The organism is Kitasatospora sp. NPDC003701, from assembly GCF_053587085.1.
The window spans coordinates 1-57,671 of the sequence record NZ_JBSFNM010000039.1 but is presented as its reverse complement, the minus strand read 5'-3'; the positions used below and the strand labels follow the sequence as shown (position 1 = coordinate 57,671).

The 57,671-nt window shown below is 73.0% G+C and carries 42 protein-coding genes, 3 tRNA genes and 1 pseudogene (1 of these 46 running past the window's edge); 24 read left to right on the top strand and 22 right to left on the bottom strand.

Annotated features, from left to right (window positions below):
* Together ACWDRR_RS29600 and ACWDRR_RS29595 are read right to left on the bottom strand one after the other, a co-directional pair.
* A protein-coding gene (locus tag ACWDRR_RS29600; protein WP_449775301.1) for a Gfo/Idh/MocA family oxidoreductase crosses the window boundary here: on the bottom strand, positions 1-600 show its 5' portion. The gene continues 504 nt to the left of window position 1, outside the view; the window shows 600 of its 1,104 coding nt (coding positions 1-600); the start codon lies at positions 598-600; its stop codon lies off the left edge, out of view.
* Positions 601-763: 163 nt separating this feature from the next.
* Complete coding sequence (locus tag ACWDRR_RS29595; protein WP_449775300.1) at positions 764-1,843, bottom strand: lytic polysaccharide monooxygenase auxiliary activity family 9 protein; 1,080 nt, start codon at positions 1,841-1,843, stop codon at positions 764-766.
* A 452-nt stretch (positions 1,844-2,295) separates the two neighbouring features.
* Between ACWDRR_RS29595 and ACWDRR_RS29590 the strand changes: the two genes are divergently transcribed.
* From ACWDRR_RS29590 to ACWDRR_RS29575, 4 genes are all read left to right on the top strand, one after another.
* Positions 2,296-3,075 (top strand): HAD-IIA family hydrolase, encoded by a 780-nt coding sequence (locus ACWDRR_RS29590; RefSeq protein WP_449775299.1) that lies wholly within the window; start codon positions 2,296-2,298, stop codon positions 3,073-3,075.
* A gap of 96 nt (positions 3,076-3,171) precedes the next feature.
* Positions 3,172-4,410: a low temperature requirement protein A gene (locus tag ACWDRR_RS29585; RefSeq protein WP_449775298.1), complete on the top strand. Its 1,239-nt coding sequence runs from the start codon at positions 3,172-3,174 to the stop codon at positions 4,408-4,410.
* Between the two features lie 186 nt (positions 4,411-4,596).
* Positions 4,597-5,274, top strand: a complete 678-nt coding sequence (locus ACWDRR_RS29580) for a uracil-DNA glycosylase (RefSeq protein ID WP_449775327.1) — start codon at positions 4,597-4,599, stop codon at positions 5,272-5,274.
* A 310-nt stretch (positions 5,275-5,584) separates the two neighbouring features.
* Positions 5,585-6,529 (top strand): glycoside hydrolase family 6 protein, encoded by a 945-nt coding sequence (locus tag ACWDRR_RS29575; RefSeq protein ID WP_449775297.1) that lies wholly within the window; start codon positions 5,585-5,587, stop codon positions 6,527-6,529.
* Between the two features lie 60 nt (positions 6,530-6,589).
* On the opposite strand, the gene ACWDRR_RS29570 is transcribed toward ACWDRR_RS29575, so the two are convergent.
* The 4 genes from ACWDRR_RS29570 to ACWDRR_RS29555 all read right to left on the bottom strand — a co-directional run bounded on the left by ACWDRR_RS29570 (position 6,590) and on the right by ACWDRR_RS29555 (position 12,903).
* Positions 6,590-8,521 carry a galactose oxidase-like domain-containing protein gene (locus ACWDRR_RS29570; protein ID WP_449775296.1) on the bottom strand — a complete coding sequence of 644 codons (1,932 nt, stop codon included), beginning with the start codon at positions 8,519-8,521 and terminating at the stop codon, positions 6,590-6,592.
* 97 nt (positions 8,522-8,618) lie between these two features.
* Positions 8,619-10,769, bottom strand: coding sequence for a glycosyltransferase family 2 protein (locus ACWDRR_RS29565; RefSeq protein ID WP_449775295.1), 2,151 nt, complete (start codon positions 10,767-10,769; stop codon positions 8,619-8,621).
* A 575-nt stretch (positions 10,770-11,344) separates the two neighbouring features.
* A complete protein-coding gene (locus tag ACWDRR_RS29560; protein ID WP_449775294.1) occupies positions 11,345-12,136 on the bottom strand; it encodes a 3-oxoacid CoA-transferase subunit B in 792 nt (263 codons plus the stop codon).
* Positions 12,137-12,141: 5 nt separating this feature from the next.
* Entirely contained in the window at positions 12,142-12,903 is a 762-nt protein-coding gene (locus ACWDRR_RS29555; protein WP_449775293.1) for a CoA transferase subunit A, read from the bottom strand.
* 354 nt (positions 12,904-13,257) lie between these two features.
* Between ACWDRR_RS29555 and ACWDRR_RS29550 the strand changes: the two genes are divergently transcribed.
* From ACWDRR_RS29550 to ACWDRR_RS29525, 6 genes are all read left to right on the top strand, one after another.
* Complete coding sequence (locus ACWDRR_RS29550) at positions 13,258-14,532, top strand: substrate-binding domain-containing protein (protein WP_449775292.1); 1,275 nt, start codon at positions 13,258-13,260, stop codon at positions 14,530-14,532.
* Between the two features lie 5 nt (positions 14,533-14,537).
* Positions 14,538-15,314, top strand: coding sequence for an ABC transporter ATP-binding protein (locus ACWDRR_RS29545; protein ID WP_449775291.1), 777 nt, complete (start codon positions 14,538-14,540; stop codon positions 15,312-15,314).
* 143 nt (positions 15,315-15,457) lie between these two features.
* Positions 15,458-16,222, top strand: a complete 765-nt coding sequence (locus tag ACWDRR_RS29540) for an ABC transporter ATP-binding protein (RefSeq protein ID WP_449775290.1) — start codon at positions 15,458-15,460, stop codon at positions 16,220-16,222.
* Entirely contained in the window at positions 16,222-17,088 is an 867-nt protein-coding gene (locus tag ACWDRR_RS29535; protein ID WP_449775289.1) for a branched-chain amino acid ABC transporter permease, read from the top strand. The genes ACWDRR_RS29540 and ACWDRR_RS29535 overlap by 1 nt, the downstream gene beginning before the upstream one ends.
* 167 nt (positions 17,089-17,255) lie before the next feature.
* Positions 17,256-18,347 (top strand): branched-chain amino acid ABC transporter permease, encoded by a 1,092-nt coding sequence (locus ACWDRR_RS29530; RefSeq protein WP_449775288.1) that lies wholly within the window; start codon positions 17,256-17,258, stop codon positions 18,345-18,347.
* Positions 18,344-19,252 (top strand): alpha/beta fold hydrolase, encoded by a 909-nt coding sequence (locus ACWDRR_RS29525; protein WP_449775287.1) that lies wholly within the window; start codon positions 18,344-18,346, stop codon positions 19,250-19,252. Before ACWDRR_RS29530 ends, ACWDRR_RS29525 begins: the two co-directional genes overlap by 4 nt.
* A gap of 82 nt (positions 19,253-19,334) precedes the next feature.
* Here the strand turns inward: ACWDRR_RS29525 and ACWDRR_RS29520 are convergent, their stop codons facing one another.
* On the bottom strand, positions 19,335-20,618 hold the full coding sequence (locus ACWDRR_RS29520; RefSeq protein ID WP_449775286.1) for a hypothetical protein: 1,284 nt from the start codon (positions 20,616-20,618) through the stop codon (positions 19,335-19,337).
* Between the two features lie 528 nt (positions 20,619-21,146).
* Positions 21,147-21,734 carry a DedA family protein gene (locus tag ACWDRR_RS29515; RefSeq protein ID WP_449775285.1) on the bottom strand — a complete coding sequence of 196 codons (588 nt, stop codon included), beginning with the start codon at positions 21,732-21,734 and terminating at the stop codon, positions 21,147-21,149.
* 510 nt (positions 21,735-22,244) lie between these two features.
* On the opposite strand from ACWDRR_RS29515, the gene ACWDRR_RS29510 reads away from it, so the two are divergent.
* The gene (locus ACWDRR_RS29510; protein ID WP_449775284.1) at positions 22,245-23,348 is read left to right on the top strand and encodes an LLM class flavin-dependent oxidoreductase; all 1,104 of its coding nucleotides are present in this window, start codon (positions 22,245-22,247) and stop codon (positions 23,346-23,348) included.
* A gap of 193 nt (positions 23,349-23,541) precedes the next feature.
* Here ACWDRR_RS29510 and ACWDRR_RS29505 read toward each other — a convergent pair whose 3' ends face one another.
* The gene (locus ACWDRR_RS29505) at positions 23,542-25,761 is read right to left on the bottom strand and encodes a putative bifunctional diguanylate cyclase/phosphodiesterase (protein ID WP_449775283.1); all 2,220 of its coding nucleotides are present in this window, start codon (positions 25,759-25,761) and stop codon (positions 23,542-23,544) included.
* Positions 25,762-26,341: 580 nt separating this feature from the next.
* Positions 26,342-26,767: an OsmC family protein gene (locus tag ACWDRR_RS29500; protein WP_449775282.1), complete on the bottom strand. Its 426-nt coding sequence runs from the start codon at positions 26,765-26,767 to the stop codon at positions 26,342-26,344.
* 324 nt (positions 26,768-27,091) lie between these two features.
* On the opposite strand from ACWDRR_RS29500, the gene ACWDRR_RS29495 reads away from it, so the two are divergent.
* Positions 27,092-27,427, top strand: coding sequence for a chorismate mutase (locus ACWDRR_RS29495; RefSeq protein ID WP_449775281.1), 336 nt, complete (start codon positions 27,092-27,094; stop codon positions 27,425-27,427).
* Between the two features lie 518 nt (positions 27,428-27,945).
* The gene (gene lepB, locus ACWDRR_RS29490) at positions 27,946-28,554 is read left to right on the top strand and encodes a signal peptidase I (RefSeq protein ID WP_449775280.1); all 609 of its coding nucleotides are present in this window, start codon (positions 27,946-27,948) and stop codon (positions 28,552-28,554) included.
* On the opposite strand, the gene ACWDRR_RS29485 is transcribed toward lepB, so the two are convergent.
* The 3 genes from ACWDRR_RS29485 to ACWDRR_RS29475 all read right to left on the bottom strand — a co-directional run bounded on the left by ACWDRR_RS29485 (position 28,517) and on the right by ACWDRR_RS29475 (position 32,737).
* The gene (locus ACWDRR_RS29485; protein WP_449775326.1) at positions 28,517-29,713 is read right to left on the bottom strand and encodes an EamA family transporter; all 1,197 of its coding nucleotides are present in this window, start codon (positions 29,711-29,713) and stop codon (positions 28,517-28,519) included. The two genes, lepB and ACWDRR_RS29485, sit on opposite strands and share 38 nt — an antisense overlap.
* A 220-nt stretch (positions 29,714-29,933) precedes the next feature.
* Complete coding sequence (locus ACWDRR_RS29480) at positions 29,934-32,384, bottom strand: transglycosylase domain-containing protein (RefSeq protein ID WP_449775279.1); 2,451 nt, start codon at positions 32,382-32,384, stop codon at positions 29,934-29,936.
* A 279-nt stretch (positions 32,385-32,663) separates the two neighbouring features.
* Positions 32,664-32,737 (bottom strand) — tRNA-Lys (locus ACWDRR_RS29475).
* Between the two features lie 146 nt (positions 32,738-32,883).
* Between ACWDRR_RS29475 and ACWDRR_RS29470 the strand changes: the two genes are divergently transcribed.
* The gene (locus ACWDRR_RS29470; RefSeq protein WP_449775278.1) at positions 32,884-33,768 is read left to right on the top strand and encodes a DUF998 domain-containing protein; all 885 of its coding nucleotides are present in this window, start codon (positions 32,884-32,886) and stop codon (positions 33,766-33,768) included.
* 53 nt (positions 33,769-33,821) lie between these two features.
* Positions 33,822-34,667, top strand: coding sequence for an alpha/beta fold hydrolase (locus tag ACWDRR_RS29465; RefSeq protein WP_449775277.1), 846 nt, complete (start codon positions 33,822-33,824; stop codon positions 34,665-34,667).
* Positions 34,668-34,749: 82 nt separating this feature from the next.
* On the opposite strand, the gene ACWDRR_RS29460 is transcribed toward ACWDRR_RS29465, so the two are convergent.
* The 5 genes from ACWDRR_RS29460 to ACWDRR_RS29440 all read right to left on the bottom strand — a co-directional run bounded on the left by ACWDRR_RS29460 (position 34,750) and on the right by ACWDRR_RS29440 (position 40,055).
* Complete coding sequence (locus ACWDRR_RS29460) at positions 34,750-35,403, bottom strand: GOLPH3/VPS74 family protein (protein WP_449775276.1); 654 nt, start codon at positions 35,401-35,403, stop codon at positions 34,750-34,752.
* Between the two features lie 121 nt (positions 35,404-35,524).
* A tRNA-Lys gene (locus ACWDRR_RS29455) sits at positions 35,525-35,598 on the bottom strand.
* A 170-nt stretch (positions 35,599-35,768) separates the two neighbouring features.
* Positions 35,769-37,934, bottom strand: a complete 2,166-nt coding sequence (locus tag ACWDRR_RS29450) for an ABC transporter ATP-binding protein (protein ID WP_449775275.1) — start codon at positions 37,932-37,934, stop codon at positions 35,769-35,771.
* Complete coding sequence (locus ACWDRR_RS29445) at positions 37,931-38,818, bottom strand: ABC transporter permease (RefSeq protein ID WP_449775325.1); 888 nt, start codon at positions 38,816-38,818, stop codon at positions 37,931-37,933. The genes ACWDRR_RS29450 and ACWDRR_RS29445 overlap by 4 nt, the downstream gene beginning before the upstream one ends.
* A 256-nt stretch (positions 38,819-39,074) precedes the next feature.
* Positions 39,075-40,055 carry an ABC transporter permease gene (locus ACWDRR_RS29440; protein WP_449775274.1) on the bottom strand — a complete coding sequence of 327 codons (981 nt, stop codon included), beginning with the start codon at positions 40,053-40,055 and terminating at the stop codon, positions 39,075-39,077.
* Positions 40,056-40,373: 318 nt separating this feature from the next.
* Here ACWDRR_RS29440 and ACWDRR_RS29435 point away from each other — a divergent pair, with 318 nt between their 5' ends.
* Complete coding sequence (locus ACWDRR_RS29435) at positions 40,374-42,080, top strand: ABC transporter family substrate-binding protein (RefSeq protein WP_449775273.1); 1,707 nt, start codon at positions 40,374-40,376, stop codon at positions 42,078-42,080.
* A 650-nt stretch (positions 42,081-42,730) separates the two neighbouring features.
* Complete coding sequence (locus ACWDRR_RS29430) at positions 42,731-43,945, top strand: low temperature requirement protein A (protein WP_449775272.1); 1,215 nt, start codon at positions 42,731-42,733, stop codon at positions 43,943-43,945.
* A gap of 89 nt (positions 43,946-44,034) precedes the next feature.
* On the opposite strand, the pseudogene ACWDRR_RS29425 reads toward ACWDRR_RS29430, so the two are convergent.
* Positions 44,035-44,982 (bottom strand): annotated as a pseudogene (locus tag ACWDRR_RS29425) (LysR family transcriptional regulator); the annotation flags it as partial.
* A gap of 232 nt (positions 44,983-45,214) precedes the next feature.
* Between ACWDRR_RS29425 and snpA (ACWDRR_RS29420) the strand changes: the two are divergent.
* The 4 genes from snpA (ACWDRR_RS29420) to ACWDRR_RS29405 all read left to right on the top strand — a co-directional run bounded on the left by snpA (ACWDRR_RS29420) (position 45,215) and on the right by ACWDRR_RS29405 (position 49,721).
* Positions 45,215-45,862, top strand: a complete 648-nt coding sequence (snpA, locus tag ACWDRR_RS29420) for a snapalysin (RefSeq protein ID WP_449775271.1) — start codon at positions 45,215-45,217, stop codon at positions 45,860-45,862.
* A gap of 188 nt (positions 45,863-46,050) precedes the next feature.
* Positions 46,051-46,677, top strand: a complete 627-nt coding sequence (gene snpA / locus ACWDRR_RS29415) for a snapalysin (RefSeq protein WP_449775270.1) — start codon at positions 46,051-46,053, stop codon at positions 46,675-46,677.
* Between the two features lie 122 nt (positions 46,678-46,799).
* Positions 46,800-47,456: a pentapeptide repeat-containing protein gene (locus ACWDRR_RS29410; protein WP_449775269.1), complete on the top strand. Its 657-nt coding sequence runs from the start codon at positions 46,800-46,802 to the stop codon at positions 47,454-47,456.
* Positions 47,457-47,648: 192 nt separating this feature from the next.
* The gene (locus ACWDRR_RS29405) at positions 47,649-49,721 is read left to right on the top strand and encodes a phosphocholine-specific phospholipase C (protein WP_449775268.1); all 2,073 of its coding nucleotides are present in this window, start codon (positions 47,649-47,651) and stop codon (positions 49,719-49,721) included.
* Between the two features lie 54 nt (positions 49,722-49,775).
* Here ACWDRR_RS29405 and ACWDRR_RS29400 read toward each other — a convergent pair whose 3' ends face one another.
* A complete protein-coding gene (locus ACWDRR_RS29400; protein WP_449775267.1) occupies positions 49,776-50,615 on the bottom strand; it encodes a phosphoribosyl-dephospho-CoA transferase MdcG domain-containing protein in 840 nt (279 codons plus the stop codon).
* 220 nt (positions 50,616-50,835) lie between these two features.
* Between ACWDRR_RS29400 and ACWDRR_RS29395 the strand changes: the two genes are divergently transcribed.
* Positions 50,836-51,102, top strand: a complete 267-nt coding sequence (locus tag ACWDRR_RS29395) for a hypothetical protein (RefSeq protein WP_449775266.1) — start codon at positions 50,836-50,838, stop codon at positions 51,100-51,102.
* Between the two features lie 103 nt (positions 51,103-51,205).
* Here ACWDRR_RS29395 and ACWDRR_RS29390 read toward each other — a convergent pair whose 3' ends face one another.
* Positions 51,206-54,532: a S41 family peptidase gene (locus ACWDRR_RS29390; protein ID WP_449775265.1), complete on the bottom strand. Its 3,327-nt coding sequence runs from the start codon at positions 54,530-54,532 to the stop codon at positions 51,206-51,208.
* A 211-nt stretch (positions 54,533-54,743) separates the two neighbouring features.
* Between ACWDRR_RS29390 and ACWDRR_RS29385 the strand changes: the two genes are divergently transcribed.
* Positions 54,744-56,426: a chitinase gene (locus ACWDRR_RS29385; protein ID WP_449775264.1), complete on the top strand. Its 1,683-nt coding sequence runs from the start codon at positions 54,744-54,746 to the stop codon at positions 56,424-56,426.
* 131 nt (positions 56,427-56,557) lie between these two features.
* Complete coding sequence (hemC, locus tag ACWDRR_RS29380; RefSeq protein ID WP_449775263.1) at positions 56,558-57,493, top strand: hydroxymethylbilane synthase; 936 nt, start codon at positions 56,558-56,560, stop codon at positions 57,491-57,493.
* Between the two features lie 96 nt (positions 57,494-57,589).
* Here hemC and ACWDRR_RS29375 read toward each other — a convergent pair.
* A tRNA-Lys gene (locus ACWDRR_RS29375) sits at positions 57,590-57,663 on the bottom strand.
* Positions 57,664-57,671: the final 8 nt, after the last annotated feature.

Here is a 57,671-nt window from a genome sequence, read left to right as displayed (position 1 = left end):
CTGGTCGACCAGGTGGCTGCCCAGGTCGTACAGCGTGCCGCCGACCTCGGCCGGGTCGGCCAGCTCGCGCCAGCCCGCCTTGGGCTTCGGGCGGAACCGCTCGAACCGGGACTCGAAGCGGTGCACCCGGCCGAGCGCGCCCTCGCGGACCAGTCGGGCGGCGGTGAGGAAGTCGCCGTCCCAGCGCCGGTTCTGGAAGACGGAGAGCAGGACGTCCTGCTCCCGCGCCAGCGTGCAGAGCTCCAGCGCGTCCGCGGCGGTGGCGGCCAGCGGCTTGTCGACGACCGTCGCCAGCCCGGCGCGCAGCGCGGCCCGGGCGAGCGGGGCGTGGGTGCGGTTGGGCGAGGCGATCACGATCAGGTCGAGCGCGTCCGGATCGGCGAGCAACTGCTCCGGCGTGTCGACGGCGCGGGCGCCGGGGTGCTCCCGGTGCAGCTGGGCGCGGCGGTCGGGGTTGGCGGTGACCACCGCGTCCAGCCGGAGCCCGGGGGTGGTGGCGATCAGCGGGGCATGGAAGGCGGAGCCGGCCAGGCCGTAGCCGATCAGGCCGACACGGAAGGGACCGTCGTGGTGGCGGAGAGGGCGCGAGGAGGGGCTCATGCGCCTTACTCAACCACGGTGTGCCCGATTGGCCCCGGTTTCGGTGCGGCGGCGGTGAGCTGGTGGCGGTGAGCGGGTGGCGGTGCGGCCGGTGGCGGGTTCGGCGGGCGTCGGTGCAGGCGGGCGCGGGTGCTTCGCGCGCGGGGTTCAGCGGGCTCGGGGTTCAGCGGGCGTGGGCACCGGGGGTGCGGCGGCGCTGGCGGTGGACGACGGCGACGGTGGCACCGGCGAGGAGGAAGGCGGAGCCGATCGAGGCCAGGATGCCGAGCGAGCGGTCCGAACCGGTCTGGGCGAGGTGCTCGGGCGCGGAGGTGGGTGCGGGGGTGGGCACGGCGGCGGGTACGGGGAGCTGCGGGGCGGCCTGCGTGGGCGGTGTCGCGGGGGCGGCTGCGGCGGGGGCCGACGAGGTGGGGGCGGTGGCGGCGGCCACCGGTGCGGGGGTGGTGGCCGCGGTGGCCGGGGCGGTGGCGGTGGCCGGGGCGGTGGTGTGGTCGTGCCCGGCGGGGTGTCCGGACGCCGGGCCGGTGGCCGTGGCTCCGCCGGAGCCGGTCGCGCCACCCGGCACGGGCGCCGTCGTGGGCGTCGTGGTGGGTGCGGTCCCGGAGCCGTCGAAGACCACGTCCGAGCAGGAGTAGAACGCCTCCGGGCTGTCCGAGCGCTGCCAGATCGCGTAGATCAGCTGGCGCCCGGTCCTCCCCGCCGGCACCTTGCCGGGCATTACGTAGGAGCCGTCCGTCAGCTGCGGGTCGGTGACCGTGAGGAAGGGCTGGGGCTCCAGGTTCGCCCAGGTCAGCGGCTTGGTCGGGGAGTAGCTGGCGTTGGTGACGAAGAGTTGGAAGGTGCCCCGGTGCGGGGCGGTCGCGCGGTAGCGGAAGGTGTAGTCCGACCCGGCGACGAGGTTCGTGGCGGGCCAGTCGGCGCGCGGCAGGTCCAGGCCCTTGTACGTCTCCGAGCCCGCGCTGCACAGCCGGCCGTCCGGGATGAGCTCGCGGTGGCGCCCGGCGGCGTCTCCGATCCGCAGGCTCATCCAGTCGTACAGGGCGGCCGTGCCCCCGGTGGCCACGGCCGCCTGGCAGGCCGCCGACTTCGGGTGCTCGGCGCCCTCCAGGTAGCAGCCCTCGATCCGGCTGAGCGGGTTCTGCATCGACCCGTGCGCGGCGGCGGGGCCGCCGCCGAGCCCGACGGTGAGGCCTGCGGCGGCGAGGGTGAGGACGGCGGCGGGGAGACGGCGGCGCACGGACATGGTGAGGGGACTCCTTCGAGGGAGCGGGGTGAGGGTGGTGGCGTTCACGCTAGCCCGGTGGCGCGGGCGTGCTGAGGGGCGATCAGAGCGGTTAGGGGCGGCTTAAGGAGCCTTTGAGGCAAGGGTGTTGGGTGTGGCTCCCGCGCGGGGTGCCGGGCGGGTTGCCGAGCGGGGGCGGCCGGGGGCGCGCGTCCGGGGCCGGCCGGGGAACCCCGCCGGGTGCTCCGCGCGGCGCCCCGCCCCGCCCCGTGGGACGTTCCGGTGGGCGGGACGTACTGCCGTCGGGCTGGTGTGCGGATTAGGCTGTGCCCCGTTGGGGCAGCCAGCAGTACCCCCGGCGGTCCGGTGTCCCGAGGAGGGTCCGGCCGGTGGGAGGCGCAACGGTGACGGCGGTGCGCCGCAGATTTCGTACGACCATCGCAAGACGTTGCAAGACTTCGGGAGACACGCACGTGGCAGACCGCAAGCCCATCGAGTCCTGGCTGACCGACATGGACGGGGTCCTCATCCACGAGGGCACGCCGATCCCCGGCGCGGAGGAGTTCCTGCGCCGGCTGCGGGAGTCCGGCAAGCCCTTCCTGGTGCTCACCAACAACTCGATCTACACCCCGCGCGACCTCAGCGCCCGCCTGGCCGGCATGGGCCTGGAGGTGCCGGAGGAGTGCATCTGGACCTCGGCCCTGGCCACCGCGAAGTTCCTCAAGGGCCAGCGCCCGGGCGGCACCGCGTACGTGATCGGCGAGGCGGGCCTCACCACCGCGCTGTACCAGGCGGGCTACGTGCTGACCGACAACAACCCGGACTACGTCGTCCTCGGCGAGACCCGCACCTACAGCTTCGAGGCGCTCACCAAGGCGATCCGCCTGATCAACGCGGGTGCCCGCTTCATCTGCACCAACCCGGACGAGACCGGTCCGTCCACCGAGGGCGTGCTGCCGGCCACCGGGTCGGTCGCGGCACTGATCACCAAGGCGACCGGCGTCGAGCCGTACTTCGTCGGCAAGCCCAACCCGCTGATGATGCGCGAGGCGCTGAACACGGCCGGTGCCCACTCGGAGACCGCCGTGATGATCGGCGACCGGATGGACACCGACATCGTGGCGGGCATGGAGGCCGGCATGGAGACCATCCTGGTGCTCACCGGTCTCACCGCCGCCTCCGACGTGGAGCGCTTCCCGTACCGGCCGACCCGCGTCGTCCAGTCGATCGCGGACCTGGTCGACCTGGTCTAGCCTCTGCTCTGATGTTGCGGGCCCCGCCCCGGCCGACGGCCGCGGCGGGGCCCGTCTGTTGCGTGCGCCTGTTGCGTATGCGGACGAGGGGGCGGGATGAGTTCGGTGGGGGAGTTCATCGACGAGAAGCGGGTGACCTGGGCGGAGCTCTATTTTGACCTGGTCTTCGTCTTCGCGATCACCCAGGTCTCCGGCCTGCTGCACCACCATCACGACTGGGGCGGGGTCGCGCGGGCGCTGGTGGTCTTCGTCCCGGTGTACTGGTGCTGGGTGGGCACCACCGTGCAGGCCAACATCCGCGACGTGGACACCCCCAGGGACCGGCTCGGCATCCTCGCCGTCGGACTGGCCGGCCTCTTCATGGCGCTGGCCGTGCCCGGCGCCTACGAGGGCCGGGGCGTGCTGCTCGGCGCCGGGTACTGGGCGGCCCGGGTGGTGCTGCTGGTGCTGCTGATCCGCGTCCCGGGCGTCTGGCGCGGTCCGTACGGGGTGGGCGTGCTGGTCAGCGGGCCGCTGCTGTTCGTGGGCGGGCTGCTGCCGGAGGGGCCGCGGACGGTGCTCTGGGCGCTGGGCGCGCTCTGCGACCTGTCCGGTCCGGTGCTGTTCCGCAACCGGCTGGCGAAGGTGGCGTACCACCCGTCGCACATGCCGGAGCGGTTCGCGCTGTTCCTGCTGGTGGCGCTCGGCGAGTCGATCGTCGGGATCGGTGCCACGGCCGCCGCCGTCCGCCTCGACGCGGCCGAACTGGCGGCGGTGGCGGCGGCGTTCACCATCTCCTGCGGGCTCTGGTGGCAGTACTTCGTCTACGCGGCGGACGCCATGCGGCACGCCGTGACCGTCGCCGACTCGCGCCGGGACGTGATCCGCCGGGTGTTCCAGTACGGACACCTGGCGCTGGTGGCCGGGGTGATCGCGGTCGCGGTCGGCTTCGGCGAGACGGTGGCCGACCCGCGGCAGGCGCTCGGCGCGGGCTCGGTGGCGCTGCTGTACGGGGGCTGCGGGCTGTACCTGCTGACCTTCGGCTACACCCGGTGGATGATGTTCCGCGCGGTGTCGACCACCCGGATCGTGGCCGCGGTGGTGGTGCTGGGCCTGATGCCGGTGATGGTGCGGCTGTCGGCGATCGTGGTGTTGGCGGTGCTGGCGGTGCTGGTGGTGGCGCTGAACGTGGTCGAGCACCTTCGGGTGGGGCGGGCGGCGGCGGGCGAGCCGGCTCCGGCGGCCGGCGTGGCCGCGGATGCTCCGGTGGCCGGCGTGGCCGGCGTGGCCGTGGATGGTCCGGTGGCTCCGGCGGCCGGCGTGGCCGCGGATGCTCCGGTGGCCGCGGCGGAGTGAGTTGTCGGTGGGGCTGTGTAGCGTTCGGTGTGGAAAGAGGGCGTGCGGCGCATGGGCCGCGGTACGCCGGTGGTCGGGGCGGTGCGGCGGTGAGCGGCCGTCCGGTGGGAGGTTGATGTCGTGACGGACACGGTCGAGGCAGGCGTGGGCGAGACGGAAGCGGTCGAGGCCGGAGCGGCCGGCGGGCTGGAGCTGCCGGAGGCCTGGCGCGAGGTGCTGGGTGCCGAGGCGGAGCAGCCGTACTTCGCCGAGCTGGCGGCCTTCGTGGCGGCGGAGCGCGCGCAGCACCAGGTCTTCCCGCCGAGCGGGCAGGAGTTCTCGGCCCTGGAGGCCACGCCGTACGAGAAGGTCCGGGTGCTGGTCCTCGGGCAGGACCCGTACCACGACGACGGCCAGGCCCACGGCATGAGCTTCTCCGTGCTGCCGGGCACCAGGACGCCGCCGTCGCTGCGCAACATCTTCAAGGAGCTGGACGCCGACCTGGGCATCCCCGCTCCGGACAACGGCTACCTGATGCACTGGGCCGAGCAGGGCGTCCTGCTGCTCAACGCGGTGCTCACGGTGCGCGCGCACGAGGCCAACTCGCACAAGGCCAAGGGCTGGGAGAAGTTCACCGACGCGGTGATCAAGGCGGTGAGCGCGCGTGAGGAGCCGGTGGTCTTCGTGCTCTGGGGCAACTACGCCAAGAAGAAGCTGCCGCTGATCGACACCACGAAGCACGTGGTGGTCCAGGGCGCCCACCCGTCGCCGCTCTCCGCCAAGCTGTTCTTCGGCAGCCGTCCGTTCTCGCAGATCAACGAGGCGCTGGACGGCTTCGGCGTCGACCCGATCGACTGGCAGGTGCCGAACCTGAAGCAGGGCTGACCCGCACCCGAGCGCGGGACCGCGCCGCCGGCGGCGGGCTGACACCCCGTCCACTCGCGGCCGCCGCCCGTTGTTCACCGACCCCGGACGTCGGTCGGTACCCGGTGTGCGAAGCTGGGTGCCGACCTGGTCGCCGGACCGGGTCTGGGAGGGGCGGTACGTGCGCCGGGTAGGGCGAGGGGTGGGGTTCCGGCTGGCCGCGGGGGCGGCGGTGCTGGGACTGACGGCAGGCGCGGCGGGCTGCGCCGGCGGAAGTTCGGCCGGTGGTCCGGGGAGCGGTTCGGGTGCCGGGTCCCGTGCCGGTTCGGGTATGGTTCCCGCACCGAGCGGGTCCGCGGCGCCGGGCGGCGGTTCGTCCGGCTCCGGGCCCGCCCAGCTGCCGGGCCAGACGTTCTACGTCTCCGACCGGACGTCCGCCTTCCAGCAACTCGTCACCCTGCGCGGTCAGGGCCGGACGGCCGAGGCCGACACCCTCGCCAGGATCGCCGCCCAGCCCTCCTCGCAGTGGCTCGGCGACCAGGCGGCCAGGGGCATCGTCGAGCAGGTGAGCCGCCGGGCCGCCGAGGCGGACCGCACCCCGGTCTTCGTCGCGTACAACATCCCGCACCGCGACTGCGGCCAGTACTCGGCCGGCGGCGCGACCGACGCCGCGTCCTACCGCTCCTGGATCACCGGCGTGGCGGAGGCGCTGGGCGACCGCAAGGCCTGGGTGGTGCTGGAGCCGGACGCCGTCGCGCACACCCTGGACACCTGCGGGGTCAAGGGCGCCGACGCCGCCGAGCGGTACGGTCTGCTGGCCTTCGCCGTCCAGGAGTTGAAGAAGCGTCCGCAGGTCCGGGTCTACCTGGACGCGGGCAACCCCGGTTGGGTGCAGGACCGGTCGGCGATGGCCGAGGCCCTGAGCAAGTCCGGTGTCGCGGTGGCGGACGGCTTCACCGTGAACGTCTCCAACTTCTACAGCACCGACCGGAACGCGGCGTACGGCACGGAGCTCTCCGCCGCGCTGGGCGGGAAGCACTTCGTCATCGACACCAGCCGCAACGGCAACGGCCCCCTGAGCGGCGAGGCCTGGTGCAACCCGCCCGGCCGCGCGCTCGGCGAGCCGCCCACCGTCGACACCGGCCGGCCCGGCGTCGACGCCTACCTGTGGATCAAGAACCCCGGCGAGTCCGACGGCGAGTGCGGCCGGGGCGAGCCCCGGGCGGGCGAGTTCTGGCTGCCGTACGCCCTGGGGCTGGCGCGCGGGGGAGCGTAGCCGCGGTGGCGGTGGCGGTGGCGGTGGCGGTCGCGGTGGCGGTGGCGGTGGCTGCGACCGTCAGGCGGTCACTCGGATCCAGCGGGCGACCGACGGGGTGCCGGCCGCGTCCGTCACGAACAGCATGTACCAGCCGGCCGGCAGCAGGTCGGGGTTGCCGGGCAGGGTGAGCGCGACGCCGCCGGCCGAGCGCGTGCCGATGTCCAGCGCCACCGAGCGCTGCCCGACGTCGGTCGCATGGGTGACCGAACTCGGCCGGATCAGCTTGGCGGTGGCGACGCCGTCCGGCTTCGGCGTGCTCACCGTGACGGTGCCGCCGAGCTTCGCGGTGGCGGGTGCGTCGGTCAGCTGCGGTCGCTCGCCGTGGAACAGGTACGGCGGCGTGTAGATCTCGACCCGCTGCTCGAAGGTGCCCGGCTCGGTGTCGGCCTTGTCGGCGAAGAGCGGGTCGGAGCCCAGGACCACCACCCGGCCGTCGGGCAGCAGGAGCGCCTCCGAGTGGTAGTTCCGTCCGACGGTCGGCTCGGCGGCGGTGCTGAAGGTGTTGGTGTCCGGGTGGTAGACCTGCGACTTGAGCAGGTCGCTCCGGTGCTTGCCGCGGTAGTCGCGCGAGCCGCCGGTGGTGAACACGGTGTCGTTCGGCAGGATCACGCTGTTGAGGTAGCGGGTGCCGCCGGCGGGCAGGTCCGGTCCCGGAGCGAAGGCGGGCTTCGCGGCGGAGAGATCGGCGATGTCGGTACGGGCGGTGGAGAGCGGTGACTCGCCGACGCCCCCGCCGCCGAGCACCATGACCTTCTGCGCCTGGGCGGGCGGCAGCAGGACGGAGGACGAGGTCTCGGTGAGGGCGGGGTCGCGCAGGCCCGGGACCGGCTGGAAGCTGTTGTCCTTCAGGTCCCAGAGCCCGGGGTCGCGGCCCTTGTCCGCCGGGCCGTAGCCCGCGTTGGAGCCGGAGTAGAAGAGCTTGCCGGAGGCGGTCAGGAAGAGCGACGGGTAGGTCGGGAAGTAGCGGTCGGGCGCCTTCGACCAGGTCTTCCGGGCCGGGTCGTAGATCTCGTTGTCGTTGCCGCCGAGGATCTGCCCGGTGTCGTCCAGCCCGGAGACGGTGACCACCCGCCCGTCGCCGAGCCCGGTGAGCGTCGGGTACCAGCGGGCGTACGCCATGTCGGTGACCTGCTCGTACAGCTCGGTGTCCGGGTTGAACTCGAAGGCGGAGCGGATGCCCTGGAAGTCCTGCTTCTCCAGGGTCATCCGGTCGGCCATGCCGTAGAGGTTGCGGGCGTCGGCCCCGGTCAGGCCCTTGATCGTGTACTGGGCGGGGGCGTTCACGACGGACCCGCCGCCCGGCTCCACCGCCTCCACGAACACGTGCTGCTCGCCGGCGGTCACGACGGTCCGGTCGCCGGAGCCGGTCTTCACCGCGGCCGGGACGGTCACCTCGGCGGTGGACACGTACGGGTGTCCGCCGGGGGCGGTGAACACCGTGCCCTTGGGGAAGGTGTGCGCGGCCTCCGGGTTCTCGTTGCGCACCCGCATGGTGCCGGCCGCCTTCTTCACGGTGCCGTCCAGCGCCTCGTAGCGCAGCGTGCCACCGGCCACCAGCAGCCGGCCGTCGGGGAGGGCGGTGTGGCCGCCGCAGAACATGTCGGCCGGGGTCGGGATCCGCTGGTAGGTGTTCGCGACCGGGTCCCAGAGCAGGCTCTTGAACGAGCCCGCGTCGAAGCTCCGTCGGTCGTTCCCGGAACCGGCGATGATCAGGACCTTGCCGGTGCGCAGCAGGCTGGCATGGACGGCGTTGATCCGGAACTCGGCGGGGAGGACGACGGTCTGCCAGTGGCCGTACTCGGCCTTGTACTCCGGGCGGTTGATCGCGTACTGGTGGTACTGCTCGTTGGCGAAGCCGAGCACGGCCGGCGCGTTCATCCCGGCCACGGTCAGTGCGACCGTGCTGCCGAGGGCGAAGCGCCTGGTGCGGCCGGCGTTGCGGATCTTCACGGTGGTCGGTCCCCTCCTGCTGCGGGTCGGACGGCGCGGGCTTTGCGGCGCGGGGTCTGTGGTGCGGGGTCTGTGGTGCGGGCTTTGCGGTGCTGGCTCAACGGGCGGTGGCGGCTGGTGCGGTGGGGGCTCCGGTGGTGGAGGCTTCCGTGGTGCGGGCCCAGGTGGTGCGGGCTCCGCCGGTGGGAGGCCCGGACCGGCCCTGGGGCGGCACGGTCGGGGTGGCGGGGATCGTCGGAGTGACTGGGGTGGCCACCGTGCGGCCGGGCGGTGTCGTGCTCGCGGCGCCGGTGACGGAGAGGGTCGAGGTCGGCCGGGCCCGCCTGCGACGGATCGCGTCGGCAGCCAGCACGAGCATCGGCAACAGGCTGAGCAGCAGCGCCAGGAACGCCCAGGTGCGCATGGCGACGTGGTCGTGGCCGGTGAAGAAGGAGGCCGCGATCGCTCCGCCGAACACCAGCGTCCAGAACAGGTGGACGCGGAACGTCGCCACCCGGTCGGGGCTGGCCGAGCGGCCCTTCGGCGTCACGATGAAGCGGCTTCGGAGGCGAAGCAGCGCTTGCAGGAACGATGCTGCATAGATCGGCCCGCAGAGGGCCGACATCACCATGCCCGCCACGCCGGAGGACCCGGCCGGCTCGTGCGGGCTCACATTGTGCTTGCGGTTCCAGGTGTAGAGCAGCACCTGGAGAGCGGCCGCGTCGCTGTACAGCATCATCCAGATCTCCGAGGAGACGTGGACCCCCGACGCCCCGAAGCCCAGGTAGAGCACGCTCGACACCCCGCCGAGCAGCCAGGTCAGCGCCGCCATCGGGTAGAAGCAGACCATCAGCGTGTAGTTGAGCAGCCGGCCGGGCGACAGCCGCCAGGCCGCGCGCCAGTACTGGGTCAGCAGCGTCTCGTAGGTGCCCCGGCTCCAGCGGAGCTGCTGGGAGAAGAAGTCCGTCCAGGAGGACGGCCCTTCGCCGACCGCCAGCACGTCCGGGGTGTACACCGACTTCCAGCGCGCGCCGGTGTCCGGGTTGCGACGGCGGTGGAACTCCAGCCCGGTCGCCATGTCCTCGGTGATCGAGTCGTACAGCCCGCCGATCGACTGCAGCGCGCTGATCCGCACCGCGTTGTTGGTGCCGACGAACATCGGTGCGCCGTAGCGGTTCCCCGCCCGCTGGATCAGTGCGTGGAAGAGGAACTGCTGGCTCTCCGAGAACTTGGTGACCGCCGAACCCGAGCTGCGGTAGTTCCCGTAGACCTGCGGGCCGACCACGAACGCCACGTCCGGATCCCGGAAGTACCCCAGCATCCGTTCGCCGAACTCGGGCAGCGGGACGTGATCGGTGTCCACCGCCACCCAGAAGTCGTAGGCGGCGCCGTGGGCCTGGAGCCAGCTGTTGTAGTTGCCGTGCTTGGTCCTGGCGCGAAACCGACCCTTGGGCTGGTTCCAGGGCTCGATGCCGCGCCGGCTGAAGTGCCGCGCACCGAGGTGGGCGCAGAGCGCGCGCATCGCAGGATCGTTTCCCTCGTCGAGCAGCCAGACGTCGTACGGGCCGTCGTGCCGGACGGCGAGCGCGGCGGTCAGTGTCCTGCGCACCATCTCCGGCGGTTCCTTGCCCGGCACGCAGGTGGTGAGGAACGCGACCCGGGTGCCCGACTCGGGCGTGACCGGGACGGGGTCTCGGGCGACCAGCGTGGCGTGCGTGTTGGAGACGACGTTGACCAGCCGGAACACCTCGACGACCGCGATGATCGTGACCATCGCCTTGTCGGCGACCAGCAGCCAGGAGTGCGTCTCGCCCGGCCGGACCGGCCAGTGGTCGGGGAGCAGTAACCAGACCAGCAGCACCGACTCCACCGCCGGGGCGGCCAGCAGGAGCAGGGCGGCCCGGAGCCGGTGCGGCTCCCGGCGCAGCAGGCTGCGGTACTGGACGCGGTAGCGGGCGGGGGCGTCCTCGGCGTCGGCGGTTTCGCTGCCTCCCGGGGTGGTGGCCGGGCCGGCGAGGCGGCTGAAGTGGGCGTAGTCGTAGGGGGCTTCGGGGACGGATATGGAGCCCAGGCCATCGCCGATCGCGGTCGCGGAGGTCCTGTCGGAGGTCCTGTCGGAGGTGCTGTCGGGGGTGCTGTCGCGGGTGCGTGGGGGCGGGGGTGGAGTGGCCCGTGGAGGCGGAGTGGTGTGCTGGTGCGGGGCGGCGGGTGTGGCCGGGGGGTGACCGGGCGGCTCTGCCTGCATGGTGCGTGAGAACAGCTTGATCATGTGTGGCTCCCCCCGTGGCCGGCCGTCCGGGCCGACTCGTTCGTGCGTGCTCCGACCGGAGGTATGCGATCCAGTGCCCTGCGCCGCGACCTGTGCGCTGTGGACGACCGCTCCCCCCGGAGCCTGGCTTTCGAAGCAGAGCACCGCCCGGTCAACTGGGCTGTTTCCAGTCAGTCTCCGGTCCGTCAATCATTGCAACGTATACGATCGATTATGTCGCACACATACACGGCTACTTCGAATGCGAGATCCCGGCGTGTTCTCCGGACTCCCCTTCGGGGTGCACGGGATCCTCGACTGCCCCAACTCTCCCGGAGCGTTGACGTGATCGCAACCGATCCGATAAATGATCATTGCGCGAGAGTGAAGATATGACGATTCCCGGCCATATGACCCTGGTTGGTGTTAGGGGAAGGGGAATCGCCCGCCGAGTGCTGCGAATTGATCGAATGGATACGCGAAGGCCGGACCTCCGTACGGACTGTCCGGCCTTCGGTCGGGCTTTCGGCCCGGGGCTTTGCGGTGGGCCCTCGTTTCGGGCCCTTGGCTCAGGCCCCGGGCGGCTCGCGGGACGGCTAGCGTGACGGCTCGCGTGACGCCTCGACGCGGCCGGCGGAGGGGGACGGGTCGGGAAGCGGCGGCAACAGGCCGGGCCCGGTCGCCGCTCGGACCTCGTCGAACGACACGCCCGGGGCCGTTTCGACCAGGCGCAGCCCGTCGCGGGTGACGTCGATGACGGCCAGGTCGGTGACGATGCGGTCGACAACTCCCCGACCGGTGGCCGGAAGCGAAAGCTGCTCGACGATCTTCGGAGAGCCGTCCCTGGCGGTGTGCTCCATGACCACGATCAGTCGTCGGGCGCCGTGCACGAGATCCATGGCGCCGCCCATGCCCTTGACCATCTTGCCCGGGATCATCCAGTTGGCGAGATCGCCGGCGGCCGACACCTGCATCGCGCCGAGTACCGAGACATCGATCCGACCGGCGCGGATCATGCCGAAGGAGAACGCCGAGTCGAAGTACGAGGCACCGGGGGCGACCGTCACGGTCTCCTTGCCCGCATTGATCAGATCGGGGTCCTCGGCTCCCTCCACTGGGTACGGGCCGACGCCGAGGATGCCGTTCTCCGAATGCAGCACCACATGGACGCCCGGCGGGAGGTGATTGGAGATCAAGGTCGGCAGGCCGATGCCCAGATTGACGTACTGCCCGTCCCGGAGCTCCCGGGCGGCTCGCGCGGCGAGTGCGTTCCGCGCGTCGAGCGCCCGGCCGGTGGTGGGCCCGGCGGCGGACTGGGCGGGGGTGGGCGTGACGGCGGGCGTGGCGGCGGTGCCGGCGGGCAGCGCGGTGAACGTTTCGGTGGTCATCGCGATCAGGCCTCCTGGAGTGCGGTGAGGACGGTTCGGCGCTCGATGCGGCGGTCGTCGGGATCGGCGAGGACCACGCGGTCGACGTACACCCCGGGCAGGTGGACGGCGTCCGGTCCCAGCGCGCCCGGCTCGACGATCCGGTCCGCCTCGACCAGCGTGATCCGGCCGGCCGCGGCGCAGAGCGGATTGAAATTGCGGGCGGCGGCGTGGAACACGCAGTTGCCGTGCCGGTCCGCCACCTCGGCGCGGACCAGCGCGAAGTCGGCGGTGATGGCCTCCTCCAGCAGGTAGCGGCGGCCACCGAACTCCCTGACCTCCTTCGGCGGCGAGGCCAGCGCCACCGAACCGTCCGCCCCGTACCGCCAGGGCAGCCCGCCCTCCTCGACCTGGGTACCGACCCCGGCCGGGGTGAAGAACGCGGGGATGCCCGCGCCACCGGCCCGCAACCGCTCGGCGAGCGTGCCCTGCGGGGTCAGTTCGACCTCCAGCTCGCCGGACAGGTACTGCCGGGCGAACTCCTTGTTCTCTCCGACATAGGAAGAGATCGTCCGGGCGATTCGGCCGGCCCGCAGCAGCAGGCCCAGCCCCCAGTCGTCCACTCCGCAGTTGTTGGAGACGACGTGCAGGCCGGTGGTGCGGGTGGCGGCCAGGGCGCCGATCAGGGTGCTGGGGATGCCGCAGAGGCCGAAGCCGCCGACGGCCAGCACGGCTCCGTCGGGGATGTCTCCGACCGCTTCGGCGGCGGATTCCAGGACCTTGTCCAAAGGGTCACCTCATGAGGGGGAGGGGTGGAAGGAGGGAAATGGAGCGGGAACGGGCGTGGGAGCGGGAACGGGAGCAAAGGACGGGAGGGGCGGAGCGGGATGCCCGCCGGGCCGCGCCCCACCACCGTCACCGTGCGGGGGGCACTCCGGCCATGGCGACCGGCTCCACGCATGTGTACGGACACATGGCCCGCGCCCACATCCACCGGCTGATGGACGGGATCCGGTCCGGCGGTATGGCGGCCTGGGCCACATCCGGGCGCACCGATACGGCGCCCGGGCACATGTCGCAGCCTTCACACCGCACCTACGGTTCCGGCATCCACCCCGCCGCACCTTCAGGAGTCGGTCACCATGCCCAGCTCGACAGCCCTCGCCAGGACCGCCGTCGGTGCTTCCACAGACTCGGCCGCTTCGGGTGGGCCGGGCCGCAAGCTCGCCGCCGTCGCGGCCTGCGTCCTGCTCGCGGCCGGCTGTGCCAAGGCCGGTACCGCCGGCACCACGGCGGCGGACGGTGGCGGTTCCAAGAGCGCGGTCAAGGTCGGCCTGGTGTACTCCAGGACCGGGCCGCTGGCCGCGTACGGCAAGCAGTACCTGGAGGGCTTCAAGGCCGGCCTGGCCTATGCGACCAAGGGCACCGGAGCGGTCGACGGACACAAGATCGAGTTCGAGGAGCAGGACGATGCGGGAGACCCGGCCAAGGCGGTGTCGGCCGCCAAGGACCTGATCGGCAAGGGCCACAAGATCCTGGCCGGCTCCACCGCCTCGGGCGTCGCTCTCCAGGTCGGACCGATCGCAGCCCAGAACAAGGTGCTCTTCATCAGCGGACCGGCCGCCGCCGACAAGGTCACCGGGTTGAACGCGTACACCTTCCGTTCCGGCCGCCAGTCCTACCAGGACATCAGGACCGCGGCCTCGTTCATCGGGGACGCCAAGGGCAGGAAAGTCGCCGTGCTGGCTCAGGACAACGCGTTCGGGCAGGCCAACGTGGCCGCCGTCAAGGCGGTGCTCGGAGGCCAGGGTGCCACCGTCGACTCGGTCCTCGCCCCGCCGAGCGCGACCGACCTGACCCCGTTCGCCTCCCAGGCCAAGGCCGCCAAGCCCGACCTGCTGTTCGTCGCCTGGGCCGGCGACACCTCGTCGGCCCTGTGGACGGCGCTGAACCAGCAGGACGTATTCGCCGACACCAAGGTCGTCACCGGGCTCGACCTCGCCGCGTCCTATCCGCTCTTCGGATCGGCGGCCGAGAAGATCTCTTTTCTGAACCACTACTTCGGCGGAGCCGCCGGCACTCCGGTGGAGAAGGCCATGGACGAGGCCGTCACCGCCGCGGGCGGAAAGTCCGACATCTTCACTCCGGACGGGTTCACCGCCGCCCAGATGATCGTCCACGCGGTGGAGGCCAACCGCGGCTCCGCCGAGGACACGTCGGCTCTGGTGAAGGCCTTGGAGGGTTGGAGCTTCGACGGGGTGAAGGGGCGGACCACGGTGCGGGCCGAGGACCACGCGCTCCTCCAGCCGATGTTCCAGGTCCGGCTGACCGGTACCGGTGCGGCCGCCAAGCCGTCGGTGGAGAAGACGCTGACCGCGGACGAGGTGGCGCCCCCGGTCACCCCGATGGCGGGCTGATCACCATGTCCCGTCCCGCTTCGTCCACCGTGGCCGCGCCGGTACTGCGGCTGACCGGTCTCGGCTGGTCCGTCCGCGGGGTTCCGATCGTCGAGGACGTCTCCTTCTCGGTCGGGGAAGGCGAGTTCATCGCCTTCATCGGACCCAACGGCGCCGGGAAGACCTCCCTCTTCAATCTGATCTCCGGTATCTACCCGGCGAGCCGGGGCAGAGTGGAACTCGACGGCGCCGACATCACCGCCGAGGCCGTCCACGCCAGGGCGCGCCGCGGGCTCGGCCGTACCTTTCAGACCTCCTCTCTCTGGCCGGGGATGACGGTGGCCGACCACGTCCGTCTGGCCGCGCAGGCGGCCGCCGGACCGCGAGCCTCGTACCGGCTCTGGCGCCGCGCCGACCGCTATGCGGACCAGGTGGCCGCGACCCTGGAACGCACCGAACTCGCCCATCGGGCGGGAACCTTGGCGAGTGCCCTGTCCCACGGTGAGAAGCGCAAGCTCGAACTCGCCGTCCTGCTGGTCTCCGACCCCCGGCTCATCCTGCTGGACGAGCCGATGGCCGGGGTCAGTGCGGAGGAGGTGCCGGCCCTTACCGCGCTGATCCGCTCGGTGCACCGCGACCTCGGCCGCACCGTGCTGATGGTGGAGCACCACATGGACGTCCTGCTCGGCCTGGCCGACCGCCTTGCTGTGATGCACCATGGCACGCTGCTCGCGTTGGACACCCCGGAGGCAGTGATGGCGGACGCCACCGTCCAACAGGCTTATCTGGGCGAGGCGCTGTGACCGACTCTCCTTTCCCCACCGCCTCCTCCGGCTGCTCAGCTGGCTCGGTCCCCTTCGCTTCTGCCGGTGCCGGCGTCGGCGGCCCGGGTACCGCCGCTGCTCAGGCTCCGGCCGATTCCCTCCTCTCGGTTCGTGATCTGCGGGTGGTCATCGACGGGTTGCACATCCTGCACGGGGTCGACTTCGATGTGGCGTCGACCGGTGTCACCGCCCTTCTGGGGCGCAACGGTGCCGGCAAGACCACCACGGTCAAGGCCGTGATGGGCCTCGTGCCGCGTACCGGCAGCGTCCGGTTCGACGGGACTGAGCTCTCCTCTCTGCCTACACATCTCGTGGTCCGCCAGGGCATCGGGTACGCCCCCGAGGACCGTGGGATCTTCGCCGGCCTCACGGTCGCCGAGAACCTGCGTCTCGCCGAGCGGGACCGGGACGCCGAACCCGCCTACCGCCTCGTCCATGAGCTGTTTCCCGAACTCAAGCAGCGGGCCGCCCAGTTGGCCGGAACACTTTCGGGTGGCCAGCAGCAGATGGTGGCCATCGGCAGGACCCTGCTCAACCGGAACCGGCTGATCATCGCCGACGAGCCGACCAAGGGCCTCGCGCCGAAGATCGTCGCTGAGGTGGCCGATGTCCTGGCCCGGGCCGCCGAGGCCGTTCCCGTCCTCCTGGTCGAGCAGAACCTCGCCCTCGTTCGCCGCCTGGCCGGCACCTGTGCCGTCCTCGCCGACGGTCGCACCGCCCACCAGGGTGACACCGCCGCGCTGTTGGCCGACGAGGTAGCCGCCCGCCGCCTGCTGGGTGTCGGCAGCCACCGGCCGGGCGCCGACTCCCCGGCGTCGTCGACCGACCCCTCGCCGGTCGGCCGGGCTCCGGCCGCCCCGCCTGTCACTCCGGAGGTGAACCCCTGATGGACACCATCGTTCTCCTTTCCTGTACCGGACTCGGTCTGGGGGCGCTGTACTTCCTGGTGGCCTCCGGCCTCTCGTTGATCTTCGGTCTGATGGACGTGCTCAACTTCGCGCACGGCGCCCTGCTCTCCATCGGCGCCTATGCGACCTGGTGGGCCGGCGCGGAGGCCGGCTTCCCCTTCTGGCTCGCGGTGCCGTTCGGCACTCTGGTGGGGACGGCAGCTGCCGTCCTGCTGGAGTTCTTCCTGATCCGGCCGCTCTACAGCCGCCCGCGGGACCAGATCCTCGCCACCGTCGGCGTCGGGCTGGCCGTGCCCGCTCTCCTGATGGGTGTCTGGGGCGCGGACGCCCGCCCCTTCCCACAGCCGGCTCTGCTCTCCGGCACCTGGCACCTGCTCGGTGCGACCGTCCCGGTCAACCGTTTCGTGCTGGTGGCCGCGGCCGGGTTGCTGCTGCTCGCTCTTCGGTTGTTCCTCGCCCGTACCCGCTACGGGCTGATCGTCCGGGCCGGCGTCGAGGACCGGGCGATGGTCACGGCGCTCGGCATCGACGTGCGCAAGGCCTTCTCGCTCGTCTTCGCCATCGGTGGTGCCGCCGCCGCGCTCGGCGGTGCCCTCGGCGGCCTCTACTTCGGTTCGGTCAATCCCGGCCAGGGGACCGGGCTGCTCATCTTCGCCTTCGTCGTCGTCGTGATGGGTGGCATGGGCTCGGTCACCGGGGCGGCCGTGGCCTCGGTGTGCGTCGGCCTCGTCCAGCAGTTCGCCAACTACTACACCGCTGCGGGACTCGGCGACCTCTCGGTCGTCGTCCTGCTGGCCGTACTGCTCCTCGTACGACCCCGCGGACTCACCGGGAGGCTCGCGTGAGCAACTGGACCCCCGACACGAGCACCGATGGCACCGCGGCCGACCTCGCTGCGGCCGGTTCGGCAGGGGGGACTGACACCAGCCCTGCCGAGAGACATTCTGGACGGGCGGCGGAGGTCCGCGCCATCCCTCGAACAGGTGAATCAATCACCGAGCGCTCGACAGCGGTGCACCGAGCGCTACGCTGGTGGCCGATCGCTCTGCTGATCCTGTTCCTTGTCGCCCCATACAGTGCGCTTCCCGTTCCGGGATTGCTCGACGGCCCGCTCGGCAGCCCCGGAAGTCTCCAACTCATCGCCCTGTGCCTGCTCTACGGGGCGCTCGCCACCGGCTACGACCTCCTGCTCGGCCGTACCGGACTGCTCTCCTTCGGTCACGCGCTCTACTTCGCGACCGGCCTCTACGCCACCGATCTCGCCATGCTGGAGCTCCGACTGCCGTTCGTCGCGGCGGCTCTCTTCGGCGTCGCCTGCGCGGTCGCGCTGGCCCTGCTGCTCGGCTCGGTCAGCCTCCGCGTCACCGGCATCGGGTTCTCCATGGTCACCCTGGCCTTCGCGCAGGCCGGTTCGATCCTCGTCCAGCGCAACCCGGGTGGCATGACCGGCGGCGAGGAGGGCCGGTCCGCGCCGGCGGAGCAACTGCCCTCCGCCTTCCTGGGCATCGAGAACACCGCCAACCTCTACTGGCTCGCCGTCGCCTACCTGGTCCTCACCCTGGCCGCCGTCCACTGGGCCGTCGGCTCACCGATCGGAAGGGTCTGGGAGGGCATCAAGGAGAACGAGCGCCGGGTCGAGGTGCTCGGCCTCCGGCCCTATGGCTACAAGTTGATCGCCTTCGTCCTCGCCGGAGGCCTTGCCGCGGTGGGCGGAGTGGTCTACCTGCTGCTGACCGGGGGTGCCACGCCGCAGGCCGCCACCTCCGATGCGACGCTCTCGCTGCTGGTCATGGTCGTCCTCGGCGGATCCGGCACGCGCTGGGGCCCGTTGCTGGGCGGCGTCATCTACACCTGGGCCGGCCACCGGCTCGGTGACCTCGCCAACTCGGAGGCGATCGCGGACCTCCCCGCGGTGCTGCGCGTCCCGCTCTCCCAGCCGTTGTTCCTGTTGGGCGGCCTCTTCGTCGCCGTGGTCTACCTGCTGCCCGGCGGCCTGGCCAGACTGCCGGCCCGCATCCGCGCCGCCCGTTCCGTCCGCTCCGCCCGGGCCACCGGCCGGGCCGGTGCCCCCAGCGCCCGCCCCACAGGAGGCACCCCCGCGTGAACGCATCACCGCAGCACCCCGAAGAGCTGACCGTCCCCGTCCCCGGTGGGGACTTGGCGGTGCTCCGCTGGCCCGCAGCGGTGCCCGGAGCCCCGACCGTCGTCGCGGTGCACGGCATCACCGCCCATGGCCTCGCCTGGTTCGAGGTCGCCCGCGTGCTCGCCGGCCGGGCCACTCTGATCGCGCCGGACCTGCGTGGGCGCGGGGCCAGCCGTACGGTCGGCGGGCCGTACGGACTGGCCCGGCACGCGGACGACGTGGCGGCCGTGATCAGCGCGCTCGGCCTGGGGCCGACCGTCGTCGTCGGCCATTCCATGGGCGCCTGGATCACGGCCTTGACCGCCGTGCGGCATCCGGAGCTCGTCAGCCGCGTGCTGCTGGTCGACGGAGCGGTCAGCTTCCCGCTCCCCGACGGTGTCCGGTCCGAGGACGCGCTGGCCGCGGTGCTCGGCCCGGCACTGGCGCGGCTGTCGATGACCTTTCCGGACCGCGCGGCCTATCGCGCGTTCTGGCAGCGGCACCCGGCCTTCAAGGCCGACTGGTCGGACGGCATCGACGCCTACACCCAACGCGATCTCGTCGGCGTCGAGCCCGAACTGCGTTCCGCCTGTGTACCGGAGGCCGTTCAGGTCGACGGCGAGCAGGTCCTGCTGGACCAGGACGCAGCCGCTGCCGTGCACCGACTGCCCTGCCCCGGTGAGCTGCTGTGGGCGGAGCGCGGACTGCTCGACGAGCCGCAGGGCCTCTACGACAGCGAGCGGATCGCCACGGCCGGGCTGGATCCGGCCAGGGTGGTGGCCGCGACCCTCGTACCGGACACCAACCACTACTCGATCCTCTGGGGCCGGGCCGGCGCCGAGGCCGTGGTGCGAGGCCTGCTCGGCGTCGGACCCGCCGCCGACTAGCGGACCCCGGGGTACGGATCGGCCGGCGAGGCACCCCGCCTCGCCGGCCCGTCCCCCCTGCGGTGTCACCGCCGTGAACTGCTCACCCGGCGGCGCCGAGGAAGGTCCCCCACCCGCCGGTCGGCGCCTGTCCGACGTTCAGCGAACGCAGCTTGCGGATCGTGGACTGGTCCTGGACCTCCAGCCAGTCGACCAGCTGCCGGAAGGAGACCAGCCGGACCTCCGGCTTGGCCGCGATGGTCTTGAGCGTCTCTTCGACGGCGTCCATGTAGATCCCGCCGTTCCACTGCTCGAAGTGGTTGCCGATGAAGAACGGCGCACGGTTGCCGTTGTAGGCGCGGTCGAATCCGGCCAGATAGGCGTCCCGCGCCTGGGAACGCCAGTCGTTGTACTTGGAGGGGTCGCCCTTGGTGCTGCCGGCCGACTGGTTGGCGAGGATGTTGTAGTCCATCGAGAGCACCTGGAACGCGTGCCCGGGGAACGGGATGCTCTGCAGCGGGAAGTCCCATATCTTGCCGTCCTGCACCTTCTGCGGCCATATTTGCTGACCGCCGGAGGAACTGGCGTCGTACTTCCACCCCAGGGCGGCCGCGGTCGGCAGCAGCGCCTTCTGCCCTTCCAGACACGGGGTGCGGCCGCCGATGAGCTCCTTCTTGTAGTCGAAGGGGAGCGGGTCGACGTCGGTGAAGCCGGTGTTGGTGCGCCACTGGGTCACGAACGAGACCGCCTGGTCGATCTCGCTCTGCCAGTCCTCGGGGGTCCACTTGTTGACACCGTTGCCGTCCGAACGGGTCGAGCAGAAGTGCCCGTTGAAGTGGGTGCCGATCTCGTGGCCGGCCGACCAGGCCTGGCTGATCAGTTTGAGCGTGGTCTTGACCGCGCCGTCCGAGAGGTACGGGATGTCGGACGCGCCGACCGCGTGCTTCGGCGGGTGGTAGAGGTCGGCCTTGCCCTTCGGGAGGGTGTAGATCCCGGAGAGGAAGAAGGTCATGGCGGCCTTGTGCTCCTCGGCCAGCTTGAGGAAGCGGGGGAACTGGCCGTCATCGGTGCCGCCGGCGCCGTCCCAGGAGAACACCACGAACTGCGGCGGCCGCTCGCCGGGCTTGAGCTTCTCCGCCTTGGGCTGGTTCGGCTGGGGGCCGGTGTCGGAAGTGGAGCCGTCGCCGATGGGAGTCCCCTTGGACGCGCCCGTGGTCGGACTGCCGCTCCCCGTCGGCCCGCCGGTGCCGGTGCCGGTGCCGCCCGGACCGGGAGCGGAGGGACTCGACCCTGAACCCGATCCGCCGCTGGAGCACGCCGCGACCGCCCCGAGCGCCACAGTCGCGGCGGTGGCACTGAGCACGGTCCTGCGCGAGATGCTGGTCATGGTCTCCCCTGGGTGCCGCTGGCCGGGTCGAAATGGCGTCAGTGGGCCGTACCGGTCAAATCGGGCAATTGATGATTAATACGCCGTTAGCATGCCATGTGGACGCAGAGGGCACCAAGGTGCCGAGGTCCATCGACAGTGAACACGCCTACCCGGCCCGGACGGGCTGCAACAACCAGCGTTCTGTTGCCGTCCTGTGACGCTTTGCACAGTCTTGGGCGACCAGCTGTCGGCAGGCCGAGCCGATCGGCCACCCGGTCCTCGTGAACCCAGAGCTCTGGGTCGCTGAGCGCTGAGTTGCCGAGCGCTGGGTCGCTGAACCTTGGGGTGTCGAACGTTGGGCATCGATCGGCGGGTGCCGCGAAGGGGGCGTCCCGCGGGGCGGCGCCCTGTAGTGCATCGGGTGCCTGGGAGGTCCGGTGCGTCGCGATGGCACGGCGTCACGGCGTCACGGCGTTGCGGCGCCGAGGCCGGCGCCGGTACCGGGTTCGGTGGCGCTCCCGCTCCGTGTCGTGGAGCGTGCGGGCGTCAGTTGATGACGAGCCGACGGTTGCGCCGCACGATCCGGGCGATGGCGGTGCTGACCATGGTGGCGGCGGTGCAGGAGACCGCAAGGCTCAGCCAGGCGGTGTCGAACCAGTGGCTGTTGAGCCAGCCCAGCGTGACGATGTAGGCGGCCCAGATCAGGGCGGCCAACGCCGACCAGCGGAGGAACCGGTGCGGGTGGGCGTGCGCGGGGGAGTGGCCGATGGCCAGGTCGAGGATGGTCCGGCCGGCCGGTACGAATCGCGCGACCACCACCATGGCGGCTGCCGCCCCGGTGGTCCGCCCGTCCAACGCCTGCTGGACCCGGGCCACGCTGGCCGCCAGCTGCGGGCGGTGTTCGAGGCGACGCTGGACCGAGGGGGCGCCCCGGCGGGCCAGTGAGAGCAGCAGGAGGTCACCGAGGAACGAGGCGACTGCCACGCCGAGCCCCAGCACGACCGGCGCACCGTCTATCTGCGCCGTCTTGAGCACGGCCAGGATGACCAGTGTTCCGCTGGGGATGAAGGGGAGAAACGCGTCTCCCAGTACGGCGCAGAGCGCCAGGGCGCAGATCCATGAGGATCCGATCACCGCCGCGATGTCCAAAGTAGGTACTCCCTCCAGGCTGCCCGGGGGAGCAGATGGCTGCAGGGGGTAACGCTAGCGCCTCGACTTTTCATGCCATGAAGCACCCCGGCTGTGCTGGGCATCACAAGACGCGAGCCCCTGGAGCGGGGTGCCGTTCCAGGGGCTCGCGGGGATCGATCGGCGCTGGTCCAGCCCGATGACCTTGCAGGTGGGGGCGGATCCGGTTTGGGTGATCCGCTCTGATCCATAGCCTGCCGGACGCCGCCCGCCGATCGCGAGCCCTGCGGCTGGCGACTTCCCGCTCTGGCGTGAAGTCGCCACGCGTGTCCGCTCGCTGGCTCTGAGTCAGCCGAACGGTCGGTAGGCGGTTCGTCGCACAGTGACACCTTGCACCGGGAACACCGGGACCGGTGGCGTGGTTGACCTCCCTTGGCAGTGGCGACCGCAGGCCAGGCAGGCGGTCGCCCGGGACGCCACACGGACAGCACCAGGACGGCCAGGAGGGCGGACGGCATGACCACCGACGACCAGCAGGAGCGCGGGCCCGGACCGCAGAGCCACGCGGCGATCCGGGGCACCGTCCGGGGCACGGCGCCCGCGCCGCTCTCCATCCTCGACCTGGCCACCGTGGGCGTCGGCTACACCCCGGCCGAGGCGCTGGCCTCGACGACGGCCCTGGCCCGCAGCGCCGAGGAATGGGGCTACCACCGGTTCTGGGTGGCCGAGCACCACGGCATGCCGGGTGTCGCCAGCTCCACCCCCGCCGTCCTGCTCGCCCACCTCGGGGCCCACACCACGACGCTGCGGCTCGGGTCCGGCGGAGTGATGCTGCCCAATCACGCTCCGCTGGGGATCGCGGAGCAGTTCGGCCTCCTGGAGGCCCTGCACCCCGGCCGGATCGACCTCGGGCTCGGCCGTGCCCCCGGCACCGACCCCGCGACCGCCCGGGCACTGCGGCGCGGCCTGGGTGAGGGGGCCGACGACTTCCCCCAGCAGCTCGCCGAGCTGACCCACTTCCTCGACGGCGACTTCCCGGACGGGCACCCCTACGCCCGGCTCACGGCCGTCCCCCGGAGTGACGGGCGGCCGCCGGTCTGGTTGCTCGGATCCTCCGGCTTCAGCGCCCAGCTGGCCGGCCGGCTCGGCCTGCCCTTCGCCTTCGCGCACCACTTCAGCAGCACCAACACCATCCCGGCCCTCGACCTCTACCGCTCGTCGTTCCGCCCCTCGGCCGTCCTCGACGAGCCGTACGCGCTGATCGGGGTGAACGCGGTCGCAGCCGACGACCGGGAGGCCGCCCGGCGGCTCGCGCGCTCCTCGGCGCTCGGAATGCTCCGGCTCCGCCGGGGGAATCCGGGCCCGATCCCCACCCCTGAGGAGGCCGAGAGCTACCCGTACAGCCCGGTGGAGGCCGACTTCGTCGACGACTGGCTGGGCAACGTCGTCCTCGGCTCGCCCGGTGAGGTCGCCGACGGGCTGGAGGCGCTGCGCAAGCGGACGGGGGTGGACGAGTTGATGGTCACCTCGCACATCCACGGCCACGAGGCCAGGCACCGCTCCTACGGGCTGATCGCCCGGGCCTACGGGCTCACCGGCCAGGCGGCCGAAACGGCCTGAGCCCGCAGGCGCCCGAACTCGTCGGTGGGAGGCGGAGTCCCCTTGCCCGCCGACGAGTTCGGTGTGCGTGCCCGCCTCCGGGGCGGGAGCCGCCCGATCCGTTCTCGACCGCGCCGAGCCGCTGCCGTCGCGGCGCCGGGCCGGTGGGCCGGTGGGCTGTGAACTGCCGAACTGCCGAACTGCCGAACTGCCGTTACCGCTTGTCCGGCCGGGGGCGGCTCTCGCGGAGTATCGCCGCGACGTGCTCCGCCTCACCGGGCTTGGCGAAGTACCAGCCCTGGGCGGTGTCGCAGCCGGTGAGCCGCAGCCGCTCGGCCTGCGCCGCGCTCTCGATGCCCTCGGCGGTCACGGTCAGGCCGAGGGTGTGGGCCAACTGCACCATCGCGCCGACGATCTGCTCGTCGGCATCGCTCCGGCGGGAGCCGGCCCCGGGCGGGCCGGTGCGGCCGGCCGGGGCCGGGTCGCGGAATCCCTCGATGAAGGTGCCGTCCAGCTTCAGCACGTGCACCGGCAGCCGGGAGAGGTAGGCCAGGTTGGAGTAGCCGGTGCCGAAGTCGTCGATCGCGATCCGGACACCCATGTCGGCCAGGGCCTGCAGGGCCTGGAGGGGGCGTCCTCCGGGGCCGAGCAACGCGCTCTCGGTGATCTCCAGTTGCAGGAGCCGGGCCGGCAGGCCGGTGCTGTCGAGCGCGTGGGCCACATCGGCGACCACGTCGGAGTCCCAGATCTGACGGGCGGCCAGGTTGACGCTCACGAAGGTCTCGGTGTCGGGGAACTCCGTGAGCCAGCGCTGCGCCTGACGGCAGGATTCCTCCAGCACCCACTTGCCGAGCGGCACGATCGCGCCGGACTCCTCGGCGAGGGGAATGAAGCGGTCCGGCGAGAGCGTCCCGTAGCAGGGGTGGCGCCAGCGGACCAGGGCCTCGGCGCCGTGCACCGCGCCGTCGGCGAGGCCGACGAGCGGTTGGTACTCGATGGTGAACTCGCCGCGTTCCAGGGCCGGCCGGAGGGCGGTGGCGAGCAGTTGGCGGGTCAGCTGGTGGGCGCCCCGGTCCGGGTCGTAGAGGGTCCAGCGGGCCCGGCCGTCGGCCTTCGACCAGTACAGGGTGGAGTCGGCGTCCTTGACCAGGTCGGCGGGTGTGGTCTCGTGCACCGACCGCTCCACGACACCCACGCTGGCGGTGACCACCAGCCGGTGCCCAGCCACGTCGAAGGGACGCTCCAGCGCTTCGAGGATCCGGGCGGCCAGCTCGGTCAGCTGCTCGCTGCCCCGGCTGTCGGGCACCAGGACGGCGAACTCGTCGCCGCCCATCCGGGCGACCAGATGGGCGCTGTGATCGGAGACGCTGTGCCGGAGCCGGGTGGCGACGGCGATCAGCAGTTGGTCGCCGATGTGGTGGCCGAGGGTCTCGTTGATCGCGGCGAAACCGTCGAGGTCCAGGTAGCAGACGCCCACCCGGCGGCCGTCCGGCCGGCCCGTTCCCGGCGTGCCGGATCCGGCCGATCGCGACCCCACCGCTCCCGACCTCACCGCTCCTGACTCCACCGCGCCCGCCTCCGCCGTGCCGGGTCGCGCCAGTCCCGCCTCCGCCGAGTCCGGCGCGGCCCCGGGGATCCCGGCCGCGACCGTTCCACCGGTCGTGAGGCAGGCGGCGTCGAGCCGCTCGAAGAAGAAGGCCCGGTTGGGCAGCCGGGTCAGCGGGTCGTGCAGCGCCTGGTACTCCAGGCGGTCGCCGAGGCGCCGCTGCTCGGTGATGTCCTCGACCAGGGCGAGCGTGTACAGCGGGCTGCCGGCGCCGTCGCGGATCAGGGAGATGGTCACCTTGCTCCACACCGTGCGCCCCTCCCGGTGTTTGAGCTGCTTCTCCACCCGGAGCCGCTCACGATCACCGCGGACGAGGTCGGGGAAGAGCCGGTCCGGCAGGCCCTCCGGGTCGATGATGTCGTGGATGTGGGTGTGGACCAGGTCGCCGACGCCGCAGCCGACCAGGGCGGCGAAGGCGGGGTTGACCTCGATGATCCGGTCGTCGGGGTCGATCAGGGCCATGCCGATGCCGGCGTCGCAGAAGGCGGCCCGGAAACGGGATTCGCTGGCGCTCAGCGCGGCCAGCAGGCGGTCGGTGTTCCCGGGGGTGACGTCGGCGCCGCCGGCAGTTCGGTGCACCCCGTTGGTGAGCGGGGTCGAGCAGGTGGGGCAGAGGACGACGCCGGTGCCGACCGCACCGTCCGACCCGGAGCCGGGCGGCGCGCCGGGACGGCGGCCGGGGGTCGCCTCGGTGCCGGCGCCGGTAGCGGGGCCGGTGTCGCCCACGGCGCCGGGGGAGTTGTCGAGGGCGGTGGCGGCTGAGCCGTTGGCCGGGCGGAGGATCGGAGAGATGAGGTGGCGGTGGTGTTGCGGTTGTTCGTGCCGCACGCCTGGGTGGTGTGCGTCGGCCCCCTCGTTCTGGCCCGGCACGGCATGCTCCCGTCCGCTGCTGACGCCTGATGCTGGTCCGGCCGGTCACGTGGAACTGCGGTGGCCGGCTCCCGCACTCTGTCGAGGTCCTCGCGGTCCGATGCGCAACGCTCGCGGTGGAGCGCTCGCGTGGGGATCCGCGTGAAGAACAGGGCGCTGCGGCCGATCATAGGACGCGGCGGCAACACGCGGTGACCGCCGCCAGAGTGATTCGCCCGCTTTCGCGGCATGTGTAGTGATACATGCAGACGCCCCCGGTACACATCACATGATGTGCGCCAGGGGCGTGTGCTCCAAAAGTGCGCCCCTGAGCGCTTGCTGAGCGCTGGGAACGCGCCGCGCACTTCGCCCGAGCGCGGGAGGCCCGGGCGAAGTGTCAGGGCGGCAGGCCGTCAGAACGTCGCGGCGCCGGACGTCGTCGCGACGCCGGAGTTCCGAGCCGGGCCTCGGCCGGGCGGGCCGAACGGGCGCCGAAACGCCGAAACGCCGAACGCCGAAACGCCGAAACGCCCTACGTGACGCGGCAGACCTTGCTGCGTCAGGCCAGGTTGGCCGTGAGCGTGATGGTCGTACCGGTCAGGGCCTGGCTCACCGGGCAGTTCGCCTTGGCGTCCTCGGCGGCCTTCACGAAGCCGGCCTCGTCCAGGCCCGGCACCTCGCCGGTGACGGTCAGGTGGATGCCGGTGATGCCGGTGCCGGGCTGGAAGGTGACATCGGCCTGGGTGTCCAGCTTGGTGGGCGGGGTGCCGGCGCCGGCCAGGCCGTGCGACAGGGCCATCGAGAAGCACGCGGAGTGCGCGGCCGCGATGAGCTCCTCCGGGCTGGTCTTGCCGTTCGCCTGCTCGGCGCGGGCCGGCCAGGAGACCGGGTACTCGCCGATGCCGGACGAAGCGAAGGTCACCTGACCCTTGCCGTCGACCAGGTTGCCTTCCCACGCGGTGCGTGCGGTGCGGGTGGTTGCCACGATCGGTACCTCCATTACTGAGGGACTGCTGTCTCGTCACTTCCGGTCATGCCGCGCACCAGCCTACGGGCAGGCCGGGGGCCGATCACACGTAACGCCGCAGGGCGCCGCGCCCGGAGGCCACCGGTCCGCCCGCAGTCCGGTGATCGCCCTGGCCGGGCGCCTGACCTGCCGGTCGGCCACCGGTTCACGTGTCGTCCGGATCGTGGACGGATGCGCCCAATGGTGCGGATCCGCGCCGGGTGCCCTGTTAGATTTGCCCGGGCCCGAGCCTCGGCCGACGGGGTCGGGTGCCCACCACCACAGAGCCGCGGAGCCGCCCCGATGACGGATCACCCCACGACCCCCGAGACCGGACTGTCCGACGGGATCGACGACGCCGTGCGGGCCGAGCTGACCAGCCTGCGCGAGAGCATCGACAACATCGATGCCGCGGTGGTCCACATGCTGGCGGAGCGGTTCAAGGCGACCCAGCGGGTCGGCCGGCTCAAGGCCGAGCACAAGCTGCCCCCGGCCGACCCGGCGCGGGAGCGCGACCAGATCCGGCGTCTGCGGGAGCTGGCCGCCGGGGCTCACCTGGACCCGGTGTTCGCGGAGAAGTTCCTCAACTTCATCATCGCCGAGGTCATCCGCCACCACGAGGCCATCGCCCGCGCCTGAACGGTCCCGTTCGCGCCGCCGTGCACCTCCGTGTGACATCCCCGTGGGTACCGACCGGGCTGCCGGGGCGGATCCGGTACCCGTGCTTCGTGCCCGAAGGCCGGTCGAGGAGTCGCCCGCGACCGCCCGTGGCCCGTGGCGCGCCGCCGTCCGGGTGGTGCTCCGGTACCCGTCCGGGCCCCGGCGGGACGGGGCTGAGATGTCTGACGCGGGTAAATGCCCGATTTCGCGTGGCTTCGGGGTTGGCGTAGCGTGCAGGTTCCCCCAGCCGGAGAGGTGGAGCAGCGACGATGGCGGTGAACCTGCCCGAAACGCACAGCGATGCCGGGACCGGTCAGGCCCAGGCCACCGGCGCCGGACACGGTGCTGGTAGTGCCCACGGTGCCCCCGGTGGCGGCCGTGCGGAGGCGCGCCGGGCGCGCTCGCGGAAGGCGCCGAAGGGGTCCCGGGCTCCCAGGGGCTCGAAGGGCCGCAGGGCCGGGCGTCGTCAGCGGCCCTGGTGGATCGAGATTCCGGTGATGGCGGCGATCGGGCTGGTGGTCGCGCTGCTGATCAAGACCTGCCTGTTCCAGGTGTTCATGATCCCGTCCGGGTCGATGGAGAACACCTTGCGGATCGGCGACCGGGTCGGGGTGAACAAGTTCGCACCGCTCACCGGCTGGGAGCCGAAGCCCGGCCAGCCGGTGGTGTTCAAGGACCCGGGCGACTGGCTGCCGCCTCAGCCGACCGACGGGAACCCGGTCTCCAGCGCCGTGGGATCGGTGCTCAGCTTCGTCGGTCTCGTCCCGCCGAAGGACGACAACTACCTGGTCAAGCGGGTCATCGCGACGGGTGGCCAGACCGTTCAGTGCTCGGGCACCACCTTGACCGTCAACGGGGCGAAGGTGGACGAGCCGTATCTCCACCCCGGGGACGACTCCTGTGCGGGGATGGACTTCGGTCCGGTGACGGTGCCCCAGGGGTACGTCTGGGTGGAGGGCGACCACCGGAGCGACTCCGCCGACTCGCGCTACCACCAGCGGGGGCCGGGCGGCGGTGCCGTGCCGGTGGACAACGTGGTCGGGCCGGTGTCCGCCGTCGTCTGGCCGCTCAATCACCTCGACTGGTTCGGCTGGGTCGGCCGCTGACGCCGGTGGTTCCGCGCTCGGTGGCCACCCGGCCCCCGACCTCCTGGTCCACCGGCCCCCGGTCCTCGATCTCCGGGCCCCCGGCAGCCCGCGCCAGCCGCTCACCGAGAGCCGCCGCACCCGCCGCACCAGTACCCACGGGACCCGTCCCCAGGGCATCCGCGCCCACGGCACCGGCAGCCCCACCCGCAGCGCCCACGGCGACCGTCGCGCTTGCTCCCGCCACACCGTCCGCCGCCACCGGTGCCGTGGACGGCTTGCTCGCCTGGGCCGCGAAGGCGCCCGCCAGGACGAGCAGTCCGCCGGCGATCTGCGGCAGGCCCAGGTGTTCGCCGAGCAGGATCCAGGCCAGGACGGTGGCGACGACGGCCTCCAGGTTGGCCACCACCCCGGCGATCGGGGGCGACAGGTGGCGGACGGCGACCACCCCGGTCAGGTAGGCGAGCACGGTGGCGACCAGGATCATCCAGGCGGCCGGGAGCAGTGCGGGCAGGGAGTGCCCGTTCATCACGACGTCCCCGCCGAGCAGGCCCCAGTCGGCCTCCCAGGGGCGGGTGAAGGCGGTGAGCACCACGGCGCCGATCAGCAGGCCGTACGCGCTGACGGCGATCGGGTCGACCGGGCGGTCGCCCTGGCTGCCGGCGTCGGCCAGGACGAAGTAGCCGACCTGGCAGCAGGCCGCCCCGAGGGCGAACAGCACGCCCAGCGCATCGAAGCTCAGGCCGTTCCAGACCTCCACCACACAGGCCAGACCGGCCACGGCCACGCCGGCGCCGACCGCCGCGCCCCGGCTGATCGGCTTGCGCTGGACGAACTTCACGTAGCCGATGAGCAGCGGCGGCCCGAGGTACTCGATCAGCAGGGCGACGCCGACCGGGATCCGGGAGATCGCCGCGAAGTAGCAGGCCTGGACGCCGGCGACGGCGAGCAGGCCGAAGCCGATCAGCAGGCCGGGCCGTCGGAGTACCGCGGCACGGTGGCGGTAGGCCAGCGGGAGCAGGACCACGGCCGCGCCGGTGACCCGGAGCCAGACCACGTGCAGCGGTGAGAGGCCGGCCTCGATCAGAGGCTTGGCGGCGGTGCCGGAGCCGCCGAAGGCGCAGGCGGAGACCAGGGCGAGGGTGAGACCGAGGGTTCTGCCCGCGGAGCGGCCGGGCAGGGGCTTTGAGCTGTGCACCGAGGCATTGTGACAGTCATATCGGCGATTCGGTAAGGCGCCATTCCGTCATTTGGTCCTGCACTGAACTGTGCGCAGTGGCAGGTCCGCGGAGGGTCAGCCTTCTGCTCCCGGGCACCCGGGCACGCGTCCGCCCGAGCACCCGCCCGCCTGCCCGGGCGGACGAACGGGCGAACGAGAACCGGAACGGCCGCGGGACCGCCTACTGCCCCGTGCCGGCCCCCGCCAGCGCTCCCGCGCCCGCACCTGACCCCGAGCCCGACCCCGACCCCGCGCCGCCCGCGCCGCCCGAAGGCTGGGGCGCGGTGGTCGGCCCGGTGGTCGGGGCCGTGGTGGGCGTGGTGGTCGGCTGCGGCGTCCGGGTGGGCCGGCCGGTCGGCTGGGTGGTCGGCTGCTGGGTCGGTGCGGTGGTCGCGCCACCGCCACCGGGCTGCGAGCCGCCCGAATCGCCGCCGTTGGTGCCGGAGGACCCGGAGGTCCCGGTGGAGCCCGAGCCGCCGGAGCCGCCCGGTGTGCCGGTCGCGCCGCCGGAGCCGTTGCCCGAGCCGCCCGCGGTCCCGCCCGTCGCGCCGCTGCCGGGCGTGGCCGACGGCGAGGCCGCCCCGGAGGGCGTCGACGAGCTGTCCGGGCCGCCCGAGGAGGCGCCGCCACCCGACCAGTCCGCGCCCGAGGGCGAGGCGAAGTCGGTGACCGGCTGGCCCTTGAGCGCGGCCTTCATGTAGCTGGTCCAGATCTGCGCGGGGTACTGGCCGCCCGCCGCGCCGTCGATCCCGCCGGTGCCGCTGAGGCTGACCTGGGCGCCGCTGGCCGGGTCCTGGCCGAACAGCGCCACGGAGGTCACCAGCTCGGGGGTGTAGCCGACGAACCAGACCGACTTCTGGTCGTCCGTCGTCCCGGTCTTGCCGGCGACCGGGCGGCCCAGCGACTTCGCCCGCCAACCCGTCCCGCCCGGGTCGCTGACGACGCCCTGCAGCATCGACGTCACCTGGCGCGCGGTCTCCTCGCTGATCGCCTGGGTGGTCTTGTGGGCCGGCAGCGGGAGCGCCTCGCCCTCGCGGTCCACCGACTGCACCAGCCACGGGGTGATCTGCTTGCCGCCGTTGTCCAGCGTCGCGTACACGCCGGCCATGTCGAGCACGCTCGGGGTGGCGGTGCCGAGCGGGATGGACGCCACCGGGTCGAGGCCGGGGGAGTTGCTGGGCAGGCCGAGGGCGACGGCGGTGTCGCGGACCTTCTGCAGACCGGTGTCCTGGGCGAGCTGGGCGAACACCGAGTTCACCGACCAGTCGGTGGCCTGCTGCAGGGTGACCTGGCCGTAGCTCTTGTCGCCCTCGTTCGGCGGCGCGTACGGGGTGCCCTTGCCGCCGCGGACCTTGCGCCCGCTGGTGCCGTCGTAGACGGTGCGCGGGGTGACGGTCTGGCCGGACTGCGTCTTGGCGCCGTTCTCCAGCGCCGCCGCCAGGGCGATCGCCTTGAAGGTGGAGCCGGCCTGGTAGTCGCGGCGGGTGGCGTTGTCGACGTAGTGCTTGGTGTAGTCGACGCCGCCGTAGAGGGCGACCACGGCACCGGTCTTCGGGTCGACCGAGACGGCGCCGGCCTGGGCGGCCGCGTCCTTCTTCCGCTTGTCCGGGTTGAGGGTGTCGTGCAGCTGCGTCTGGACCGAGTCCTGGAGGGCCTGCTGCCGCGCCGGGTCGACGCTCAGCTTGATGGTGTAGCCGCCCTTGGCCAGCTCGGACTCGGTGATGATCTGGTTGGCGGCGAGGTACTCGGTCGCCGCGTTGACCAGGTAGCCGGCCTGGCCGGAGAGGCCGAGCTGGGCCTGCGGGTCCTTGACCTCGGGGAAGGTGGTGGCGGTCCGCTCCTCGGCGGAGAGCCAGCCCTCCTTCACCATGCCGTCCAGGACGTAGTTCCAGCGGTTGACCGCGTTCTGCTTGCCCGCCGGGGTGGCGGTGGCCACGTCGTAGGCGCTCGGGGCGTTCAGCAGGGCGGCCAGGTAGGCGCCCTGGGCGGCGTCGAGCGCGGACGCGTCCACGCCGAAGTACTGCTGGGCGGCGGCCTGGATGCCGTAGGCGCCGCGCCCGTAGTAGGAGGTGTTGAGGTAGCCGGAGAGGATGTCGTCCTTGGTCTCGGTGGCATCCACCTTGATCGCTATGAAGAGTTCCTTCACCTTGCGGGTGATGGACTGCTTCTGGCTCAGGTAGGTGTTCTTCACGTACTGCTGGGTGATCGTGGAGCCGCCCTGGGTGCCCTCGCCCTTGGCGGTGTTGACGGCGGCGCGGACCAGGCCGGGCACGTTGACGGCGCCCTCGTGGTAGAAGTTGCGGTCCTCGGCGGCCAGTGCGGCGTGCTGGGCGGCGGGGGAGACCTTGTCCAGGCCGACGTTCTGCCGGTTGGTCTGGCCGGTCCGGGCGATCACGGAACCGTCCTGGTAGAGCCAGGTGTTGCTCTGGGCGGTCGCGGCGGCGTGCGCGTCCGGCACCTTCACCAGGGTGATCCCCAGGGCGAACAGGCCGACGCCGAGCAGCAGCGCGACCACGAGGCCGAGCAGGCTCATCCGCCAGGTCGGGATCAGCCGGCGCCAGCCGGTGCGCTTCGGGCGGCGGGGCTTCCGGCCGCCGGCCGGGAGCTCCGAGGGGCGCTTCAGGCGCTTCACCGGGCGGAGTCCGAGGGACGGCGCGCGACGGCCGCTCTGGGTGTTTCGGGACAAAGCGGCGGCCTTTCCTGCGGGCGAACCGTGCCAGCCTGGACGAACGGGGAATGTCGACGGTCGGGGACCTTTGTCCCGTTTCCGGTGTACAGCCCAGGACGTGCCGAACGGGCCGATCGGCTCCGTCGGGGCGGCAAGCGAGACCGACATCACACGCAAATCGGACGTCGGAGGGCAAAAAATCAGGGAGCCTCTCGCTGCTGCGAGAGGCTCCCCAAGTGTCTGTGCGCCGCCAGGGACTCGAACCCCGGACCCGCTGATTAAGAGTCAGCTGCTCTAACCAACTGAGCTAGCGGCGCCTGCTGACCTGGAAAACAATACACGGTCCGGACGGGTGCCTCGCACCACCGGGGGCGGAGGCGCTCTTCCGGAGCCCGCCCGACCCTGTCCCGATGCCCGTTTCCGCCCGGTTGGGGCGGAGTTTCCCCCCGGTTAGGGTGGGAACGTGCCCAGCTCCCTCCCCGGCCGCCGCACGGCACGGCTCGCCGTCGCCGTCCTGCTGCTGCTCAGCGCGGTGGCGTACACGGCCTGGGTGCTGGAGGTGGTGCTGAGCACCGGCCTGGACCCGGTCCAGGCGTACATCAGCGAACTCGCCGCCGAGGACCAGCCGCTGGGCGGCCTGTTCCGGGCCACCGACCTGGTCGCCGGCCTCGCCGTCCTCGCGGCGGCCGGCACGGCACTGCTCACCGGCTCGTACGGCACCCCCGACCGTGCCGCTCCGGACCCTGCCGCCCCGGACGGCGTCGCCTCCAGCCGCATCGCTCCCGACCGCATCGCCACCGGCCGTCGAGGCACCGCCCGCCGGCCGGCCGCCCGGGGAGCCCTCGGCCGCCACCCCTGGGCGGTGGCCGGCTGGGCGGCGCTCGCCCTGTTCGGGGCCGCGACCGCGGCCGACTCCCGACTGCCGCTGAGCTGCGCGCCGACCAGTGACGAGATGTGCGCCGCCCGCGAGACGGCGGGTCTGGTGCCGGCCACCCACACCGCACACGCGGTGACCAGCAGCCTCGCCATGCTTGGCGCGCTCGGCGGACTGATCGCGCTCACCGTCGCCGCCCGCCGCTACGGCTGGTGGCCGCCCGTCCGCCGGTACGGGCCGTGGCTGCTGGCCGGTGAGCTGCTGGCCACCGGCTGGAGCCTGGCCGCGATCGCCGCGTTCGAGGCCGGCCGCGGCACCTGGTCGCTCGGTGCGGGGCAGCGGCTCCAGGTCCTCCTGGTCGCGCTCTGGCTGGCGGTGCTGGCCGCGAGCCTCGCCCGGAGCGGTGCTCCGACGGCGACCGGGGGTGTACCGGGGCGCGCCCGGACCGGAGCCACGGGGGCGGAACCGCGATGACAGGGCCGGGTGCGGCAGCAACGGGACCAGGGCCGGGAGCGCACGGCGCGGCGATGTTCCTGCGGATCAACGGGACGCCCCTGCATGTGCGCACCGAGGGGAGCGGTCCGGTCTGCCTGCTCACCGGAGGGCTCGGCAGCAGCTGGTTCGACTGGGACCTCGTCGTCCCCTTCCTCGCCCCCTACCGCACGGTGGTCCGCTTCGACCGGCCCGGATACGGGCTGAGCGCGCCCGAACCGGCCACCCGGCCGGTCCCGACGGCGGCGGGCGAGGCGGCCCGCATCCGGGGTGTGCTGGACGCGCTCGGACTGCGGGCGCCGTGCACGGTGGCGGGCCACTCGCTGGCGGGGTTCCACGTCGAGGCCTTCGCCCGGTTGCACCCCGGCCGGGCGGCCGGGCTGGTCCTGCTGGACGGCAGCGTCGAGCCGAACCCGCGGCCGCTGCCGGCTCCCGGGCTGCGGGACCTGGTGGCCCGCGCGGTCGCGGGCGCGGCCACGGCCGTCGCGGTGCCGTACCTGCTCGGGCCCACCGTGCGCCGGGCGGTCGCCAGGGCGTCGACGGTTCGCCGCGAGGACCTCGCCCCGGAGCCGCTGGCCCGGCACTGCTACCGGACCGGGCGGGCCCTGCGCGCACTGCTCCGGGAGAACACCCAGTACCTGGACATGGCCGCCGAACTGGACGACCTGCGCCGCACCGCACCGCTGCCGACCGGCCTCCCGGTCACCGTGCTCGCCGCCGACGACGGCTGCCGCAGCAGCCGTACCCGGGACTGGCTGGCCGGCCAGCGGGGCCTCGCCGCGCTGCTCGGCGGTGACTTCCGCAGTACGGCCCCGGCCGGGCACCTGCTGATGTTCGACCGCCCGGACGCGGTGGCCTCGGCGATCCTGGACACCCGCTGAGACCCGCCGACATCCACCGAGACCCACCGAGACCCACCGACATCCACCGACACCCGAGCCGTCTCCGGCGTCCGGCCGCCCCTCAGGCGCTGTTCGCCGCCGAGTCCGCCGAGCGCGCCCGCCGGACCGCCCGGGCGATCGGCAGCTCGGTGACCAGTCGCCGCACGGCGCGCCGGGTCGGAGCGCCGTGCGCGCCGGGGTAGAGCCGACGGTGCAGGCCCGCCGCTCCCAGCAGGCCCGCCAGTTGCCGGTCCCGCTCGGCGGCCGGCGAGCGGTCGCCCCTCCGGGCGAGCGTGTCGGCGACCCGGGCGGCGATCTCCTGCCCGATGACAGGGCGGGTCGCCGTGCAGCGCCGGTACGGCAGGCCGAGGAAGCGGCGCGTCTCGACGGTGATCACGCCGTCGGCGGCCAGCCGGTCGAGGGACAGCCGCAGGGCGGGCTTGCGCGGGATCCGACGGATGGCCGCGTCGAGCCCGAACCGGTGCTTGCGCTTGCCCGCCTTCTCCAGCCGGGCGAGCACCTCGGCCGCGATCTCGTCATGCGTGCCCAGCGGCCGGAACCCGGTGATCCACCGGCCCTCGACGGTGATCGCCCCGCTGACCAGCAGCTCGGCCATGACGCCGCCGGGGATCGCCTGGTGGAGAGCGGAGTACGGGATCCGCAGGCGCCCGCGCACCGGTTCGGCGCAGAGCAGGAGCAGCTCCTCCGGTATCGGGCGGACGGTGATCGGAGCCATGCGCGGGTACCCCCGGTGATCGCGAGACGGGCAGCCACGGAGATCCGCCCACCGGGAAGGTACCCACCCCGGAAACGCCTCAGGCCGCCCACCGGAGTGGACGGCCTGAGACCTTGCCATGTGCGCCGCCAGGGACTCGAACCCCGGACCCGCTGATTAAGAGTCAGCTGCTCTAACCAACTGAGCTAGCGGCGCCTGCTGACCCGGAAGACATTACACGGAGTCGGGCCGATCTGCCGAATCGGCACGATCCGGACACTCTCAGTGACGACCGACGGCGGGCAGCAGACGACCGACGACCGACGGCAGGCGGCCAGGCGCCCAGGCGACCGACGGCGGGCAGCCCGACGCTGCCCGCGCTCCCCCTACTCCGGGAAGTGGCAGGCCGCCTGGTGGTCCGGGCCCGGCGCGGGGCCGGTCAGCGGCGGGGCCTCGGTCTCGCAGCGGGTGCGCGAACCGGCGTCGAGCCCGGCGTAGACGGGGCAGCGGGTGCGGAACGGGCAGCCGCTGCGCCGTGCGGTGGGGGAGGGCGGGTCGCCGGCCAGCAGGATGCGGCTGCGGGCCCGCTCGGCCGCCGGGTCCGGGAGCGGGACGGCGGAGAGCAGCGCGCGCGTGTACGGGTGCCGGGGGCGGTCGAAGACGGCGGAGACCTCGCCCTGCTCGACGGTCCGCCCGAGGTACATCACGCTGACCCGGTCGGCGAGGTGCCGGATCACCGACAGGTCGTGCGAGACGAAGAGATAGGAGAGACCGAGCTCGGCCTTGAGCGACTGGAGCAGGTTGAGCACACCGGCCTGGATCGAGACGTCCAGCGCGGAGACCGGTTCGTCGAGCACCAGCAGCTTCGGCCGGACGGCCAGCGCGCGGGCGATCGAGATCCGCTGGCGCTGCCCGCCGGAGAACTGGTGCGGGTAGCGGACGGCGTGCGCGGGGTCGAGGCCGACCTGTCGCAGCAGTTCGGGCACCCGGTGGGCGATGTCCGCGCGGTCGGCACCCTGGGCCCGCAGCGGTTCGGCGACGATGTCACCGATCGGCATCCGGGGGTCGAGGCTGGCCATCGGGTCCTGGAAGACGATCTGCAGCTGGGAGCGCATCCGGTGGGCGGCGGCCCGGGAGAGCCCGGCGGTGTCCTGCCCGAGCAGCTCGATCCGGCCGGATTCCGGCCTGGCGAGCCGCAGCAGTTCGAACAGGGTCGTGGACTTCCCGGAGCCGGACTCGCCGACCAGGCCGAGCGTCTCGCCCTGCCGGATGTCCAGCTCGACCCCGTCCACCGCGTAGACCTCGCCGATCCGGCGCTTGAAGACGGTGCCCTTGAGCAGCGGGAACGTCTTGGTGAGGCCGGTGACGGAGAGCACCGTCGGGCGCTCCGAGCGCGGTCCGGGCACGGTGGCCGGCGCCGGGGGCACCGGCGGCACGGGGTACACGTCGGCGGGCGCGGGCCGGCGCTCGGCCAGCTCGTCGGCCCGTACGCAGGCGGCCAGGTGCCCCTCCGCGTGACCCTCGCCCGCGCCAGAACCGCCGGCACCGGAACCGCCGACGCCAGAACCGCCGGCGCCGGAACCGCCGAGCCCGCCGGAATCGCCGAGCCCGCCGAGCCCGCCGAGCCCCGGCTCCGCCGTCCGGCAGCGCTCCTCGACCAGCGGGCAGCGCGCCGCGAACGGGCACCCGGTCGGCAGCTCGGCCATCGGCGCGGGCGCGCCGGGGATCGGCACCAGCGGCCCGCCCCGGCCGTCCAGCCTCGGCACCGCACCGATCAGCCCCAGCGTGTAGGGGTGCCGGGGCGCGGCGAACAGTTCGTCCACACCGGCCGTCTCGACCACCCGGCCCGCGTACATCACGGCGACCCGGTCGGCCATTCCGGCGATCACCCCGAGGTCGTGGCTGACCAGGACGAGCGCGGCGCCGGTCTCCCGCTGGGCGGTGCGCAGGACGTCGAGCACCTGCGCCTGGATGGTGACGTCCAGGGCGGTGGTGGGCTCGTCGGCGAGCAGGATGTCGGGGTCGTTGGCGATGGCCATGGCGATCATCGCGCGCTGGCGCATGCCGCCGGAGAACTCGTGCGGGAAGCTGTCCAGCGCGCGTTCGGGCGCGGGGATGCCGACCAGGTCGAGCAGTTCGGCGGCCCGCTTGCGTGCGGACGGCTTGTCGAGGCGCTGATGGATGCGCAGTGCCTCGACGATCTGGTCGCCGATCCGGTAGACGGGGGTGAAGGCGGAGAGCGGGTCCTGGAAGACCATGGCGACCCGCCGGCCGCGGATGGCGGCGAGCTCGCGGCCGGGCAGGCCGACCAGCTCCTTGCCGTCCAGGGCGACCGAGCCCTGGACCCGGGCGGTGCCGGGCAGCAGCCCGAGCACGGCCAGCGCGGTGACGGACTTGCCCGAGCCGGACTCGCCGACGATGCCCAGGGTCTCGCCGCGCCGCAGGCTGAGGTCGACGCCACGGACGGCGGGGACGGTGGCGCCGCGTGGTCCGGCGAAGTCGACCCGCAGGTCGCGGACGGCCAGCAGCGGGGTCTCGACGGTGGTGGTCACTTTCTTCCGCGCTTCCTACGAGTCCTACGAGGGGTACGGGCCGCCTCGGCGGTGGGGTCGAGGGCGTCGCGCAGCCCGTCCCCGATCAGGTTGACGGCCAGGACGAAGAGCACCAGCAGCCCGGCCGCGAAGTAGAACAGCCAGGGGAAGACCGGGGCGTCGCTGGTTCCGGCGGCGAGCAGGGTGCCGAGCGAGACGTCGGGGGCCTTCACGCCGAAGCCGAAGTAGGAGAGCGCGGTCTCGCTCATCACGGCGCCGCCGACGGCGATGGTGGCGTCGATGATGAGGAAGGAGGCGACGTTCGGCAGGATGTGCCGGGTGATGATCCGCAGCGGCCGGACGCCCATGAACTGTGCGGCGCGGACGAATTCGCGTTCGCGCAGCGAGATGGTCATCGAGCGGACCACCCTCGCGGTGATCATCCAGTTGAAGAGCGCGAGCAGCAGCACGAAGGCGAGCCAGCCGGTGCCCTTCAGCCGGGGCGAGATGATGGTGATGATCAGGAAGCTGGGGAAGACCAGCATCAGGTCGACCAGGAACATCAGCACCCGGTCGGTCCAGCCGCCGAAGTACCCGGCGCAGGCGCCGACCAGGGAGGCCAGCACGGTCGAGAAGAGTGCGACCAGGAGGCCGATCACCAGCGACTTCTGCAGGCCGCGGACGGTCTGCGCGAAGACGTCCTGGCCGACCCCGTTGGTGCCGAACCAGTGGGTGCCGGACGGGGGTTGGCGCAGGGCGGTGTAGTCGGGGGTGGCGTAGTCCCAGGGGGTGAGGTACTGGCCGCCGAAGGCGAGCGCGAAGAGCAGCAGGACGACGACGGTGCCGGCCACCGCCCAGCGGGCGGCGAGCAGCCGGGCGAGGACGAGCCGGCCGCGGCCGGCCACCTCGGGAGCGCGGACGGGCACCGGGGCGACGCCGGGTGCGGCCGCGACGGCGGGCACGTCGAGCGCGTCCGGGCCCACCGGGACGGCGGACAGGGCGGACACCGCAGGCACGGCAGCGGCACCGGACCCGGCAGGGGCGGCAGGGTCGGCAGCGGCGGAAGGGGCGACAGCGGCGGCGGAGTTCGAGGACCCGGAGGGCTCCGCCGGCTCGGCGGGTTCGGTGGCGACGGCGGTCATGGCAGCGGCTCTCCTCCGGTCAGGACCGCACACGCGGGTCGAGGGCGGCGTGCAGGGTGTCGGCGAGGAAGCCGGAGGCGAGCACCACCACCGCGGCGAACAGGTTGACGGCGACGACCGAGTTGACGTCCTGTTCGTTGATGGACTGGATGAACCACTCGCCCATCCCGTGCCAGCCGAAGATGGTCTCGGTGAAGGCGGCGCCGGTGAAAATGCCCAGGAAGCTGTAGGCGAACATCGTCGACATCGGGATCACCGCCGTCCGCAGCCCGTGCTTGACCAGGGCGCGGCCGCGGGTGAGGCCCTTGGCCTCGGCGGTGCGCAGGTAGTCGGAGCCGAGCACGTCGAGCATGGTGCCGCGCTGGTAGCGGCTGTAGGTGGCGAGGCCGCCGAGCGCCAGCGAGAGGGTGGGCAGCAGCAGGTGCAGTGCCCAGTCGCCGAGGTGGGCGCCGATCCCGCCGGTCAGTCCGGGGGTCTCGTAGCCGGTGAACGGGATCACCTCGTGGCCGGCGACGTCCTTGGCGGCGATGGCGCCGTTCTTGAGGAAGAGGGCGACCAGGAAGACCGGGGTGGAGAGCAGGACGAACGAGAAGACGGTGAGCAGCCGGTCGGATATCCGGTACTGGCGCACCGCGCTCCAGGCGCCGGCGGCGACCCCGAGGGCCATCCCGAGCAGGCTGCCGATCAGCAGCAGGCGCAGCGAGACCCAGATCCGCCGGCGGAAGTCGTCCAGCACCGGGGTGTCGTGGATGGTGCGGCCGAGGTCGCCGTGGAGCAGGTCACCGGTCCAGCGGCCGAACCGTTCGACGACGGGGGTGCGGTCGTTCAGGTTGAGGTCGGTGAGCTGGCGTTCGACCGAGGCGGCGGCCGGTCGCGGCACCTTGGCCTCGAAGTAGGCGCGCGGCTGGAGGGCGGCGGCGGACAGCGCGTACGCCAGGAACACGGCGGCTACCAGCAGCACCGCGTAGTAGCTGAGCCGCTTCGCCAGGTAGCGGAGCATCAACGGCCGCCCGGGGTGGGGGCGGGGCCGACGCGTCGGGTGGGCATCGGTGGGTGGCCTTCGGTCGGTGGCCCTGGTCGGGCCGGTGAGGGAATGTGCAGGTCAAGAGTGTTGCACCGGCGCGCGGCCGGGGTGTTGCGGCAGTGTTGCCGCCTGTTTCGTTTGGATCAGGTGTGAACTCCGCCCCCTGGTACTCCAACTGATCGGCTGTTACGTTCGGTCGGCCGGCACCGACTTGGCTGCCCACGCTCAAGCTTCGCCACACCTCGCGACGCTCAACCCTCACCAACCTGTCGGATTTCACCGGGGGGAACCCTCATGGACGCTTCCACCACGCCCGTACGCCGGCTCGGCCGGGTCGCCGCGCTCGCGCTCGCCGTCACGCTCGCGGCCACCGCGTGCAGCTCGGGCGGCAGCGGCTCGGCCGACAACGTGGTCAAGAGCGAGCCGCCGAGACAGGGCGCGATCGACATCAACGCCAAGTCGCCGGACCAGCTGCGCGACGGCGGGGAGGTCCGGTTCCCGCTCTACCAGTGGATCACCCAGTGGAACCCGCTCCAGGTGGACGGCCGCTACGGGGACGCGGTCGAGATCATGCGCGCCCTGGAGCCGGAGCTCTTCACCACGGACGAGACCGGCACCTTCAAGCCGGTCACCGACTACCTGCTGGAGGCCAAGGTCACCTCGACCTCCCCGCAGGTGGTCACCTACAAGCTCAACCCGAAGGCCAAGTGGTCGGACGGCAAGCCGCTCGGCTACCTGGACTTCAAGGCCGACTGGGAAGCCTCCAACGGCAAGAAGGACGGCTACAACATCGCCGACTCCTCGGGCTACGAGCTGATCTCCGGGGTCGAGCAGGGCGCGGACCCGAGCGAGGTCAAGGTGACCTTCTCGGAGCCGTACGCGGACTGGCAGAACCTGTTCCGCCCGCTGATCCCGGCGGCCGGGATCGGTAGCGCGGACGACTTCAACAAGGGCTGGGTCGAGAAGATCCCGATCACCGCGGGCGCGCTGAAGATCGGAACGGCGGACAAGACCGCGCAGACCATCACGCTGGTTCCGGACCCGGCCTGGTGGGGCGCGAAGCCCAAGGCGGAGAAGATCACCTTCCGGGTGATGTCCCAGTCGGCGACCACCCAGGCGTTCCTGAACAACGAGATCGACTTCGCCACGGCGGGCACCGCCACCGCGTACGGGCAGCTCAAGGACGCCAAGGACGCGGTGATCCGGACGGCCAGCCCGTGGGACGAGGTGCACATCTCGTTCGGCGGCGGCGGCCCGCTGGTGGACCAGAAGGTGCGCCAGGCGCTCGGCAAGGCGCTGGACCGCACCTCGCTGATCAAGATCGCCAACAACGGCGTGCCGGTGGAGTTCAAGCCGCTGGGCAACCACATCTTCATGCCCAACCAGGCCGGCTACCAGGACAACTCGGGCGAGTGGGCCAAGTTCGACCTGGCCGCCGCCAAGAAGGCGCTGGACGAGGCGGGCTGGAAGGAGGCCGGCGCCGGACAGCCGCGCACCAAGGACGGCCAGTCGCTGACCCTGCACTGGGTGCTCAACGACGCCACCCCGCAGGCCCAGCTCGACCTCGCCACCGCCGCCCAGGCGATGTGGCTGGCGGCCGGCGTCAAGGTCGAGCTCGACAAGGTCCCGAGCAACGACTTCTTCACCAAGTACGTCAACCCGGGCAAGTTCGACGTCGCCAGCTGGCGCAACACCGACTCGTTCCCGCTCTCCAGCAGCCTCGGCAACTTCCGGCTGCCGCAGGGCGACAACGTCTTCGGCAACTTCTCCAAGCTCGGGACGCCCGAGATCGACGCGCTGCTCAAGAAGGCGGCCGGCACGATCGACCCGGTGGAGGCCGCGAAGCTTTACAACCAGGCGGACGCCAAGATCTGGGAGCTCGGCCACACCGTCGAGCTGTACCAGCGGCCGACCGTGGTCGCGAGCCGCAAGGGGCTGGCGAACTACGGCGCGTTCGGCCTGGCGGGCGTCGACTACGCCACGGTGGGCTGGGAGAAGTAGCCGCCACCGCGGCGGTGGTGGCGCCGGCGGTGCGGCGGGCGTCGACGGCACGGCAGGCGCTGGCGAGCAGCGCGGTGATCACGAGGCCGGTGGCGCGGACACGGGGGGAACGGCTCTGCCGCCCCCGCTGTCCTGCCACCGGCCTTGACCTTCCGCGATGCCCGCAGGCCGCCCGTGTCGTGGGGTCCGTCCGGATCCACGCGCCTCCAACCGGGGAAGAATCTAGCGGGGCGATCCGGGTGGTCGGGCCCTCCGGCGCGGGCGCGCCGCAAACCCGTCGCGCTGTCACCCGGTTCGCGCACCGGGGCGTCAACTCTCGCTGACGGCAAGGCAAATCGGACGAAAGCGACATGCGGCCGCGACACGCGGACGCCGCGCGCGGCCGGGGCCGCCGGGACCGCCGGGACCGCCGGCCGGGATCGCCCGCCGGCCCTGCCCGCCGGGATCGCTCAGCGGCACCGCCCGCCGCGACCCGCCCGCCGTGACCCGCCCGCCGCGACCCGCCGCCGCGACGCGGTGGATCGCCGGCGGCCCGGCCGTCGCCCACCTGCCGTAGGGCGGCCGCGCCGGTGCGTGCGCCCGGCCCGGGGCGCTGCCAGGATGCGGCGGTACAGCGCAGCCCGCCCGTCCCGGAGCCCGGAGACCCGCTCATGACCAGCGAATCCGCCGCAGCACCCCGCCCGCACCACGTCGACCCGCGTCCGGTGCGCCGGATGGTCCCGCGCAGCCGGGACGAGCCGCACCGGGTCGCCACCCCGCTGGAGCTCTTCTTCGACCTCTGTTTCGTGGTCGCGGTCGGCCAGGCGGGCCGGGAGCTCGCCCACGACCTGGCGGCGGGGCACTACGGGGACGGCCTGACCGGGTACGTCTTCGCGTTCTTCGCGATCTGGTGGGCCTGGATGAACTTCACCTGGTTCGCCTCCGCGTACGACTGCGACGACGTCCCGTACCGGGTCACCACGCTGGTCCAGATCGCCGGTGTGCTGATCCTCGCGGCCGGCGTGCCCCGGATGTTCGCCGACCAGGACCTGGTGCTGTCGGTCGTCGGCTACGTGGTGATGCGCCTGGCGATGGTCACCCAGTGGCTGCGGGCGGCGGTCAGCGAGGAGGGCCCGGCCCGCGGGGTGGCGCTGCGCTACGCGGTCGGCATCACGCTCTGCCAGGTCGCCTGGGTGGTGGTGCTGTTCCTGCCGCACGACGTCCGGCCGTACGTGATCCCGCTCGGCATCCTGGCCGAGCTGTCCGTGCCGGTGATCGCCGAGCTGCGGATCCAGACCAGCTGGCACCCGCACCACATCGCGGAGCGGTACGGCCTGTTCACCCTGATCGTGCTCGGCGAGACGGTGGCGGCGGCGACCGTGGCGGTGCAGTCGGCGGTGGACGAGCACGAGGGGCTGGGCCGGCTGCTGCCGGTGGCCGCCGGCGGTCTGCTGATCTGCTTCTCGGCCTGGTGGATCTACTTCGCCCGGCCGGTCCACGACCACCTGCGCTCCAACCGGCAGGCCTTCGCCTGGGGCTACGGCCACTACGTGGTGTTCGGCTCCGCGGCGGCGATCGGCTCGGGGCTGGAGGTCGCGGTGGAGTCGGCGGTGCACAAGGCGCACGTCTCGGAGACGGTCGCCACCGCGACGGTGACCGTGCCCACCGCGGTCTACCTGTTCACCGTCTGGCTGCTGCACTCGCGGCACACCAAGAGCGGGGCGGCGCAGGCGCTGCTGCCCGTCGCCTCGGTGGCGGTGCTGGCGTGCACGGCGGCGGGCGGCTCCGGGGTCCTGGTGGCCGGCCTGGTGACCGCGGCCACGGTGGCGGCGGGCGTCGCGCTGCACGCCCGCGAGGGTGACGGCGCCGGCTCGCGCGAGGCCTGAGGCGCCGGCCACGGGAGCGGGAGCGGGGGCGCCGGCTCGCGCGGGGGCGGTGGTGCGGCGGAGGCCGGGGCGCGTCCGACCAGCTGCTGGAGCGCCTGGTCGTGCCGGGACAGCCAGGCGAGGTAGGTCGGACTGACCCGCGCCAGGTCCAGGTAGGCGGCCCGCAGCTCCCCGTAGAGCGCGTCCAGGGCCGGCGGGCCGATCGCGCGCGGCCGCCAGGCGAGCAGCAGCCGGACGGCCAGCGGATCGCCGTGCACCGGCCGGACGACCGTGCCGGGCCCGGGGGCGGAGGTCGGCTGGCAGGGGCGGACGGCCTCGCCGGAGGCGACCAGCTCGGCGGCGGTCGCGTTGTCGCGCACCTGCACCACGCGGGGGTTGAGCCCGGCCCCGGTGAACACCCGGCGCATCGCGGCGTACTCGTGGTCGGCCGTCGGGTCCACCATCCAGGTGTCCTCGGCGAGATCGGCCAGGTGGACCACCGGCCGGGCGGCGGCCGGGTGTCCTGCGGCGAGCGCGACGAACTGCGGCTCGCGGGCCATCAGGACGCGGAATTCGGCGTCCGGCGGGACCTTCAGCGGGAAGCCCTCGCTCTCGTGCACGAAGGCGACGTCCAACTGGTCGGCGGCGACCATCCGCAGCAGGGCGTTGGCGGAGATGTCGATGTGGATGGTGGTGTCCGTCTCCGGCAGCCGGTCGTGCAACCGGCGCAGCCAGGCCGCCACCGCCCGGCTGCCGACGCTGCCGATCCGCAGCCGCCGGGCGCGCTCGCTGCTGGCGGCCTCACGGGCCTCCTGGCGGGCGGCGGCGACCAGCGCGGCCATCTCGGAGATCACCGGCCGGGCCCGGGAGAGCACCGAGTGGCCGAGCGCGGTGGGCCGGCTGCCGGTCTGCTCGCGGGTGAACAGCGTGCCGCCGACGGCCCGTTCGATGCGGTGCAGCTGCGTGGTGAGGGAGGGCTGGGTCATGCCGAGCTGCAGCGCAGCCTTGCGGAGGCTGCCGCTGTCGGCAATCGCGCACAGCACCCGGAGGTGTCTCACGTCGAGCTCCACGTCGGGAGCATAACGGTCAATTCGGTGTGACGCCAGGGACATGACAGGTCGTCGGGTCGAGGCGGCCCCGGGCCCGGGGGTGATTGGTTCGTGCTATCGCCGGTTGACATCATCCGCCGCCCGGCCGCGCTGACCCAAGCTCTGGGGACAGCAAGCATTCATCCGATGCCCGCGGCCGGCCCCCACCGGTCGCGGCGCACCCGCGAATCGGAGCCCCCACATGAACCGCATTCCGCGGACGCTCTCCGCTGCCGTCGGCCTGGCGCTCGCCGCCGGCCTCGCCGCCCTGCCCGGCACCGCGACCGCGGCGCCCGCCACCGGCGCGGCCCAGCACTACACCGCCTCGGCGTCGGCGCACCCGGGCACCGGGAAGGCCGACAACCAGGCGTTCTACGAGGCGGTGATGAAGTCCGCGCTGGCGAAGCGCGCGGGCACGCCGTACCTCAAGGCCGTGGTGGTCACCTACGACGCGAGCAACGCGCCGTCCTTCGCCTCCGAGATAGCCCGGAGCGCCCAGATCTGGAACGGCTCGGTCAGCAACGTCCGCCTCCAGGCCGGTGCCAACGCCGACTTCTCCTACTACGAGGGCGACGACCCGAGCAACGGCTCCTACGCCAGCACCGACGGCCACGGCTCCGGCTACATCTTCCTCGACTACAGCCAGAACGAGCAGTACGACTCGACCCGGGTCACCGCGCACGAGACCGGTCACGTGCTCGGCCTGCCGGACCACTACTCGGGCCCGTGCAGCGAGCTGATGTCCGGCGGCGGCCCCGGCCCCTCCTGCACCAACCCGTACCCGAACAGCGCCGAGCGCAGCCGGGTCAACTCCCTCTGGCGCAACGGCCTGGCCGCCACCACGCGCTGATCGCGGCCCGGACTCCCACGCCCCGGCCGGTCGCCGGCCGCTCCCGTCGGGCCCACCCGGTGCCACCCCCTTGAACCGTTCCACCGCTTCACCGTTGCACCGTTGCACCGTTCATCAGTTCACCCGTTCACCCGTTCGCCGCGGCCCACCCCCAAGCGGCCCCGGCACCCGCGAACAGGAGCCCCCACATGAACCGCATCTCACGTACGCTCTCCGCCGCCGTCGGCCTGGTGCTCGCCGCCGGCCTGGCGGCCCTGCCCACCACGGCCGCCGCCGCGCCCGCCCCGGCGGTCCAGGGCTACACGGCCTCCGCCGCCTACGCCGGTTCGGCCGCCGAGGACGCGAACAACCAGGCCTTCTACGAGGCCGTGATGAAGTCCGCGCTGGCGAAGCAGGCGGCCACGCCGTACCTGAAGGCCGTCGTGGTCACCTACGACGCCAGCAGCGCGCCGACCTTCCGCAACCAGATAGCCCAGAGCGCCCAGATCTGGAACGGCTCGGTCGCCAACGTCCAGTTGCGCTCCGGCACCAACGCCGACTTCCGCTACTACGAGGGCAACGACTCGCGCGGCTCCTACGCCAGCACCAACGGGCACGGTCAGGGCTACATCTTCCTGGACTACGCCCAGAACCGTCAGTACAACTCCACCCGGGTCACCGCGCACGAGACCGGTCACGTGCTCGGCCTGCCGGACCACTACTCGGGCCCGTGCAGCGAGCTGATGTCCGGCGGCGGCCCGGGCACGTCCTGCACCAACCCGTACCCGAACAGCGCCGAGCGCAGCCGGGTCAACTCCCTCTGGCTCCGCGGCTGACCCCACACCGCCGCGCGGACCACTGACGGCCCGGCCGCTCACCCCGAGCGGCCGGGCCCTGTCGGTGCCACGTGCGAGCATGCGGGCGAGGACCAGTCCACCGACCCCGAGGTGCCACCGCCATGCCGCTCTCCGTCCCCGACCGCCTGGCCGACCTGCCGTACGCCCACCTGCTGAGCCCGCACACCGGCCCGCTGCGCAGCGACGAGCGCTACGACACCGTCCACTTCGACGGCGGCGAGTACACCGACCAGTCCGCCGGCGGAGCCACCTTCCTGGAGTGCGCGTTCACCGGTGTGGCGCTGAGCGGGGTCAAGCTCCGCCAGGCCCGTTTCAACGAGGTCTGGGCCCAGGCCGGCCGCTGGGTGGGCTGCGACCTCAGCGACACCGAGTGGCAGGACAGCGCCGTCACCGGCGGCGTGCTGGCCGGGGTGGCGGCGCACGGCTCGGCGCTGCGCCGTACGGTCTTCCGCGGCTGCAAGCTGGAGGCGGTCAACCTGCGCGCCGCCGTCCTGCGCGACGTCGTCTTCGAGGACTGCCTGCTGCGCGACGTGGACTTCGGCGACGCCAAGCTGACCGACGTCTCCTTCCCGGGCTCCACCCTGGAGGAGGTCCGTCTGCGCGGCGCCGGGCTGACCAGGGTGGATCTGCGCGGAGCCGTCCGGCTGGGCCTGCCCGACGGCCATCAGGGGCTCCGGGGCGCCGTCATCAGCTCTCCCCAACTCCTCGAACTCGCACCGCAGTTCGCCCACGCCCTGGGGATCACGGTGAAGGACTGAGCGCCACCGCCCCGCCGCCGTTCGCCGCCCCGTCGTTCAGACGGGCGTCGCTCGGTGACGGCGGGGCGAACAGTCCGCCAACCCTGTCCCGGACCTCTGGTGGGGGCGGTTCGGGCGGCGGGAGGATGCTGCGCGATTGATGGGCCCCAACTTGTGTGCACAACATCGCCAGTGAAGGGACGGGCTGGGCTGATGGCCGAGCTGAGTCGTAGGAAGTTCGTCGCGTTGTCCGGAGCCGCTGCGGCGGGCCTGGCCGTGGCCGGGACCACCGGTGCGGGGGCGGCGCCGGGCGCGCCCGCCGCGGCGCCGTCGGCGGCGCTGTCGCAGACCGGCACCATCGCGGACGCGCAGCACATCGTCATCCTGATGCAGGAGAACCGCAGCTTCGACCACTACTTCGGGATGCTGCGCGGCGTGCGCGGCTTCGCCGACCGCAGTGCGATCCAGATCGCCAACGGCTACAGCGTCTTCAACCAGCCCAACGGGCTCGGGCGGCAGTACCCGTGGCAGTTCAGCGCCACCAAGCCGGCCGGCGGCGCCGACCCCGAGCGCCTGGCGCAGTGCAACGGCGACCTCGCCCACGGCTGGTCCGACCAGCACCGGGCCTGGAACGGCGGCAAGATGGACTCCTGGGTCGCCGCCAAGGGCAACGTCCGCACGCTGGGGTACCTCACCCGCCAGGACATCCCGTTCCACTACGCGCTCGCCGAGAACTGGACCATCTGCGACGCCTACTTCTGTTCCGTGATCAGCGCCACCGGACCGAACCGCACCTACCACTGGTCCGGTCAGATCGACCCGGACGGCAAGGCGGGCGGCCCGGCGTACGACGGCGGCGACGAGAAGGGCCTGCGCTGGCAGACCTACGCGGAGGCGCTGGAGGACGCCGGCGTGAGCTGGAAGGTCTACCAGAACGCGGCCGACAACTACGGCGACAACGCCCTCGCCTACTTCACCAGGTTCAGCTCCGCCCCGGCCGGCAGCCCGCTCGCGGTCAAGGGCATGGGCTCCGTCCCCAAGGTGACCGGCCGGACCCCGGACGACATCGTCGCCGCGATCAAGGCCGACGCGCTGAACGGCACCCTTCCCCAGGTCTCCTGGATCGTCCCCGACCAGGGCTCCTCGGAGCACCCGTACTCCACCCCCCAGGACGGCGCGCACTTCGTCCACAACGTGATCGACGCGCTGGCCGCGAACCCGGACGTCTTCAACTCCACCGTCCTCTTCCTCAACTACGACGAGAACGACGGCTTCTTCGACCACGTCCCGCCGCCCGCCGCGCCGGCCGGCACCCCGGGCGAGTTCTACAGCGGGACCAACATCGGCCTCGGCTTCCGCGTCCCGATGATCGCCATCTCGCCCTGGACCCGCGGCGGCTGGGTCAACTCCGAGGTCTTCGACCACACCTCGGTGCTGCGCTTCCTGGAGAAGTGGACGGCCGCCATCGGCAAGCCGGCCACCTGCCCCAACATCACCGACTGGCGCCGCCGCGTCTGCGGCGACCTCACCGGCGCCTTCGACTTCGCCAACCCGGTCTACGGCCTGCCCGCCCTGCCCAACACCGACGCGGTGATCGGCATGTCGACCTGCGGCCCGCTGCCCAACCCGGCACCGGTCGACAACAAGCTGCCCGTGCAGGAGTCCGGCACCCGCCAGGCCCGCGCCCTGCCGTACCAGCCGAACGCCAACCTGGACCACCTGGAGTTCGGCTCCGCCGGTGCCATCAAGGTCTGGCTGAAGATGGCCAACGAGGGCGCGGTCGCCCAGAAGTCGGCCCACTTCGCGGCCTACGCCAACGCCTACCGCAGCGGCGGGCCCTGGCAGTACACCGTCGACCCGGGCGGCAACCAGAGCGACTTCTTCAACTGCGGCACCGGCTTCGGCGGCGGCCCGTACGACCTCTCCGTGGTCGGCCCCAACCGCTTCCTGCGCCGCTTCAAGGGCGACGCGACCAAGGCGGGCAAGAACGCGGCCGTCACCGCCTCGTACGCGGTCGAGCCGGGCACCGGGAAGCTCGCGCTCTACTTCAGGCTCGCCAACACCGGCACCACGGCGCTGACCTTCACCATCGCCTCGAACAACTACCGCACGGACGGCCCCTGGACGTACCAGGTGCCGGCCGGCGGCAGCGTGAGCGACTTCTTCAACGCCGTCGCCTACACCAACGGCTGGTACGACTTCACCGTCACGGTGGACGCCGACAGCTCGTGGTCGCAGCGGTTCACCGGCCACCTGGAGACCGGCGCGGCCAGCGTCAGCGGCTGACACCCCGGTCCCGGCGGCGCCGGGCCCGGTAACCCCGGCGCGGAGGCGCCGGGCTCAGTGGCCCCGGGGGAACCACGGATCGTGGACCTCCCGGGGCCCGTCCGGCGTCAGCAGGGTGAGTGTGAGCGGCCCGGCCGCGTACTCGGCGAGCAGCACCGCGCCGTGCCGGGTCTCCAGCTCCGCCTGCACCGGCACCGGCAGCCTGCTCAGCGCGCGCCGCAGCTGCAGCGCGTCCCGCCGGCTGACCGGCTGCGGTGCGCGCAGCACCAGCCGCAGCGGGCTGAGCGGCCCGGTCACCGGCACTCCCGCGCCCAGCTCGTAGCCGACCGCGCCGATCGGCCCCCAGACCAGCCGGTGGTCCGCCACCAGCTGCCCGGCCGTGCCCAGCGCGGCCAGCGCCGGGACCGCCGCCAACCGCGCCGGCGCCAGCAGTGCCCGCCGCTGCGCCACCTGCTCGGGCCGCAGGGTCCGGGCCACCGCCGCCCGCGGGGCCAGCGCGTCGAGCCGCTGTCCGCGCTCCGGGCCGCGCACCGTCACCGGCAGCCAGTGCTCCGGCGCGGCCGGAGCCTCCCGGGTGCAGCGCACCGCGGGCGGGGTGTCCGGCGGCGCGCCGGTCACCGCGGGCGCGCGGCCGACCGTCACCCAGGGGTGCGCCCGCAGCACCGACCTGGCCCAGTCGGGCAGTTCGCCGCCGCCGAGCGGTCGCAGCGAGCCGGGGCACTGCAGCAGCAGGAGGTCGTGCGGGCCGGGCAGCCGCCCGTCGAGCGCGGCCAGCGGCCCGACCCGTCGGCGCGGCCCGTCGTGGTGCTCCTCGGGCCCGGCCCGGCGGGCGGTCGGGTGCGGCTGGGCGTGCGGTTCCGGGTGGGCGTGCGGTTCCGAGTGGGCGACGGCCACAGCGGGCTCCAGGGGCGAGAGGCGGCGGATCGGCGGCGCTGCCGGGATCGGCTGACGGAACCCACCCTCCGCCCGCCGTACGGCGGCCGGCTACGGCCGTTGGATCCGCCCTCCCGGGACCAAAGGCCCGGGAGGGCGCCGGGCGGACCGCCAGCGGATGCGGGCGCCGGGTACCGGTGTGAGAGTGGGGGCAGCCCGGAAGTCGTCCGGAGGAGGAGTCATGGGCATCTTCGACAGGTTCCGCCACAAGGCGCCCGACGCCGGCGAGGAGGCCAGGTCCTCACTCGGCGGGAGCCACGAGCAGGACACCACCGCGATGACGGACGCCGCCCAGCGGGCCGCGCTCGCCCACGACGAGGCCGCCGACGCGTTCAGCGCCGAGGCCGAGCGGGCCCGGGAGACCCGGGAGACCACCGGCGTCACCGAGCGGGAGGCCGAGGAACGGGCCCGCGAGGACATGACGGCCGAGGGCGACCCCTGGGACTGAGCCCCGGGACCGACCGTCGCCACCACCGCACCCCGGAGGGACGCGCCCGAACGCCGGACGCGTCCCTCCGGCGCTCCCGGGCCGCCCGTTCCGGACCGCCCGTTCAGGGTCCGCGCGGCGGCAGCGGCGGCCGCCGCAGGTCCGGGCGCGGGGTGTCGTCCGGCGGCGGGACGGCGGCCGGTGCGTCCTCCAGCAGGTCCAGCGCCAGCTGGACCGCCGTGACCAGCTCGGGGTGCTGCCCCCGGGCCCAGTCCTGCGGGGTGCGCAGCACGTGCACGTCCGGTTCCACGCCGCGGTTCTCCACCGACCAGCCGAGCCCGCCGGTGAACCAGGAGGCGTTCTTCGGCACCGAGATCTGCGTCCCGTCGCCGAGCGTGTGCCGCCCGGTCATGCCGACCACCCCGCCCCAGGTGCGGTTGCCGACCACCGGGCCCAGCCGCAGCAGCTTGATCGCGGCGATGATGACGTCGCCGTCCGAGCTGGTCGCCTCGTCGGCCAGCGCCACGATCGGTCCGCGCGGTGCGTAGCGCGGCCACCGCACCGGCTGCCGCCCCCGGCTGAAGTCCCAGGCCAGCACCGGTCGGGTGAGCTTCTCCAGGACCAGCTCGGAGACGTTGCCGCCGGCGTTGCCGCGGACGTCCAGGACCAGCGCGGGCTTGTCCAGCTCCCGCCGGAGGTCCCGGTTGAACTGGGCCCAGCCGGAGCCGCCGAGATCCGGGATGTGCAGGTAGCCGCAGCGGCCGTCGCTGAACTCCCGGACCAGCGAGCGGCGCTTGGCCACCCAGTCCTGGTAGCGGATCGGCCGTTCGTCGGTCAGCGGGGTGACGGTGATCCGGCGGGTCGCGGCGTTCGGGCCCTCGCCGCTGCGCAGGGTCAGCTCGACGACGGTGCCGCCGGTGCCGGCCAGCAGCGGGGCCGGGCCGCGCACCCGGTCCACCGGGCGTCCGGCCACCGCCAGCAGCTCGTCGCCGTCCCGGACGCCCTGGGAGGCGAGCGGGGCGCGGGCGCGCGGGTCGGAGGACTCGCCGGGCAGGATGCGGTGGACCAGCCAGCGGCCGTCGGCGGCGCGGCGGGCGTTGGCGCCGAGCAGGCCGAGCGCCTGCTGGACCAGGGCCGGCCCCTCGCCGCGCCGGGACGGCGTGACGTACGCGTGCGAGGTGCCCAGCTCGCCGAGGAGCTCGCGGAGCAGGTCGGCGAAGTCGTCCGGGCCGGCGATCCGCTCCAGCAGCGGCTCGTACTGCGCGACCAGCGCGGGCCAGTCCAGGCCGGACATCCCGGCGTCCCAGAACTGGTCCCGGACGATCCGGGCCGCCTCGTGGTACGCCTGGCGCCACTCGGCGGCCGGGTGCACGGTGTGGGTGATCCGCCGCAGGTCCACCGTGCTGCCGGCGGACGGCGCGGTGACCGGGACGATCCGCAGGGTGCCGGCCGAGTAGACGGCGACCGAGCCGCCGTCGCCCGAGACGGCGTAGCCGTCCAGCTTGTCGGCCAGCGTGCTGCGGGTGCCCCGGGCCAGGTCGAAGTACTCCAGGGAGGGGCGTCCGGAGGTGTCGTCCGGATTGGTGAAGGTCTGCCCGAGGGTGCCGGAGATCGGCCAGCGCAGCCAGACCAGGCCGCCCCGCACGGAGTCGGTGGCCGAGTACTTGGAGGCGATCACCGGGAACTGCAGCAGCCGCTCGGCGATGCCCCGCGGGTCCACGTGCACGGTGCCGTCCCCGCCGCCGTTGCCGCGCGGGGCGCCGTCCTCGGCGGGGGCGGCGAACGGGGACGGGGTCTCGGCGGTGAGCGGGACGAGGTAGGGGCGGCAGCCGAGCGGGAAGGAGAGGTCGCCGGTGTGCACGTCGTGGACCGGGTCGAAGCCGCGCCAGGAGAGGAAGGCCAGGTAGCGGCCGTCCCGGGTGAACACCGGCTGCTCGTCCTCGAACCGGCCGTCGGTGATCTCGGTGATCGGCGCGGGCGCGTCGGTGCGGGTGAGCCGGATCCGGCGCAGTGAGCGGCCGGCCACCGGCTGGGACCAGGCGATCCAGTGCGAGTCGGGGGAGAAGCGGGCGCCGCTGACCGGGCCGTGGTCGGAGGCGGCGAGTTCGCGGACGGCGCCGTCGGCGGCGGCGACCAGCAGCAGCCGCCCGTCGGAGGCGGCGGCGGCCAGGTGGGCGCCGTCGGGGGAGGCGGTGAGCTCCAGGACGCGGCCGAGCCGGCCGGCGGCGAGCACCCGGTGGTGGTGCGCCCGGGCCGTTCGGTCCCCGGCGGCCTCGTCGGCGTCCGGCCCAAGCCCCTCGCCGCCGCCGTGAGCGCCGCCGCCGCCGTGAGCGCCGCCGTGAGCGCCGCCGTGGGCGTCGCCGCCGTGCGCGTCGTGGCCGGGCAGCGGGACGATCTCGACCGCGTCCTCCCCCTCGGCGTCGGTGATCCAGGCGGCCTCGCCGGTGTGCCCGAGCACCACCGGCAGCCGGGTGCGCACGCCGGGGGTGTCGGCGAGCGCCCGGGCCGGGCCGTCGCGGTGGGTGAGCCAGTACTGGCTGCCGCGCACGGTGATCACCCCGGCGCGGCCGGTGTGGTCGCAGGCGAGGTCCTTGACGTGGGAGGAGGCGCTCACCTGGTACGGCCGCCGGCCGGCCCGGGCGCCGCCGAGCGGGACGAGCAGCCGGTGCGGCGCCGGCGCGTCCAGGCTCTCCAGCACCCAGAGGTCGCCGGCGTGCTGGTAGACGATCCGGGTGCCGTCGGTGGCGGCCTCGCGGGCGTAGTAGGAGGCGTGGTCGGTGTGCCGGCGCAGGTCGGTGCCGTCGGGGCGGCAGGAGTAGAGGTTGCCGATGCCCTCGTGGTCGGAGAGGAAGGCGATCCGGTCGCCGACCGGCATGGGGGAGGCGAAGTGCCCCCGGTGGCCGCGCAGGATCTGCTCGCCGTCCACCCAGAGCCGGCCGGTGGCGCCGCCCCGGTAGCGCTTCCAGGCGGCGGGCTCGTGCGGCGCCGATCCGGTGAGCAGCACGGTGTGCGTCCGGCTCAGCTGGGCGTCGCCGACCGGTCCCCAGGGCATCCGGCGGCCGGGCGAGCCGTCCGGGGGCAGCGCGTGCGCCCAGGTGTAGTGGCCGAAGGGCTCGTGGTACGAGGTGACGGCGAGGAGTTCGCCGTCCGGCAGCCAGCCGCGCAGCCGGGTGTCCTGGCTGCCCCAGTAGCTGAGCCGGACGGCTTCGCCGCCCTCGACCGGCGCGGTCCAGATCTCGGGGGTCGGGCTCTGCCAGGCGGTCCAGGCCAGGGTGCGGCCGTCGGGGGATATCCGGGGGTGGCTGACCCGGGTGCGGTCGCAGCTGACCCGCCAGGCCCGGCCGGTGGTGCCGTCGGGGGAGAGCGGGGCGATCCAGACGTCGTCCTCGGCGGTGAACGCCAGCAGGCCCCCGCGCAGGTGGGGGTAGCGGAGGTAACCGGGTGACGTCACCTCTCCATGGTTCGACGGGGTGTCACGCCCGGCAACCGGACGCCTCGCCGGGAGGCGCCCGACCGGTCTGGACCATTGACACCGCACGGCCGGATCCACTTCAGTGGTCTAGTCCAACTAGGGTGCGCGGTCGGGCCGAACCCCCACTGGCACGTCCTTCGCCGTGCCCTCGGACGTCCCCCACGATTCGCGCCCCCGCAGGAGTCCCCGCATGCGCAGAACACCTGTAGCCGCACCCGTCACGCCCCGCCGCCGCCCCCGTACGCTGCTCGCCGCCGGTACCGCCTCGGCCGTCGCCGCGGCGACCCTGGTCGGCCTGACCCTGGGCCTGGCACCCGCCGCCTCGGCCGGCGAGTTCCTGGTCAACGGCGGTTTCGAGACCGGCGCCACCGGTCCCTGGAGCTGCTCCGCCGGCACCGGCAGCGTCGTCACCGGCCAGGCCCACAGCGGCAGTTACGCACTCGCCGCGGCCGCCTCGGCCGGCGACACGGCCCGCTGCGCCCAGACCGTCACGGTCGCCCCCAGCACCACCTACACGCTCAGCGCGTACCTCAAGGGCTCGTACGTCTACCTCGGCGTGGACGGCGGCACCAGCACCTGGACGCCGGGCACCGGCGGTGCCTACCAGAAGCTCAGCGTCAGCTTCACGACGGCCGCGAACCAGACCAGCGCCACCGTGTACACCCACGGCTGGTACGGCCAGGGCACCTACTACGCGGACGACGTCTCGCTGGACGGCCCGGGCGCGCCCAGCCCGACGGCCACGCCCACCGTCACGCCGACGGTGACGCCCACGGTCACCCCGACCGTCACTCCGACCGTGACCCCGACGGTGACCCCGACGGTGACGCCGACCGTCACGCCCACCGCCCCGGCCGGCGGCCACGCCCTGGTCGGGTACCTGCACGCCAGCTTCGCCAACGGCGCCGGCTACACTAGGGTCGCCGACATCCCGGACTCCTGGGACTTCATCAACCTCTCCTTCGGCGAGCCGACCTCCGTCACCTCCGGCGACATCCGGTTCAACCGCTGCCCGGTCACCGAGTGCCCCGGGGTGGAGTCCGACGCGGACTTCAAGGCCGCCATCGCCGCCAAGCGGGCCAAGGGCAAGAAGGTGCTGATCTCGATCGGCGGCCAGAACGGCCAGGTCCAGCTCACCACCACGGCCGCCCGCGACGCCTTCGTCAGCTCGGTCTCGGCGATCATCGACAAGTGGGGCCTGGACGGCCTCGACATCGACTTCGAGGGCCACTCGCTCTCGCTGAACACCGGTGACACCGACTTCAAGAACCCGACCAGCCCGGTCATCGTCAACCTGATCTCCGCCGTGAAGACGCTGAAGGCCAAGTACGGCCCGAACTTCGTCCTCACCATGGCCCCGGAGACCTTCTTCGTCCAGCTCGGCTACCAGTACTACGGGTCCGGCCCGTGGGGCGGCCAGGACCCGCGCGCCGGCGCCTACCTGCCGGTCATCCACGCCCTGCGCGACGACCTCACCCTGCTGCACGTCCAGGACTACAACTCCGGCTCCATCATGGGCCTGGACAACCAGTACCACTCGATGGGCGGCGCCGACTTCCACGTCGCCATGACCGACATGCTGCTCAAGGGCTTCCCGGTGGCGGGCAACACCAACAACGTGTTCCCGGCGCTGCCCGCCTCCAAGGTCGCCATCGGCATGCCGGCCACCACCAACGCGGGCAACGGCTACGTCGCCCCCGCCGAGGTCAACAAGGCTCTGGACTGCCTCACCAAGGCCACCAACTGCGGCAGCTACGTCCCCAAGGCCGGCGCCCAGCCCAACCTGCGCGGCCTGATGACCTGGTCGATCAACTGGGACCAGTTCGGCGGCCGGGAGTTCTCCAAGAACTTCGACGGCTACTTCCACCGCTGACCGATCCCCGCGGGGCGCCGGACGGGATCGCCCCCGTCCGGCGCCCCGCGCCGTTCGCCGGCCCCGGTGAACGGCGCGCTCGGCCGTCGCGCGTCACCGGGAGGGCGTCGGTGACGGCCTATCATCGGGCCATGTCCACTGCCGAGTTGATCAGAATCGTGTCCCGCTCCTCGCCGATGGCGCTCGCCCAGGTCGAGCGGGTCCGGGCCGAGCTCGCCGCGCTCCACCCGGGGCTGCGGACCGAGGTGGTCCCGGTGACCACCTCCGGAGACCGCTGGATGGGGGACCTCGCACAGCTCGGCGGCAAGGGCGCCTTCACCAAGGAGGTGGACGCGGCGCTGCTCGCGGGGGAGGCCGACCTCGCGGTGCACTGCCTCAAGGACGTGCCCGCCGACCGCCCGCTGCCGGCCGGCACGGTCTTCGCCGCCTACCTGCGACGCGACGACATCCGCGACGCGCTGGTCCACCCGGACGGCCTCACCCTCGACGAGCTGCCGCCCGGAGCGCGGATCGGGACCTCCTCGGTCCGCCGCCGCGCCCAGCTCGCCGCCTCCCACCCGCACCTGGTCTGCGTGCCGATGCGCGGCAACGCCAACAGCCGGCTCGCCAAGCTGGCGGCCGGGGAGGCGGACGCCCTGCTGCTCGCGGTCTCCGGGCTGGAGCGGATCGGGGAGGAGGGGCGGATCAGCGAGATCCTGCCGCCGGAGTCGATGTGCCCGCCGATCGGCGCCGGCATCCTCGCCCTCCAGTGCCGGGAGGAGGACGCCGCCACCATCGAGGCGGTGACCGGCCTGGGCGACCAGCCGACCTGGCGCGAGGCCGTCGCCGAGCGGATGTTCCTGCACGTCCTCCAGGGCCACTGCAACTCGCCGATCGCCGGCTACGCCAAGGCCGAGGAGGACGGCCGCCTCTCGCTGCGCGGGCGGGTCTTCTCCCCGGACGGCAAGCGGATCCTGGACGCCCACGAGTGGGCCGGCTCGCTCACCCCGGAGGACCTCGGCACCGCGACCGCCCTGGCCCTCAAGCGGCAGGGGGCGTCCGAGCTGATCGCGGCCATCCCGCACTGAGCGGACCGGGCCCCCGCCCCGGGGGCCTCCCCGCGCCGCCGGGCCCGGGAAACACCGAAGGCCCCCTGCTTTCGCAAGGGGCCTTCCGGCTGTCTGTGCGCCGCCAGGGACTCGAACCCCGGACCCGCTGATTAAGAGTCAGCTGCTCTAACCAACTGAGCTAGCGGCGCCTGCTGAC

Excerpts from the sequence above, each read along its gene's own strand:
- ACWDRR_RS29575 (WP_449775297.1), top strand. The coding sequence starts at position 5,585 with ATGGTTCCCGCACCGAGCGGGTCCGCGGCGCCGGGCGGCGGTTCGTCC.
- ACWDRR_RS29545 (WP_449775291.1), top strand. The coding sequence starts at position 14,538 with ATGTCCCGTCCCGCTTCGTCCACCGTGGCCGCGCCGGTACTGCGGCTG.
- snpA (WP_449775270.1), top strand. The coding sequence starts at position 46,051 with ATGAACCGCATCTCACGTACGCTCTCCGCCGCCGTCGGCCTGGTGCTC.
- ACWDRR_RS29440 (WP_449775274.1), bottom strand. The coding sequence starts at position 40,055 with ATGCTCCGCTACCTGGCGAAGCGGCTCAGCTACTACGCGGTGCTGCTG.
- ACWDRR_RS29430 (WP_449775272.1), top strand. The coding sequence starts at position 42,731 with ATGACCAGCGAATCCGCCGCAGCACCCCGCCCGCACCACGTCGACCCG.
- ACWDRR_RS29460 (WP_449775276.1), bottom strand. The coding sequence starts at position 35,403 with ATGGCTCCGATCACCGTCCGCCCGATACCGGAGGAGCTGCTCCTGCTC.
- ACWDRR_RS29560 (WP_449775294.1), bottom strand. The coding sequence starts at position 12,136 with ATGACCACCGAAACGTTCACCGCGCTGCCCGCCGGCACCGCCGCCACG.
- ACWDRR_RS29465 (WP_449775277.1), top strand. The coding sequence starts at position 33,822 with ATGTTCCTGCGGATCAACGGGACGCCCCTGCATGTGCGCACCGAGGGG.
- snpA (WP_449775271.1), top strand. The coding sequence starts at position 45,215 with ATGAACCGCATTCCGCGGACGCTCTCCGCTGCCGTCGGCCTGGCGCTC.
- ACWDRR_RS29585 (WP_449775298.1), top strand. The coding sequence starts at position 3,172 with ATGAGTTCGGTGGGGGAGTTCATCGACGAGAAGCGGGTGACCTGGGCG.
- hemC (WP_449775263.1), top strand. The coding sequence starts at position 56,558 with ATGTCCACTGCCGAGTTGATCAGAATCGTGTCCCGCTCCTCGCCGATG.
- ACWDRR_RS29395 (WP_449775266.1), top strand. The coding sequence starts at position 50,836 with ATGGGCATCTTCGACAGGTTCCGCCACAAGGCGCCCGACGCCGGCGAG.
- ACWDRR_RS29510 (WP_449775284.1), top strand. The coding sequence starts at position 22,245 with ATGACCACCGACGACCAGCAGGAGCGCGGGCCCGGACCGCAGAGCCAC.
- ACWDRR_RS29520 (WP_449775286.1), bottom strand. The coding sequence starts at position 20,618 with ATGACCAGCATCTCGCGCAGGACCGTGCTCAGTGCCACCGCCGCGACT.
- lepB (WP_449775280.1), top strand. The coding sequence starts at position 27,946 with ATGGCGGCGATCGGGCTGGTGGTCGCGCTGCTGATCAAGACCTGCCTG.
- ACWDRR_RS29550 (WP_449775292.1), top strand. The coding sequence starts at position 13,258 with ATGCCCAGCTCGACAGCCCTCGCCAGGACCGCCGTCGGTGCTTCCACA.
- ACWDRR_RS29595 (WP_449775300.1), bottom strand. The coding sequence starts at position 1,843 with ATGTCCGTGCGCCGCCGTCTCCCCGCCGCCGTCCTCACCCTCGCCGCC.
- ACWDRR_RS29405 (WP_449775268.1), top strand. The coding sequence starts at position 47,649 with ATGGCCGAGCTGAGTCGTAGGAAGTTCGTCGCGTTGTCCGGAGCCGCT.
- ACWDRR_RS29410 (WP_449775269.1), top strand. The coding sequence starts at position 46,800 with ATGCCGCTCTCCGTCCCCGACCGCCTGGCCGACCTGCCGTACGCCCAC.
- ACWDRR_RS29385 (WP_449775264.1), top strand. The coding sequence starts at position 54,744 with ATGCGCAGAACACCTGTAGCCGCACCCGTCACGCCCCGCCGCCGCCCC.
- ACWDRR_RS29435 (WP_449775273.1), top strand. The coding sequence starts at position 40,374 with ATGGACGCTTCCACCACGCCCGTACGCCGGCTCGGCCGGGTCGCCGCG.
- ACWDRR_RS29535 (WP_449775289.1), top strand. The coding sequence starts at position 16,222 with ATGGACACCATCGTTCTCCTTTCCTGTACCGGACTCGGTCTGGGGGCG.
- ACWDRR_RS29495 (WP_449775281.1), top strand. The coding sequence starts at position 27,092 with ATGACGGATCACCCCACGACCCCCGAGACCGGACTGTCCGACGGGATC.
- ACWDRR_RS29565 (WP_449775295.1), bottom strand. The coding sequence starts at position 10,769 with ATGATCAAGCTGTTCTCACGCACCATGCAGGCAGAGCCGCCCGGTCAC.